Origin of the sequence: Stenotrophomonas sp. ISL-67 (assembly GCF_018612915.1) — a bacterium.
GTDB lineage: Bacteria > Pseudomonadota > Gammaproteobacteria > Xanthomonadales > Xanthomonadaceae > Stenotrophomonas.
Window position 1 is genome coordinate 534,248 of sequence record NZ_JAGGRL010000001.1, and the last position, 55,978, is coordinate 590,225.

52 protein-coding genes and 6 tRNA genes (1 of these 58 only partly in view) are annotated in these 55,978 nt (G+C 66.8%); 45 read left to right on the top strand and 13 right to left on the bottom strand.

Annotated elements, in window-relative coordinates; translation table 11 throughout:
* Positions 1-406: 406 nt before the first annotated feature.
* The 4 genes from potA (at position 407) to J7J08_RS02570 (ending at position 4,952) form a co-directional block, all read left to right on the top strand.
* Entirely contained in the window at positions 407-1,540 is a 1,134-nt protein-coding gene (gene potA / locus J7J08_RS02555; RefSeq protein WP_214901206.1) for a polyamine ABC transporter ATP-binding protein, read from the top strand.
* Positions 1,537-2,448, top strand: coding sequence for an ABC transporter permease subunit (locus J7J08_RS02560; protein ID WP_214901208.1), 912 nt, complete (start codon positions 1,537-1,539; stop codon positions 2,446-2,448). The genes potA and J7J08_RS02560 overlap by 4 nt, the downstream gene beginning before the upstream one ends.
* 2 nt (positions 2,449-2,450) lie before the next feature.
* A complete protein-coding gene (locus J7J08_RS02565) occupies positions 2,451-3,290 on the top strand; it encodes an ABC transporter permease subunit (protein WP_214901604.1) in 840 nt (279 codons plus the stop codon).
* Between the two features lie 297 nt (positions 3,291-3,587).
* On the top strand, positions 3,588-4,952 hold the full coding sequence (locus tag J7J08_RS02570; RefSeq protein WP_214901209.1) for an NAD-dependent succinate-semialdehyde dehydrogenase: 1,365 nt from the start codon (positions 3,588-3,590) through the stop codon (positions 4,950-4,952).
* An 81-nt stretch (positions 4,953-5,033) separates the two neighbouring features.
* On the opposite strand, the gene J7J08_RS02575 is transcribed toward J7J08_RS02570, so the two are convergent.
* The 6 genes from J7J08_RS02575 to J7J08_RS02600 all read right to left on the bottom strand — a co-directional run bounded on the left by J7J08_RS02575 (position 5,034) and on the right by J7J08_RS02600 (position 10,470).
* Positions 5,034-6,041 (bottom strand): magnesium and cobalt transport protein CorA, encoded by a 1,008-nt coding sequence (locus tag J7J08_RS02575; RefSeq protein ID WP_214901211.1) that lies wholly within the window; start codon positions 6,039-6,041, stop codon positions 5,034-5,036.
* A 15-nt stretch (positions 6,042-6,056) separates the two neighbouring features.
* Positions 6,057-7,322, bottom strand: coding sequence for a DUF4105 domain-containing protein (locus tag J7J08_RS02580; RefSeq protein WP_214901213.1), 1,266 nt, complete (start codon positions 7,320-7,322; stop codon positions 6,057-6,059).
* Positions 7,323-7,330: 8 nt separating this feature from the next.
* A complete protein-coding gene (locus J7J08_RS02585) occupies positions 7,331-8,212 on the bottom strand; it encodes a transporter associated domain-containing protein (RefSeq protein WP_214901215.1) in 882 nt (293 codons plus the stop codon).
* A 64-nt stretch (positions 8,213-8,276) separates the two neighbouring features.
* Positions 8,277-8,900, bottom strand: coding sequence for a hypothetical protein (locus J7J08_RS02590; protein WP_214901217.1), 624 nt, complete (start codon positions 8,898-8,900; stop codon positions 8,277-8,279).
* A gap of 26 nt (positions 8,901-8,926) precedes the next feature.
* Positions 8,927-9,412, bottom strand: coding sequence for an rRNA maturation RNase YbeY (gene ybeY, locus J7J08_RS02595; RefSeq protein ID WP_214901219.1), 486 nt, complete (start codon positions 9,410-9,412; stop codon positions 8,927-8,929).
* A 74-nt stretch (positions 9,413-9,486) separates the two neighbouring features.
* Positions 9,487-10,470, bottom strand: a complete 984-nt coding sequence (locus J7J08_RS02600) for a PhoH family protein (RefSeq protein ID WP_214901221.1) — start codon at positions 10,468-10,470, stop codon at positions 9,487-9,489.
* 406 nt (positions 10,471-10,876) lie between these two features.
* On the opposite strand from J7J08_RS02600, the gene J7J08_RS02605 reads away from it, so the two are divergent.
* The 3 genes from J7J08_RS02605 to J7J08_RS02615 are packed head-to-tail and all read left to right on the top strand — an operon-like array spanning position 10,877 to position 13,946.
* Positions 10,877-11,851 (top strand): HlyD family efflux transporter periplasmic adaptor subunit, encoded by a 975-nt coding sequence (locus tag J7J08_RS02605; RefSeq protein ID WP_214901223.1) that lies wholly within the window; start codon positions 10,877-10,879, stop codon positions 11,849-11,851.
* A 47-nt stretch (positions 11,852-11,898) separates the two neighbouring features.
* The gene (locus J7J08_RS02610) at positions 11,899-12,834 is read left to right on the top strand and encodes an ABC transporter ATP-binding protein (protein WP_214901606.1); all 936 of its coding nucleotides are present in this window, start codon (positions 11,899-11,901) and stop codon (positions 12,832-12,834) included.
* Complete coding sequence (locus J7J08_RS02615; protein ID WP_214901225.1) at positions 12,831-13,946, top strand: ABC transporter permease; 1,116 nt, start codon at positions 12,831-12,833, stop codon at positions 13,944-13,946. The genes J7J08_RS02610 and J7J08_RS02615 overlap by 4 nt, the downstream gene beginning before the upstream one ends.
* 36 nt (positions 13,947-13,982) lie before the next feature.
* Here the strand turns inward: J7J08_RS02615 and miaB are convergent, their stop codons facing one another.
* A complete protein-coding gene (gene miaB / locus J7J08_RS02620; protein ID WP_214901227.1) occupies positions 13,983-15,437 on the bottom strand; it encodes a tRNA (N6-isopentenyl adenosine(37)-C2)-methylthiotransferase MiaB in 1,455 nt (484 codons plus the stop codon).
* A gap of 236 nt (positions 15,438-15,673) precedes the next feature.
* Between miaB and J7J08_RS02625 the strand changes: the two genes are divergently transcribed.
* From J7J08_RS02625 to J7J08_RS02650, 6 genes are all read left to right on the top strand, one after another.
* A complete protein-coding gene (locus tag J7J08_RS02625) occupies positions 15,674-16,621 on the top strand; it encodes a lytic transglycosylase domain-containing protein (RefSeq protein ID WP_214901229.1) in 948 nt (315 codons plus the stop codon).
* A gap of 246 nt (positions 16,622-16,867) precedes the next feature.
* The gene (petA, locus tag J7J08_RS02630) at positions 16,868-17,488 is read left to right on the top strand and encodes a ubiquinol-cytochrome c reductase iron-sulfur subunit (RefSeq protein ID WP_214901231.1); all 621 of its coding nucleotides are present in this window, start codon (positions 16,868-16,870) and stop codon (positions 17,486-17,488) included.
* A 2-nt stretch (positions 17,489-17,490) separates the two neighbouring features.
* Complete coding sequence (locus tag J7J08_RS02635) at positions 17,491-18,750, top strand: cytochrome bc complex cytochrome b subunit (RefSeq protein WP_214901233.1); 1,260 nt, start codon at positions 17,491-17,493, stop codon at positions 18,748-18,750.
* Positions 18,743-19,489 (top strand): cytochrome c1, encoded by a 747-nt coding sequence (locus tag J7J08_RS02640; protein WP_214901235.1) that lies wholly within the window; start codon positions 18,743-18,745, stop codon positions 19,487-19,489. Before J7J08_RS02635 ends, J7J08_RS02640 begins: the two co-directional genes overlap by 8 nt.
* A gap of 134 nt (positions 19,490-19,623) precedes the next feature.
* Positions 19,624-20,259 (top strand): glutathione S-transferase N-terminal domain-containing protein, encoded by a 636-nt coding sequence (locus tag J7J08_RS02645; protein ID WP_068850679.1) that lies wholly within the window; start codon positions 19,624-19,626, stop codon positions 20,257-20,259.
* A 126-nt stretch (positions 20,260-20,385) separates the two neighbouring features.
* Positions 20,386-20,826 carry a ClpXP protease specificity-enhancing factor gene (locus J7J08_RS02650; protein ID WP_214901237.1) on the top strand — a complete coding sequence of 147 codons (441 nt, stop codon included), beginning with the start codon at positions 20,386-20,388 and terminating at the stop codon, positions 20,824-20,826.
* A gap of 69 nt (positions 20,827-20,895) precedes the next feature.
* On the opposite strand, the gene J7J08_RS02655 is transcribed toward J7J08_RS02650, so the two are convergent.
* The 4 genes from J7J08_RS02655 to J7J08_RS02670 all read right to left on the bottom strand — a co-directional run bounded on the left by J7J08_RS02655 (position 20,896) and on the right by J7J08_RS02670 (position 23,673).
* The gene (locus tag J7J08_RS02655) at positions 20,896-21,252 is read right to left on the bottom strand and encodes a DUF3301 domain-containing protein (RefSeq protein WP_214901239.1); all 357 of its coding nucleotides are present in this window, start codon (positions 21,250-21,252) and stop codon (positions 20,896-20,898) included.
* A gap of 74 nt (positions 21,253-21,326) precedes the next feature.
* Positions 21,327-22,415 (bottom strand): DUF2272 domain-containing protein, encoded by a 1,089-nt coding sequence (locus tag J7J08_RS02660; RefSeq protein WP_214901240.1) that lies wholly within the window; start codon positions 22,413-22,415, stop codon positions 21,327-21,329.
* A 131-nt stretch (positions 22,416-22,546) separates the two neighbouring features.
* The gene (gene nadC, locus J7J08_RS02665) at positions 22,547-23,407 is read right to left on the bottom strand and encodes a carboxylating nicotinate-nucleotide diphosphorylase (RefSeq protein ID WP_214901241.1); all 861 of its coding nucleotides are present in this window, start codon (positions 23,405-23,407) and stop codon (positions 22,547-22,549) included.
* Positions 23,404-23,673 carry a Trm112 family protein gene (locus tag J7J08_RS02670; protein ID WP_214901242.1) on the bottom strand — a complete coding sequence of 90 codons (270 nt, stop codon included), beginning with the start codon at positions 23,671-23,673 and terminating at the stop codon, positions 23,404-23,406. Before J7J08_RS02670 ends, nadC begins: the two co-directional genes overlap by 4 nt.
* Positions 23,674-23,732: 59 nt before the next feature.
* On the opposite strand from J7J08_RS02670, the gene purE reads away from it, so the two are divergent.
* Together purE and J7J08_RS02680 are read left to right on the top strand one after the other, a co-directional pair.
* Entirely contained in the window at positions 23,733-24,236 is a 504-nt protein-coding gene (purE, locus tag J7J08_RS02675; protein ID WP_093534030.1) for a 5-(carboxyamino)imidazole ribonucleotide mutase, read from the top strand.
* Positions 24,233-25,381 (top strand): 5-(carboxyamino)imidazole ribonucleotide synthase, encoded by a 1,149-nt coding sequence (locus J7J08_RS02680; protein ID WP_214901243.1) that lies wholly within the window; start codon positions 24,233-24,235, stop codon positions 25,379-25,381. The genes purE and J7J08_RS02680 overlap by 4 nt, the downstream gene beginning before the upstream one ends.
* A gap of 95 nt (positions 25,382-25,476) precedes the next feature.
* On the opposite strand, the gene J7J08_RS02685 is transcribed toward J7J08_RS02680, so the two are convergent.
* On the bottom strand, positions 25,477-26,058 hold the full coding sequence (locus J7J08_RS02685; protein ID WP_214901244.1) for a Fe-Mn family superoxide dismutase: 582 nt from the start codon (positions 26,056-26,058) through the stop codon (positions 25,477-25,479).
* A 118-nt stretch (positions 26,059-26,176) separates the two neighbouring features.
* Between J7J08_RS02685 and grxD the strand changes: the two genes are divergently transcribed.
* The 11 genes from grxD to J7J08_RS02740 all read left to right on the top strand — a co-directional run bounded on the left by grxD (position 26,177) and on the right by J7J08_RS02740 (position 39,556).
* Positions 26,177-26,497: a Grx4 family monothiol glutaredoxin gene (gene grxD, locus J7J08_RS02690; RefSeq protein ID WP_214901246.1), complete on the top strand. Its 321-nt coding sequence runs from the start codon at positions 26,177-26,179 to the stop codon at positions 26,495-26,497.
* On the top strand, positions 26,494-27,237 hold the full coding sequence (locus J7J08_RS02695; protein ID WP_214901249.1) for an SDR family NAD(P)-dependent oxidoreductase: 744 nt from the start codon (positions 26,494-26,496) through the stop codon (positions 27,235-27,237). Before grxD ends, J7J08_RS02695 begins: the two co-directional genes overlap by 4 nt.
* A gap of 348 nt (positions 27,238-27,585) precedes the next feature.
* Positions 27,586-30,774 carry a carboxypeptidase regulatory-like domain-containing protein gene (locus tag J7J08_RS02700; RefSeq protein ID WP_214901250.1) on the top strand — a complete coding sequence of 1,063 codons (3,189 nt, stop codon included), beginning with the start codon at positions 27,586-27,588 and terminating at the stop codon, positions 30,772-30,774.
* 268 nt (positions 30,775-31,042) lie between these two features.
* The gene (gene ppnN, locus J7J08_RS02705; RefSeq protein ID WP_214901608.1) at positions 31,043-32,431 is read left to right on the top strand and encodes a nucleotide 5'-monophosphate nucleosidase PpnN; all 1,389 of its coding nucleotides are present in this window, start codon (positions 31,043-31,045) and stop codon (positions 32,429-32,431) included.
* A gap of 162 nt (positions 32,432-32,593) precedes the next feature.
* Positions 32,594-33,106: a GspH/FimT family pseudopilin gene (locus tag J7J08_RS02710; protein WP_214901252.1), complete on the top strand. Its 513-nt coding sequence runs from the start codon at positions 32,594-32,596 to the stop codon at positions 33,104-33,106.
* The gene (gene pilV / locus J7J08_RS02715) at positions 33,103-33,579 is read left to right on the top strand and encodes a type IV pilus modification protein PilV (RefSeq protein ID WP_343237689.1); all 477 of its coding nucleotides are present in this window, start codon (positions 33,103-33,105) and stop codon (positions 33,577-33,579) included. The genes J7J08_RS02710 and pilV overlap by 4 nt, the downstream gene beginning before the upstream one ends.
* A gap of 11 nt (positions 33,580-33,590) precedes the next feature.
* Positions 33,591-34,736 (top strand): PilW family protein, encoded by a 1,146-nt coding sequence (locus tag J7J08_RS02720; protein ID WP_214901257.1) that lies wholly within the window; start codon positions 33,591-33,593, stop codon positions 34,734-34,736.
* Between the two features lie 2 nt (positions 34,737-34,738).
* Positions 34,739-35,257 carry a PilX N-terminal domain-containing pilus assembly protein gene (locus J7J08_RS02725; RefSeq protein ID WP_214901259.1) on the top strand — a complete coding sequence of 173 codons (519 nt, stop codon included), beginning with the start codon at positions 34,739-34,741 and terminating at the stop codon, positions 35,255-35,257.
* A gap of 10 nt (positions 35,258-35,267) precedes the next feature.
* Entirely contained in the window at positions 35,268-38,993 is a 3,726-nt protein-coding gene (locus J7J08_RS02730) for a PilC/PilY family type IV pilus protein (protein ID WP_214901261.1), read from the top strand.
* A 38-nt stretch (positions 38,994-39,031) separates the two neighbouring features.
* Positions 39,032-39,427 (top strand): type IV pilin protein, encoded by a 396-nt coding sequence (locus J7J08_RS02735; protein WP_214901610.1) that lies wholly within the window; start codon positions 39,032-39,034, stop codon positions 39,425-39,427.
* A gap of 52 nt (positions 39,428-39,479) precedes the next feature.
* Positions 39,480-39,556, top strand: a tRNA-Asn gene (locus tag J7J08_RS02740).
* Between the two features lie 71 nt (positions 39,557-39,627).
* Here the strand turns inward: J7J08_RS02740 and J7J08_RS02745 are convergent.
* A complete protein-coding gene (locus J7J08_RS02745; RefSeq protein WP_214901612.1) occupies positions 39,628-40,167 on the bottom strand; it encodes a GspH/FimT family pseudopilin in 540 nt (179 codons plus the stop codon).
* Between the two features lie 149 nt (positions 40,168-40,316).
* On the opposite strand from J7J08_RS02745, the gene uvrB reads away from it, so the two are divergent.
* The 19 genes from uvrB to hemN all read left to right on the top strand — a co-directional run.
* Positions 40,317-42,341: an excinuclease ABC subunit UvrB gene (uvrB, locus tag J7J08_RS02750; protein ID WP_214901263.1), complete on the top strand. Its 2,025-nt coding sequence runs from the start codon at positions 40,317-40,319 to the stop codon at positions 42,339-42,341.
* 106 nt (positions 42,342-42,447) lie between these two features.
* Positions 42,448-42,522 (top strand) — tRNA-Val (locus J7J08_RS02755).
* Positions 42,523-42,694: 172 nt separating this feature from the next.
* Positions 42,695-45,118 (top strand): DNA internalization-related competence protein ComEC/Rec2, encoded by a 2,424-nt coding sequence (locus J7J08_RS02760; RefSeq protein ID WP_214901266.1) that lies wholly within the window; start codon positions 42,695-42,697, stop codon positions 45,116-45,118.
* A gap of 3 nt (positions 45,119-45,121) precedes the next feature.
* Positions 45,122-45,799, top strand: coding sequence for a MotA/TolQ/ExbB proton channel family protein (locus tag J7J08_RS02765; protein ID WP_214901268.1), 678 nt, complete (start codon positions 45,122-45,124; stop codon positions 45,797-45,799).
* A gap of 3 nt (positions 45,800-45,802) precedes the next feature.
* Positions 45,803-46,225 (top strand): biopolymer transporter ExbD, encoded by a 423-nt coding sequence (locus J7J08_RS02770; RefSeq protein ID WP_070209310.1) that lies wholly within the window; start codon positions 45,803-45,805, stop codon positions 46,223-46,225.
* Entirely contained in the window at positions 46,222-47,970 is a 1,749-nt protein-coding gene (gene msbA, locus J7J08_RS02775; RefSeq protein WP_214901270.1) for a lipid A export permease/ATP-binding protein MsbA, read from the top strand. Before J7J08_RS02770 ends, msbA begins: the two co-directional genes overlap by 4 nt.
* Positions 47,970-48,992: a tetraacyldisaccharide 4'-kinase gene (gene lpxK / locus J7J08_RS02780; RefSeq protein WP_214901272.1), complete on the top strand. Its 1,023-nt coding sequence runs from the start codon at positions 47,970-47,972 to the stop codon at positions 48,990-48,992. The genes msbA and lpxK overlap by 1 nt, the downstream gene beginning before the upstream one ends.
* Before the next feature lie 59 nt (positions 48,993-49,051).
* The gene (gene kdsB / locus J7J08_RS02785; RefSeq protein ID WP_214901274.1) at positions 49,052-49,849 is read left to right on the top strand and encodes a 3-deoxy-manno-octulosonate cytidylyltransferase; all 798 of its coding nucleotides are present in this window, start codon (positions 49,052-49,054) and stop codon (positions 49,847-49,849) included.
* 24 nt (positions 49,850-49,873) lie between these two features.
* Complete coding sequence (locus tag J7J08_RS02790) at positions 49,874-51,289, top strand: hypothetical protein (protein ID WP_214901276.1); 1,416 nt, start codon at positions 49,874-49,876, stop codon at positions 51,287-51,289.
* Positions 51,286-53,133 (top strand): excinuclease ABC subunit UvrC, encoded by a 1,848-nt coding sequence (gene uvrC, locus J7J08_RS02795; protein ID WP_214901277.1) that lies wholly within the window; start codon positions 51,286-51,288, stop codon positions 53,131-53,133. Before J7J08_RS02790 ends, uvrC begins: the two co-directional genes overlap by 4 nt.
* A gap of 9 nt (positions 53,134-53,142) precedes the next feature.
* Positions 53,143-53,766 carry a CDP-diacylglycerol--glycerol-3-phosphate 3-phosphatidyltransferase gene (gene pgsA / locus J7J08_RS02800; RefSeq protein WP_214901278.1) on the top strand — a complete coding sequence of 208 codons (624 nt, stop codon included), beginning with the start codon at positions 53,143-53,145 and terminating at the stop codon, positions 53,764-53,766.
* Positions 53,767-53,812: 46 nt separating this feature from the next.
* Positions 53,813-53,888, top strand: a tRNA-Gly gene (locus J7J08_RS02805).
* 213 nt (positions 53,889-54,101) lie between these two features.
* A tRNA-Gly gene (locus J7J08_RS02810) sits at positions 54,102-54,177 on the top strand.
* 114 nt (positions 54,178-54,291) lie between these two features.
* Positions 54,292-54,367 (top strand) — tRNA-Gly (locus J7J08_RS02815).
* Between the two features lie 47 nt (positions 54,368-54,414).
* Positions 54,415-54,488: transfer RNA gene (locus J7J08_RS02820), tRNA-Cys, on the top strand.
* Positions 54,489-54,596: 108 nt separating this feature from the next.
* On the top strand, positions 54,597-54,818 hold the full coding sequence (locus tag J7J08_RS02825; protein WP_214901279.1) for a hypothetical protein: 222 nt from the start codon (positions 54,597-54,599) through the stop codon (positions 54,816-54,818).
* A 260-nt stretch (positions 54,819-55,078) separates the two neighbouring features.
* Positions 55,079-55,315, top strand: a complete 237-nt coding sequence (locus tag J7J08_RS02830; RefSeq protein WP_214901280.1) for a hypothetical protein — start codon at positions 55,079-55,081, stop codon at positions 55,313-55,315.
* A gap of 109 nt (positions 55,316-55,424) precedes the next feature.
* Positions 55,425-55,862, top strand: a complete 438-nt coding sequence (locus J7J08_RS02835) for a group III truncated hemoglobin (RefSeq protein ID WP_214901281.1) — start codon at positions 55,425-55,427, stop codon at positions 55,860-55,862.
* Between the two features lie 44 nt (positions 55,863-55,906).
* Positions 55,907-55,978, top strand: the beginning of a protein-coding gene (gene hemN / locus J7J08_RS02840) for an oxygen-independent coproporphyrinogen III oxidase (RefSeq protein ID WP_214901282.1). The gene runs 1,338 nt beyond the window's last position; only the first 72 of its 1,410 coding nucleotides appear in the window; it begins with the start codon at positions 55,907-55,909; its stop codon lies beyond the right edge, outside the window.

Sequence of the window (55,978 nt, forward strand, 5' to 3'; positions counted from 1 at the left end):
TATTGCGCTCACACTGTCAGGAGGTCAACGCGATGACGCGCGGAATGTGACGCGTCACTTGCCTGTCGCTCACGCGTGTTGGAAGGTGTGCACGCGATCAAGGAACCGCGCGAATCCCCGCTCCAGCAGACCGGGAGCGACAAGCGCGAAGGCGTTTTCAGCCGCCACCCACGCAGGGCTGGGCGATGCATGTCAAGGGGCGCTTCAGCACCATTGCCTCTGGACCAGATGGGCGCGACATAGGCAGGGCGTTCACGTCGCCTCGGCGGCACGCTTATTAGGGTTCTTCCTGAGCCCCTTGGCCCACCCGGCCCCAACCGCCCCGATCCGGTATCGCTGCTGTCGCCAACGGTCGCTAAAATGGGCCGTCCCTCCTGTCCTGACGCCGCTCCCGGAGCCGCTACCCATGTCATTCGAAGCCAAGCCGGAAGGCGAGGTCGTCCCGGCCCTGGAGCCGGGCTATCTGTCCATCCGCGCGCTGCGCAAGGAGTTCGACGGCTTCGTCGCGCTCGACGACGTCAGCCTGGACGTGCACAAGGGTGAAATCTTCGCCCTGCTGGGCGGCTCGGGCAGCGGCAAGTCGACCCTGCTGCGCTGCCTGGGCGGCTTCGAGACCCCTACCACCGGCACGATCGACCTGGACGGCCAGCGCATCAACGCGCTGCCGCCGTACCAGCGGCCGATCAACATGATGTTCCAGTCCTACGCCCTGTTCCCGCACATGACCGTGGAGCAGAACATCGCCTTCGGCCTGAAGCAGGACGGCCTTGCCCGCGATGCCATCCGCCGCCGGGTCGGCGAGATGCTGGAACTGGTGCAGCTGGAAAAGCTGGCCAGGCGCAAGCCGCATCAGCTGTCCGGCGGTCAGCAGCAGCGCGTGGCGCTGGCACGGTCGCTGGCCAAGGGGCCCAAGCTGCTTCTGCTGGACGAGCCGATGGGTGCGCTGGACAAGAAGCTGCGCTCGCAGATGCAACTGGAGCTGGTCAACATCATCGAAACCTCCGGCGTGACCTGCGTGATGGTCACCCATGACCAGGAAGAGGCGATGACCATGGCCACCCGCATCGCGGTCATGGATGCCGGCTGGATCCAGCAGGTGGGCAAGCCCGACGAGATCTACGAACAGCCTGCCAACCGCTTCGTGGCCGGCTTCATCGGCTCGGTGAACCTGTTCGACGGGGTGATCGACGAAGATCTGCCGGAGTACGTCACGGTGCGTACGCCGCTGTTTCCGGCCCCCATCTACGTGGCCCACGGCATCACCGGTTACGAAGGCCAGCCGGTGGCGTTCGCGCTGCGTCCGGAGAAGGTGATGATCGGCAAGGACGAGCCGGACGGCGACACCAACAAGGCGCAGGGCGTGATCGAGGAGATCGCCTACTTCGGCAGCCATTCGGTGTACCACGTGCGCCTGCCGGGCGGGGCCAAGGTGCTGTCCAACTTCGCCAACTCGCAGCGCTGGGCCAGCGATGGCCTGACCTGGGGCGACAGCGTCTGGGTGCACTGGCGCGACAACGACGGCGTGGTGCTCACCGCATGAACGCCACCGGCTGGAAGCGCTGGCTCCCCGGCACGCGCAGCGGCGTGATCGCCGCGCCGTACCTGTGGCTGCTGCTGTTCTTCGCGGTGCCGTTCGTGATCATCCTGATGATCTCGTTCTCGCGCACCCAGGTGGGCTCGCCGCCGTATACGTGGCTGCTGGAGTACGTGGACGGCGCGTTCTCGCTCAAGCTCAACCTGGGCAACTATGCGGCGATGGTCAAGGACAGCCAGTACGTGCTGGCCTACCTGAGCTCGATCAGGATCGCAGTGATCGCCACGCTGTTCACGCTGCTGATCGGTTACCCGATGGCGTACGTGATCTCGAGGATGTCCCCGGCCGCACGCAACGTGGCGATGATGCTGGTGGTGCTGCCCTCGTGGACCTCGTTCCTGATCCGGGTGTATGCGTGGATCGGCATCCTGGACCGCAACGGGCTGCTCAACCAGCTGCTGCTGAAGATCGGGTTGATCGATGCGCCGCTGCAGATCCTGTACACCCCGACCGCCGCCTATATCGGCATCGTGTACTGCTACCTGCCGTTCATGGTGTTGCCGCTGTATGCCAACCTGGTCAAGCTGGACAACCGCCTGCTGGAAGCAGCCTACGACCTCGGTGCCAAACCGTGGCAGGCGTTCCTGCGCATCACGCTGCCGCTGTCGCGCACCGGCATCATCGCCGGCTGCATGCTGGTGATGATTCCGGCGGTGGGCGAATTCGTGATCCCGGAGATGCTGGGCGGTCCGGACACGCTGATGATCGGCCGGGTACTGTGGGGCGAGTTCTTCAACAACCGCGACTGGCCGACCGCCTCGGCGGTGGCGATCGTGATGCTGGCCCTGCTGCTGGTGCCGATCCTGCTGTTCAACCGCGTGCAGCAGCGTGAGCTGGAAGGGAAGCTGGCATGAGCATGGTGCGCCGCAGCCGCGGGCTGGGCTGGTCGGTCCTGGGGCTGGGCTTTGCCTTCCTGTACCTGCCGATCCTGCTGCTGATGATCTACTCGTTCAACGCGTCCAAGCTGGCCACGGTGTGGTCGGGCTTTTCCACGCGCTGGTACGGTGAGCTGTTCAACAACCGGCAGATCCTGGATGCGCTGTGGATCAGCCTGAAAGTGGCGTTCTGGACCGCCAGCGCGGCCACCGTGCTGGGCACCATGGCGGCGATGGTGATGACCCGCTTCAAGCGCTTCCCGGGCAAGACCGTGTTCGGCGCACTGATCACCGCGCCGCTGGTGATGCCCGAAGTGATCCTGGGCTTTTCGCTGATGACGCTGCTGGTGGCGATGGGCGGCATTCCGGGCTTCCCCAGCCGTGGGGTGGGCAGCATCTGGATCGCGCACGTTACCTTCACCCTGTCCTTCGTGACGGTGATCGTCTCTTCGCGGCTGCAGGAACTGGACCGTTCGCTGGAAGAGGCGGCGATGGACCTCGGCGCGAGCCGGCTCAAGGTGTTCTTCCAGATCACCCTGCCGATCATCGCCCCGGCGCTGGTGGCCGGCTGGCTGCTGGCCTTCACCCTGTCGCTGGATGACGTGGTGATCGCCAGCTTCGTGGCCGGGCCGAATTCCACGACCCTGCCGATGAAGGTGTTCGCCTCGGTGCGCATGGGCATCAAGCCGGAGATCAACGCGTTGGCCACGTTGATGGTGCTGGCGGTGTCGATCGCGGCGGTGATCGGGTGGTTCATCACCGCGCGTGGCGAGAAGCGCAGGCAGCGGGACATGCAGATGGCCTTGCAGGAGAAGGGGTAACTGATGGGCGGCTTCGGTGGGGCTGGACCTCGGTGAGATATCGGTTGTCGGGTATGGTCGGTTTCTGATGGTTGTGCCGCGCTGCGCGCGGGGTCCGGCCAACGTTATGCCCGCCGTCCTGGCGGGCACCCTTCGGGCCGTCGCTGCGCGACGTTGAGAACGGCTCCTGCCGTTCTCTTCGGGGCTACGAATTTCTACGTGCTGTCGGCGGGATCGGGATACGTCACCACCAGGCGACGCAACATCCGGCTCACGGGGGCGGGCGCACAATGGTGTCCTGTCTTTCGGAGCACCGCGATGACCGTCGAAATCGTCAATCCCGCCACCGGCCTGGTCACCTACCGCCACGAACTGCTGAAGGCGGCCGAGGTGGAGCAGCGGCTGGGCGCTGCAGCCGACGCATTCCCGCCGTGGGCCGGGCGATCATTGCAGGATCGCGGCACGATTCTGCGTGGCATCGCCGGCCAGCTGCGCGCCCGCAGGGGCGACATCCAGCAGGCGATGACCACCGAGATGGGCAAGCTCAAGGGCGAGGCGCTGGCGGAAGTGGAAAAGTGCGCACAGGCCTGCGAGTACTACGCCGACCACGCCGCCGATTACCTGAAGCCGCAGCTGATCGATACCGAAGCACAGCGCAGCTATGTGCGCTACGAACCGATAGGCTGCGTGTTGGCGGTGATGCCTTGGAATTTCCCGATCTGGCAGGTGTTCCGCTTCCTGGCACCGGCGTTCATGGCCGGCAACGTGGCCCTTCTCAAGCACGCCAGCAACGTACCGCAGTGCGCCGACCTGATCCTGGCGGTGTGCCGTGACGGGGGGCTGCCGGAAGGCGTGTTCGATGTGCTGCACATCGACAACGACCAGGCCGCCGAGGTGCTGCGCGACCGGCGGGTCAAGGCGGTTACCCTGACCGGCAGCGAGCGGGCAGGGCGCTCGATCGCGGCCAACGCCGGTGACCAGCTCAAGAAGTGCGTGATGGAGCTGGGCGGCAGCGATGCGTTCGTGGTGCTCGACGATGCCGACCTGGACAAGACAGTCGCCGCAGCGGTGAAGTCGCGTTTCGACAACAGCGGGCAGACCTGCATCGCGGCCAAGCGCTTCATCGTGGTCGATGCGATTGCCGATGCGTTCGTGGAAAAGTTCGTGGCCGCTGCCTCGGCACGGGTTTACGGCGATCCGCAGAACGAGACGACCACGCTGGCGCCGATGGCACGTGCCGACCTGCGCGAGGAGCTGCACAAACAGGTGCAGGCCAGCGTGGGCAAGGGAGCCAAGGTGCTGCTCGGCGGCGAACCGGTGGCAGGGACGCATGCCGGGTATCCCGCGACCGTCCTGGACAACGTGGTACCGGGCATGCCGGCCTATGACGAGGAACTGTTCGGGCCGGTGGCGGCGATCCTGCGTGTGCGCGATGACGCCGACGCGTTGCGCGTGGCCAATGACACCACGTTCGGGCTCGGCGGCAGCGTGTGGAGTGGCGATCCGGTACGCGGCGAGGCGATTGCCAAACGACTGGAGTGTGGCGCGGCCTTCGTCAATGCCGTCGTCAAGAGCGATGTGCGGCTGCCGTTCGGTGGCAGCAAGCGCTCGGGCTTCGGCCGTGAGCTGGCCGACCATGGCATCCATGAATTCATGAACATCAAAACCGTTTACGTGGCGTAGCCGGCACCGCCTGGGCCGGCCAACGGCCGGCGCTACCGGTGGCAGGCAATGGTAGCGCCGGCCGTTGGCCGGCCAGGAGGTCTACAACCAACGCACCCGCTTGAACAGGCGGTACAGGCCCACGCAGATCGCGCCCACGCCGACGATCATCGCGGGGTAGGCCCACGGCGTGTCCAGTTCCGGCATGTGCGCGAAGTTCATGCCATACCAGCTGGTGATCAGGGTCGGGGCGGCGAGCAGCGCCGCCCAGGCACCGAGGCGCTTGACCGTTTCGCCCTGGGCCAGCGTTACCAGCGACAGGTTCACGCTCAGGGCCGTGCCCAGCATTTCGCGCAGGGTGTCTATCACATCGCTGATGCGCACCGCATGGTCGTGCACGTCGCGCAGGTACAGCTTCACTTCTTCGGGCACCAGGTCGCCCTGGTAGCGCTTGATCTGCGACAGCATGTCCTGCAACGGCGCCACCGCCATGCGCATCTTGTTGAGCTCGCGCTTGAGCTCATACAGGCGCACCACGGTCTGGCGCTTGTAGCTGTCGGAGAAGATGTCCTTCTCCAGCAGTTCCAGCGTTTCGCGGTAGCGCTGGGTGATGGGCAGGTAGTTGTCCACCACGAAATCCAGCACGGCGTACAGGCAGTACGACGGGCCCATCCGGCGCAGCAGTTCGGGCTCGCGCTCCACCCGCGCGCGCGGCGCGGCATACGACAGCGATGCGCCATGGCGCACGGTGACCAGGAAGCGTGCGCCGAGGAATGCGTGCGTTTCACCGTATTCGATGCGTTCCTCCACCATCTGCGCGGTGGTCACCACCACGAACAGGGAGTTGCCGTAGGCCTCCACTTTCGGCCGCTGGTGGGCGTTGCTGGCATCTTCAATGGCCAGCGAGTGCAGGCAGAATTCTTCCTGCAGCTTGAGCAGTACGCTGTCGGCCGGCTCGTACAGGCCGACCCAGACAAAGCCGTTGCCGCTCTCGATCACATCGCTGATCGCGTCCAGGCTGATGTCGTGGCGCTTGCCCTGGCCATCGTAGTGAACGCAGTTGATGACGCAGGGCGGGTTCGGCGGGGTGGTGATGGCAGTGCTTTCCATGGGCGGTATCGTGCGTCAGCGGCCCGTGACAGGCAGGTCACGACGGCCCAGTACCCAGGCCAGCGCCACGTGCAGCGGCAACAGCACCACGATCCACTGCAGGTTCACCTGCGCCTGCAGGGTCAGCCAGTGCAGCACCAGGCCCAGCAGCGAGAGCACGGCCATCGTCCACAGCGTCCAGCGGAACCACGCCCCGGGCACGCGCCCGCGCAGCAGGGTGGCCGCGCCCGGGAGCAGCAGCAGGCACAGCGGTGAGAGCTGCAGCAGGTTGCGGTTGGCCCAGGCGGCGTGGTGCGCGCTGAAGCCCCAGAGGTAGGCCAGCAGGATGCCGGCGATACCGCAGAACAGCCACAGCGGCAGGGCCAGCCCGGCCAACAGGCGCCGGCGACGCTGCAGGGCCAGCACCCCGGCGGCCAGCACCAGGCCGCACAGCAGCCATGGCCACCAGCGCCGCGCGACTTCGGCCGGTTCCGGCGCGATGCGGTGCGGCAGCAGTTCCTGTTCGGCCTGCACCAGCGGGCGGCCATCGCTGTTGCGCACTTCCCGCAGGGCATCGGCCAGGCGCATCGGCACGAAGGCTTCCTGCCAGCGCGACAGCGGCTGGTCGGCGAACGGCCCCAGGCCGATATCGAAGCCGAGCCACATCCACGGTGCCGGCGAGGCGAGGCGCACCGATTCGCTGCGGTAGGTGTTGCCGCGCGACCGGCCGGACAGCTGCGAGTGCAGCCCGCCGCCCAGCGCGCCGTCGATGGCGTCGCGGACCATGGTGGCGCAGTTGGCGGTGTAGTAGTCGTAGCGGTAGCGCGCGTTTTCCGGCCTGGCGCGCTCGGCCAGCGACGCGGCCAGGGTGCGGGCCTGTTCGGGGCTGAGATCCAGCCACTGCAGGTTGGCGCCACGGCCGCTGTCGCGGTAGTAGGACAGGTCCTGGTCGAGTGGCAGCGCCACCAGGTAATACATCATCTCGCCGCGCAGGAAACGGCTCACGAAGTCGGGTTCGCCGGGGTCGAAGTAACCGAAGTTGTACGACGTGGCCTGGCCGGTGACCGGGTCCACCACCACGATCGCGTCATGCCCGAAACGCTCGAAGAAAATACTGCCGGGCTGCATGGTCACGATGCCGATGCGCGGCGGCGGCGCTTCGGCCGTCGGGGTCCCGGCAATGGCTGCCGCCGGTGCGGGCTCGGCCTGCGCCAAGGCTGCCAGCGGCGAGCCGGCAACACTGGCCAGGAGCAGGAGGAACAACAGGCGGCACAACGGCCACCGCGTCAGCAGGGGCCGCATGGCGTGGGTCAATCCTCGGTGATGGCGTCGGGCGGCAGCACGGTCACGTGGAACGCCTGCACGCGGCGGGCATCGGCGCGCGCCACCCGGAACACGAAGCGGTCCAGGGTCAGCTCGTCGCCGGTCTCGGGCAGGTGCCCGATCGCCTCGGTGACCAGGCCACCGATGGTGTCGTAGTCGTCGTCGGGGAAGGTGGCGCCGAAACGCTCGTTGAAATCCCCGATCGGGGTCAGCGCGTCGACCACGTACTGGCCATCGGCCTGGATCGCGATCTGCGCGGTGTGGTCTTCGGCCTCGTCATGCTCATCGTCGATCTCGCCGACGATCTGTTCCAGCACGTCTTCGATGGTGACCAGGCCGGCAACGCCGCCGTACTCGTCCACCACGATCGCCATGTGGTTGCGCGAGAGCCGGAACTCCTTGAGCAGCACGTTGAGCTTCTTGGATTCGGGAATCAGCACGGCCGGGCGCAGCAGCTCGCGCACGTTGGCCGGCCCGTTGTCGGCGACCACGCCGCGCAGCAGGTCCTTGGCCAGCAGCACGCCCAGGATGTCGTCCTTGTTGTCGCCATGCACGGGGAAGCGTGAATGGCCGGATTCGACCACCTGCTTCATCAGTTCAAGGAAAGGGGCTTCCACCGGCAGCGAGACCATCTGCGAGCGCGAGATCATCACGTCGCCTACGGTGAGCTCGGCGACCGAGATCGCGCCCTCCATCATGCGCAGCGTGTCGGCGGCAATCAGGCCGTCGTCGTGCGCGGTGTGCAGCACCGCCACCAGCTCGTCGCGGGTGTGGGGTTCGCCGGAAAAGGCAGAGGTCAGGCGTTCCAGCCAGCTGCGCTTCTTCTCGTTTTGCTCCGCAATGGAGCCACTACTGTCGTCTTCAGACATCGCTGCAAAAAAGGCACCCGGCGAGCCGGGCGTTGGCACCAGTCTAGCAGGATGCGGGCCGCTGTCAGCGCTCGCCCGGCGGGGTGTTCACGGACGCGGGCAGGACGCCGGCCTGGGGTGCCGGGGGGGCGGCCGGGGCCTCGTCCTCCGCCGGCAGGTCCAGGCTGTAGGTACAACCGGCCAGGGTCTTGCCCGGGTGGGTCTTGACCGTGGACAGGCTCAGGATGATCGATTCGATCATCGGCTCGCCGGTGCGGGGATCGGTCACGTCCCGGCTGACCACTTCACGGCCGGCCATGAACTTGTCCGGGTTGTCGACCCCGTCTTCCAGCGCCAGTGCCTTGGCCATCGGGCGGGGGTCGGCCACGTCCAGGATCGCCATGATGCTGGCCCCGGACACCGCCACGTACTCGGTGCGCTGGCCGAACACCGTGAGCGGCGCGGCCAGGCGGAATTCGCTCATGAACTGGTTGTTCTGCGGCAGCGGCTGCATGCCGTTGGCCACCGCTTTGAGCGGGTCGGCCACGACCGGGGCGACCGCGTCGTAGTCGGCAACGCGCTGGCGGCATTCGATCAGCGCGGGCAGGTCCAGCGGTGCAGGGGGGGCGGGCGTCGCCGGGGAGGCGGCCAGTGCCGGGATGGAAAGCAGGGCCAGCAGGCTCAGGCAAGCGGGGCGCGGAAAGGTCATGCAGGAAACGTCCGTCAGGGGGCGGCTCAGCGCTCGCCGGCGTAGGGGTCGGCGATGCCGAGGTCGGCCAGGATCTCGCGCTCCAGCTGTTCCATGGCCTCGGCTTCCTTGTCGTCCTCATGGTCCCAGCCCAGCAGGTGCAGCACGCCGTGCACGGTCAGGTGCGCGTAGTGGGCATTGAGCAGCTTGGCCTGTTCCATCGCTTCGGCAGCCACCACCGGCGCGCAGATCACCAGGTCGCCCAGCAGGGGGAACTTGACCCCTTTGGGCAGGCCCTCGGGGAGCTCGGCCGGAAAACTGAGCACGTTGGTGGCGTAGTCCTTGCCACGGTAGTGCCGGTTCAGCGACTGGCCTTCCTTGGCATCGACCACGCGGATGGCCAGGTCGGCTTCGCGGATGCGACCCTTGAGCGCAGCGGCCACCCACCTGCGGAAACTCACCGCCGACGGCAACCCGGCGCGGGGCAGGGCGTAGCTGACGGCGACATCGAGTCGAATGGGGCCTTTGGTCATGGCGGTTCCGGCAATTCTGGTCAATCAGGAAACGACAGTATCGCGCGTGTCGCGCTGCACCGCGATGGCCGCGCTCATTCGGCGCCCGGCTTGACCTGCTGCAGGTCGCGGCGGTCGTAGGCACTGACGATGCGCGCCACCAGCGGATGGCGCACCACGTCGCGGGCCTCGAAGAAGGTGAAGCTCACCCCGTCCACGTCGCGCAGCACCTCGATGGCATCGCGCAGGCCGGACTTCACGTGCTTGGGCAGGTCGGTCTGGGTGAGGTCGCCGGTGACCACGGCGGTCGAACCGAAGCCCAGCCGGGTCAGGAACATTTTCATCTGCTCGACGGTGGTGTTCTGCGCCTCGTCCAGGATCACATAGGCATCGTTGAGGGTGCGCCCGCGCATGTAAGCCAGCGGCGCGATTTCGATGACGTTCTTCTCGAGCAGCTTGAGCACCTTTTCCACGCCCAGCATTTCATACAGTGCGTCGTACAGCGGGCGCAAATAAGGATCCACCTTCTGGCTCAGGTCGCCCGGCAGGAAACCGAGCTTTTCGCCCGCTTCCACCGCCGGCCGCACCAGGATCAGGCGCTGCACCCGCGATTCGTTCAGGGCATCCACCGCGCTGGCCACGGCCAGGAAGGTCTTGCCGGTACCGGCCGGGCCAATGCCGAAATTGATGTCGTGGGTGGTGATCTGGTGCAGGTACCGCGCCTGGTTGGCGCCGCGCCCGCGCACCGTACCGCGCTTGACCTTGATGCTCACTTCCTGCGCTTCATAGCTGCGCTCCACCAGGTGCTCCACGTTGGCCTGGTTCAGGCGCAGGTGGATGGCGTGGCTGTCGAAGGGAGTATCGGCCGCCTCCAGGTACAACGCCTCGATCAGCGCCTGTGCTTCCTCGGCCACCAGCTTCGGTCCGGTGACCCGGAAAATGTGGCCGCGGTTGGCGATTTCCACGCCGAGCTTGAGTTCGATCTGGCGCAGGTGCTCGTCGAAGGGGCCGGCCAGGTTGGCCAGGCGTTCGTTGTCTTCCGGGGCCAGGGTGAAATCGCGGTGTGCCAGTGCAGTCATTGCGTCCGGCGGCTGCGGTCGCAACGACCGTGCCGCAAACCAGGGAAAGGACGAACAGAGTAGCGCGGGCGTGGGACTGTCGCCACAGCAGCAGGGTTCTCCACAGCGGCTGTGCAGCAGCGGTGCAGCAACCTGTGGATAGTCGCCGACAGCCCTACTGCCGCAACGCTGAAGTGTGCATGGTCAAAAAAGCGACATCCGCCTCGGGGTTTTCCACACCGCTTGTGGGCGGCTGCGGGAGAAAGATGTGGATAACCGGCTGCATCCCCGGCGGCGCAACGGGTTCGGTCGGGTGATCATTTCATGACCAGTGCGCTGCGCCCGGCGCCGCGTGACCGTTCCTTCACGGCGGCATGCGCAAGGTGATCACTTCCTCAGCCGTCGTGCCCATGCCGGAGTCGCGTCGATGTCCGCAGCCAGCTTCCTGTCCCTGCGTGGGGTGGTCCTGACGAGCGCGGCCCTGCTGCTATCCGGCTGCCGGTCGGAGCCGCCCGCAGCGCTCGGTACGCTGGAGTGGGACCGGATCACGGTGCCGGCGCCGGCCGCGGAAACCATCGTCGGCATCCGGGTCCGCGAGGGCCAGCAGGTGGCCACCGGTGCGGCGCTGCTGCAACTGGAGCCGGTCCGTACCGCTGCCCAGCTGCGGGCGCTGGAAGCGCAGGCCAGCCAGGCCGGGCAGGCCCTACTGGAACTGCGCGAAGGTCCGCGTCGCGAGGATATCGACCAGGCGCGGGCCAACCTGGCCGCCGCGCGGGCGCAGGCCGTGGACGCTTCTGCTTACTACACGCGCCTGCAGCCGCTGGGCCGGCAGCGGCTGGTGGCCGCCGCCGACGTGGACCGCGCCCGGGCTGCGGCCGGCAGTGCGCAGGGTGCGGTACGCGCCGCCGAGCAGGCATTGCTGGCGTTGGAACACGGCACCCGGGTGGAGCAGGTGGCGCAGGGCGAGGCCGCCCTGCAGGCGGCGCAGGCGCAGGCGGCCGCGCAGGCCGTCACCTTGCGCAAGCTCGACCTGGTGGCACCGCGGGCCGGTCGTATCGATGCGCTGCCTTACAAGCTGGGTGACCAGGCGCCGGTGGGCGCGCCGTTGGTGGTGCTGCTGGTGGGGGAGCGTCCGTACGCGCGGGTGTACCTGCCCGAGCCGTTGCGGTTGAAGGTGCGGGTGGGGCAGTCGGCCCAGGTCCACCTGCAGGGACGTGACGGGTCGTTTGCCGGGCATGTGCGCAGCATCCGCAGCGACCCGGGCTTCACTCCGTACTACGCGCTCAGCGGCGACGACGTCTCGCGGCTGAGTTGGCTGGCGGAGGTCGAACTGGACCAGACCGACGACAAGGCGGCGTTGGCCGACCTTCCCGCCGGCGTGCCGGTGCGGGTCGCGTTTTGAGCGACACGCGGCCCGCTGTTGTGGAGGCCGGGGCCGAAACGCTGGCCATCCGCGCGCGTGGCCTCACCCGACAGTTCGGGGCACTGGTCGCGGTGGATCATGTCGACCTGAGCGTGCCGCGCGCCACCGTGTACGGATTTCTGGGCCCGAATGGCTCGGGCAAGTCCACCACCATCCGCATGCTGTGCGGCCTGCTTACCCCGAGCGCGGGCGAGATCGAGGTGCTGGGCCTGCGCATTCCGGAGCAGGCTGAAGCGCTGCGCCGGCGCATCGGTTACATGACCCAGCGTTTCTCGCTGTTCGAAGACCTCACCGTGCGCGAGAACCTGGAGTTCCTGGCCGCAGTGCAGGACATCCCGCGCGCGCGGGCCGCGCAACGGATCGATGCGCTGGTCGAGCAGTACCACTTCCAGGACCGGCAGAAGCAGCTGGCCGGCACCCTGAGCGGGGGCCAGAAGCAGCGCCTGGCACTGGCCGGTGCGGTGATCCACGAGCCGGAGCTGCTGTTCCTGGACGAGCCGACCAGCGCGGTGGACCCCGAATCGCGGCGCGACTTCTGGGAAAAGCTGTTCGATCTGGCCGATGCCGGCACTACGCTGCTGGTTTCCACCCACTATATGGACGAGGCCGAGCGCTGCCACCGGCTGGCGATACTCGACCAGGGCGTGCTGGTCGCCGACGGCAGCCCGGCCGAGCTCACCGCCGCCCTCGAGGGGCGAACCCTGGCGGTGCTCGCCGCGCAGCCGCGGCAGGCGCAGCGTGCGCTGGCCAGCGTACCCGGCGTGCTCAGCGTGGCGCAGATAGGTAATACGCTGCGGGTGCTGCTGGACCGGGACGAGGATGCCGAAGCGCGCCTGCAGGACGCGCTGCGTGCGGCCGGGCAGGGCGCGGACATCGTGCGCAGCACGGCCAACCTCGAGGACGTGTTCGTGTCGGCCACCCGGGGTCGCGACGCGCCGGCACCGGCAGAGGCGGCCCGGTGAACCTGCGGCGGCTGTGGGCGATCGTGCTCAAGGAGCTGCGCCAGATGCGCCGCGACCGCATCACCCTGGCCATGATCGTGGGCATTCCGGTCATGCAGCTGGTCCTGTTCGGCTATGCGATCAACCTCAATCTGCGCCACCTCGATACCGGCATCGCCGATCAGGCCGGCACCTCGGCTTCGCGCGCGCTGCTGATGGACATGGTCGCCACCGGGGTGATCACGCCGACCCTGCAGGTGGACATGCCCGAACAGCTGATGACCGCGTTGCGACGCGGGCAGGTCAGCATCGGGGTGGTAATACCGGCCGATTTCGAGCGGCGCCGCTTCGACGGCCGCGAAGCGGTGCAGGTGCTGGTGGATGGCAGTGATACCGTGGTGCAGAGCGCAGCGGTGCAGCTGGCGCAGGTGCCGCTGGACGGCCAGCCGCTGCGCAACGACCGGCCGCTGCGCGCGGGCGCGTCCGGTGCCGGTGGTCAGATCAGCGTAGTGGCGTTCTACAACCCCGAGCGGCGCTCGGCGATCAACATCGTGCCGGGGCTGATCGGGATCATCCTGACCATGACCATGGTGATGTTCACTGCGGTGGCGATCGTGCGCGAGCGCGAACGCGGCAACATGGAACTGCTGATCGCCACGCCGCTGAGCCGCAGCGAGTTGATGGTCGGCAAGGTGCTGCCGTACGCGGCGATCGGATTGATCCAGACCACCCTGGTGCTGGTGCTTGGCATGTGGCTGTTCGAGGTGCCGATACGCGGCAGCGTGCTGGACGTCTACCTGGCAGCGGTGCTGCTGATCACCGCCAACCTGGCGCTGGGGCTGTTGATCTCGACCCGGGCGCAGTCCCAGTTCCAGGCCATGCAGATGACGATGTTCGTGTTCCTGCCGTCGATCCTGCTGTCGGGCTTCATGTTCCCGTTCGCCGGCATGCCGCGCATCGTGCAATGGTTGGCCGAGATCCTCCCGCTGACCCATTTCCTGCGCCTGGTCCGCGGCATCATGCTGCGCGGCGCGCGCTGGTGGGAGATGTGGCCGGAGGTACTGGCGCTGCTGGGCTTCATCGTGGTGATGATGACCCTGGCGATTTTGAGATTCCGCAAGCGCCTGGATTGATCCGGCACCGCCCTGCGTGGCTGCTGCTCCGGATCGTTATGCGACGATCAGACGCCCACGCAATGAATTGCTGTATGCCTCGGTGATCTCCACATCGACCAGCTGCCCGACCAACCGCGCCTGCCCCGGGAAATTCACCGAACGCATGTTCTCGGTCTTGCCGGTCAGCTCGTTCGGGTCGCGGCGCGAGGGGCCCTCCACCAGTACGGTCTGCACGGTGCCGACCATCGCATGGGAGATGGCCGCAGCCTGCTCGTTGATGCGTGCCTGCAGGCGCGACAGCCGCGCGTGCTTCTCCGCATCGCTGATCGTGTCTTCCAGGTCGGCGGCCGGGGTGCCCGGGCGGCGTGAATAGATGAAAGAGAAGCTGTGGTCGAAGCCCACGTCTTCGATCAGCTTCATGGTCTTCTCGAAATCCGCGTCGGTTTCGCCAGGGAAGCCGACGATGAAGTCCGAGCTGATCGAGATGTCCGGGCGCACTGCGCGCAGCTTGCGGATCCTGGCCTTGAATTCCAGTGCGGTGTAACCGCGCTTCATCGCCGACAGCACGCGGTCGCTGCCGGCCTGCACCGGCAGGTGCAGGAAATTGGCCAGCTGCGGCACGTCGCGGTAAGCGTCCACCAGCGAATCGCTGAACTCCAGCGGGTGCGAGGTGGTGAAGCGGATGCGGTCCACCCCGTCGACCTCGGCGATGGTGCGGATCAGCAGGCCCAGGTCGGCAAACTCGCCGTCTCCATAGGGGCCGCGGTAGGCATTCACGTTCTGGCCCAGCAGGTTGATCTCGCGAACGCCCTGCGCCGCCAGCTGCGCCACTTCCACCACCACGTCCTCGAACGGGCGGCTGACTTCGGTGCCACGGGTGTAGGGCACCACGCAGAACGAGCAGTACTTCGAGCAGCCTTCCATGATCGACACGAACGCCGAACCGCCCTCGGCCCGCGGTTCGGGCAGGCGATCGAACTTCTCGATTTCCGGGAAGCTGATGTCCACCTGCGATTTGCCCGATTCGCGCCGCTGCCGGATCAGCTCCGGCAACCGGTGCAGCGTCTGCGGGCCGAACACCAGGTCCACGTGCGGGGCGCGCTTGATGATCGCCTCGCCTTCCTGAGAGGCCACGCAGCCGCCCACGCCGATGATGACGCCGCGGCCGTTGTTCTTCAGGGCCTTCCAGTAGCCAAGCTGGCTGAACACCTTCTCCTGCGCCTTTTCGCGGATCGAGCAGGTGTTCATCAGCAGCACGTCGGCCTCGGCCGGGTCGTCGGTCAGCTCCAGGCCTTCTTCGGCGGCAAGCACGTCGGCCATCTTGGTCGAGTCGTACTCGTTCATCTGGCAACCGTGGGTCTTGATGTACAGCTTGCCGCGCACGGGGCCGGTCACCCGCGGCCGGGATCCGGGCAGGGGCAGCAGGTCGGGGCGGGGCGAGGTGTCAGGGGTGGCGGGCACGGGGGTGCCGGCCGAGGTCGGCAGGGTCGAAGCTGGCGTCCCGGTCATGGCGCTTATTCCAGTCGGGTGGGCGGGCAGGCAGCCGGGTGGGCCGCCGGGTAGCCGGTCATTGTACCCCGGGCCGGTGGGCCGGAAGCGGCGCGTCAGCCGGGTGCAAACGTCGGAAAGATCCCGGCGTCTGGCGGATGTGAGGGCTTCGGGGGCTTGGGCCGCGCTGCGCGCGGTTGCCACGCAGGGCGTGGCACTACTTGGCAACGGCGCGCGAAACGGGGACACTCCGCCCCATGAAGGGGATCTTGGGGATCGCTGCGCTGGCCTTGGCTGCGCTGACCGCTGCGCCGGCCAGTGCGGGCACCCTGTACAAGTGTGTCGGTGCCGACGGCATCCCCAGCTACGTCAGCAAGCGTGTTTCCGGTACCAGTTGCAGCGTGGTCAGCAATTATCGCCCTGACCGCAGCGCGCCGCGTCGCCATGTCCCGCCGCGACCGCCAGCACCGCTGTCGGCCGCGGCGGCCGTTGCAACGGCGGCGCCGGTCGCGGAGGGGGCTGCTTCCGGCACCGCGCTGGCGCCGACCCCGGCACCAGCCCAGGCCGCCACCGTGCTCACTGCGGCGCCTGCGCCCGCCGCACGCACCGGCAAGGCGCAGCGTGTGGTCAACGGGCAGGTCTACTCCTATATGAAGGATGGCGTGCGGCACTACACCAGCCGCCGGCCCGCACAGATGGCCAGCCTGGGCCAGGTCCGCACCATCCACTACAGTTTCATCGAGCGCTGTTACGCCTGTGGGGCCAACCCCGGGGTCAACTTCGGCTCGGTCCGTCTCAACACCACCGCGTTCCAGGCCGAGATCGCGGCGGCCGCACGCGAGTTCGGGGTGGAAGAGGCCGTGGTCCGCGCCATCATCCACGCCGAATCGGCCTACAACCCGACTGCGCTCAGTCGCGCCGGTGCGCAGGGGCTGATGCAGCTGATGCCACCCACCGCGCGCCGCTTCGGCGTTACCGATTCCTACGATGCGGCGCAGAACATCCGCGGCGGCGTGCAGTATCTGTCGTGGCTGCTCAAGCGTTTCAACGGCAACCTGACGCTCGCCGCTGCCGGCTACAACGCGGGCGAGGGCGCGGTCGATCGCCACGGCGGTGTTCCGCCTTACCGCGAGACCCAGTACTACGTGAAGCGCGTGGCCCTGCTCGCCGACCGCTATCGTGGTGCCTCGTCGTCGACGCAATGACCCCTGCATCGCGTTCGACCACATGGCGTGGGCCGGCCAACGGCCGCCGCTACCGATGTCGACCGTGCCGTGGCAGCGCCGGCCGTTGGCCGGCCCACGCGGTGTCGCCGCATGCGACCAATGTGGCCGTCACCGCCATTGTGTCGCCGAGTCAGGTTCCGCTATAGTCGATCACGATTCATTGTGGACTGGCCCCCACCGGTCTGCTGGCAGCCTCAAGCTACCTAATCAATATCGGAGTGCCGGATGGCCAACGATGGGGTAAACGATCCAGTCAACACTGGACGTCGACGATTTCTTTCAGCAACCACCGCAGTGGTGGGAGCAGTCGGCGTCGGTTTCGCAGCAGTTCCGTTCATCAAGTCCTGGAATCCCAGTGCCCGCGCCAAACTGGCCGGTGCTCCCGTGCTTGCCGATATCAGCGCGCTGCAGGAAGGCCAGCGGCTGGTCATGGAGTGGCGTGGGCAGCCGATCTGGATCGTCAAGCGCTCCAAGGCCATCCTTGAAGCCCTGCACGGGCTGGACGGACGCCTGAAGGATCCCGAATCCAGCAACGCCGACCAGCAACCGGTCTACGTGCTCAAGCAGAACCCCGAATTCCGTTCGATCAAGGCTGAAGTCTCGGTCCTGGTCGGGCTGTGCACCCATCTGGGCTGTTCGCCAGAGATGGTGGCCGAGATCCGCCCCGAACCGTTTGATCCGGAGTGGAAGGGCGGATACTTCTGCCCCTGCCACAAATCCCGGTTCGACATGTCCGGCCGCGTCTTCGATGGCGTGCCGGCGCCGATCAACCTGCTGGTGCCGCCGCACCATTACCAGGACGACCGCACCATCATCATCGGCGTCGATCCGCAGGGGGCAGCCTGAGCATGGCCAACATCCTTTCCCGTACCGCCACTGGCGTCGCCGACTGGGTCAATGCGCGCGCGCCCGGGCTGATGCCGGTGTACCGCAAGCACGTCAGCGAGTACTACGCGCCGAAGAACTTCAACCTCTGGTACTACTTCGGTTCGCTGGCGCTGCTGATCCTGGTCAACCAGATCGTGACGGGCATTTTCCTCACGATGCACTACAAGACCAGCGCCCTCGAAGCGTTCAACTCCGTTGAATACATCATGCGTGATGTGGAGTGGGGCTGGCTGATCCGTTACATGCATTCCACCGGGGCCTCGCTGTTCTTCATCGTGGTCTACCTGCACATGTTCCGCGGCCTGATGTACGGCAGCTACCAGAAGCCACGCGAGCTGGTGTGGATCCTGGGCATGCTGATCTACCTGGTGCTGATGGCCGAAGCCTTCATGGGCTACGTGCTGCCGTGGGGCCAGATGTCGTTCTGGGGCGCGAAGGTGATCATCTCGCTGTTCGGCGCCATTCCGGTGATCGGCAACGGGCTGACCGAGTGGATCATGGGCGATTACCTGCCCAGCGATGCCACCCTCAACCGGTTCTTCGCCCTGCACGTGATCGCGCTGCCACTGGTGCTGCTGTTGCTGGTGGTGCTGCACCTGGGCGCGCTGCATGAAGTGGGCTCGAACAATCCCGACGGCGTGGAAATCAAGAAGGGGCCCAAGGGCAACCGCTGGTCGCCGACCGCGCCCACCGACGGCATTCCGTTCCACCCGTACTACACGCTCAAGGACGGGGTGGGCGCCGGCTTCCTGCTGATCATCGCCGCGTTCATCATCTTCTTCGCGCCGGGCTTCGGCGGCCTGTTCCTCGAGCACGACAACTTCACCGAGGCCAACCGCCTGGTCACGCCCGAGCACATCAAGCCGGTGTGGTACTACACGCCGTACTACGCCATGTTGCGCGTGGTACCCAACAAGCTGGGCGGCGTGATCGTGATGTTCTCGGCGATCGCCATCCTGTTCCTGGTGCCCTGGCTGGACAAGGCGCGGGTGAAGTCCTACCGCTATCGCGGCTGGCTGTCGCGCGCGCTGCTGGGCGTGTTCGCGGTGTGCTTCATCTGGCTGGGCGTGATCGGTTCCGGGCCAGGCACCGATGCGCATGAGACCTACGTCGGCCGCGTGCTGACCTTCCTGTACTTCGCCTTCTTCATCACCATGCCGCTATGGACCAAGCTGGACAGGACCTTGCCGGTACCGGACCGGGTGACCACGCATGACTGATCACTGGATTGCCCGGCTGGCCTGCGCGGCCGTCCTGCTGCTGGCCAGCACCGTGGCCGGAGCCGCCGAAGGCGGCAAGACCCTGCAGGCCGGCAACGACCTGGGCGACCGCGCCTCGCTGCAGCGCGGCGCCCAGCTCTACATGAACTACTGCTCGGGCTGCCATGCGCTCAAGTACCTGCGTTATTCGCGGATGGCGCAGGACCTGGGGCTGAGCGAAGAAGAGGTCATGAACAACCTCAACTTCACCGGCGTACCCATCGGCGAACCGGTGCCGGTGACGATGCCCAAGGCAGAGGCGGAAAAGTGGTTCGGCAAGATGCCGCCGGACCTCAGCCTGATCTCGCGGGTGCGTGGCAGCGACTGGGTCTACACCTATCTGAAGTCGTTCTACCTGGATACCAGCCGCCCGCTGGGCTGGAACAACGCGTTGTTCCCCAATGCTTCCATGCCCAATCCCTTGTGGGAAATGCAGGGGCTGCAGCATGCCGTACACGGCAAGCCGGAAGCGCCGGGCGCGGATGCGCCGGTGATCGGGCTCAAGCTGGCACAGCCTGGCAGCATGGACCCGGGGCAGTACGACCAGGCGGTGCGGGACATCACCAACTTCCTGGAATATGCCGGCGAACCGGCGGCGCTGAAGCGGCAGAAGCTGGGTGTGTGGGTGATCCTGTTCCTGGCGCTGCTCACCTTCCTGGCCTACCTGCTGAAGAAGGAGTACTGGAAGGACGTGCACTGATCGATACGGCCCACGCCGATTGACCTATTGGCTTTTGTGATGGGCAGTTGCACACTCGGGTACTGTGACGACTGTCGGCAATGGGCCGGCGGCGCCGATGCGACCGGCGGATACCGATCGCTGGAGAGCCTTTGATGGCGGCGAGCGTACGCATGCGGAACACCCTGACGCTGTTTTCCTCGAACGACGACGTGCTGTGCCATCGCGTGCGCCTGGTGCTTGCCGCCAAAGGCGTTACCTATGACTTCGTCCCCGTCGACCCGCAGAACCCGCCCGAGGACCTGATCGACCTCAATCCGTACCACTCGGTGCCCACGCTGGTGGAGCGCGAGCTGGTGCTGTACGCGGCCTCGGTGGTCAGTGAATACCTTGATGAGCGCTACCCGCACCCGCCGTTGATGCCGGTAGACCCGCTGTCGCGTGCGCGCATCCGGCTGGCGATGCTGCGCATCGAACACGACTGGGTGCCGCAGGTGCAGGCGATCCAGCTGGGCAACAAGACCCAGGCCGAGGCCGGGCGCAAGCGCTTGAAGGAGCTGTTGACCAGCGCCGTGCCGCTGTTCAAGGCCAGCAAGTTCTTCCTCAACCCCGAAATGAGCCTGGCCGATTGCGCCATGGCGCCGATCATCTGGCGCCTGCAGTCGCTGGACGTGCCGTTGCCCAAGGATGGCAAGTCCATCGAGGATTATGGCAACCGCATTTTCCGCCACCCGGGCTTCATCCGCAGCCTGACCGACCAGGAAAAAAAGCTGCGCGACCTGCCGGTCTGATCTGCGGTTCGCTGCATCGGCGCTTTACGCCGGGGGTCGTGCATGCTGACCGCTGCACGGGTGGGCGCGTACACTTGCGTCAGGCAACCAGAAACCAGAGCCGTCACCTTTTCGCGGCCCCCCACAATGACTGAAGACACTTTCCGCATGACCAGCCACCGCCCCTATCTGTTGCGGGCGCTGGTGGAATGGATCAACGACAACGACCTGACCCCGCACATCCTGGTCGACGCCGGCTTGCCCGGCGTGCAGGTGCCGCAGAGTGCGGTCAAGGACGGTCGCGTCGTCCTCAATATCGCCGAACGCGCAGTGGTGCGGCTGCACATCGACAACGACAGCGTGAGTTTCTCTGCGCGTTTCTCCGGAACCAGCTACCCGGTGCAGGTGCCGATCTCGGCCGTGCTGGCCGTGTACGCCCGCGAAACGGGGCAGGGCATGGCGTTGCCCGATGACATTCCCGGCCACGAGCCGAGCCCGGATGACACGTTGCCGCCCGACGACAGGCCGACGCCGGACGATACCCCGCCCAAGCCCAGCGGCCGCCCGCACCTGCGGGTCGTGAAATAAGCATCGCCGCCCTCGGGCGGCGATGTTTATTCCGGCAGGTGTCGACCGTTGGTCGGCACTCCATTTGCGTCAGACGTCCTCGGCGCCGCTGGTATCCACGCTGCGCCGGATCTCGCTTATCCGCGCAGCCGAGGGCCCGACGAAGGCCACCAGCTCGTCCCCACGCAGCACCATGCGGCCGGTATGGCGGTCGATGCCGTCGTAGGAGTATTCAAAGCGGTAGGTGCGTTCCCAGCCGAGCCAGCCATTTTCCTTGCGGCATACCCGGATGCCACTGGCATGCACGGCCTGGTCCAGCCATTGCACGTCGGCGGCGCGGCAGGCGTTGCGGCCCAGCTCGATGGCGCGCTCGGCGGCGGCGCGCGACGAATTCCAGAAGGCGTAGGCGAACGCGCCGGCAATCATCAACAAAATCAGGCTGGGCATCGGTGGCTCGGTGCGATGACGAAGGCAGGAACGTCCAAGATGGCGACGAACCGGCTGCGGATCAAGCCGGTGGGTCACCTGCGCGGCGGCCCTTCCTGTTTCCGGGGCGGCTGTTGCTGCGGGGGAGGCGATTGCGGCTGGGTCGGCCTCGGCGGGACAACGCGCGGGAAGGTGGGTTTCGGCGGGGGGGGCGTGGCCGGCACGCCAGGCTGGGCGGACGCCGGTGGCGGGCCGCTTGCCGGCGCGGGCGGTGGCGCGTAGCTGGACGTCGACCCCATCGGCGCGGTCGCCACGAGTTTCAGCAGGGCTGCCCAGTCCTGGCGGTTGAAGTTGCACTCGTCTTCGCGTCCGGGGGTGCAGCCCATGTCATAGGGATCGTTGGACGGGGCCGGAGGCAGCTGGATGCGGCCACTGCGATCCAGCGACAACTTGCGCATGGCCACGGTGTTCATGACGTTGCCGCCGATCAGGTACAGCGTGTGGTCGCCGCCCATGTTGGCCGCGATCACCACCTCGCAGTGCGATTTCCAGTTTGCCACCGTGCCGCTGTTGAGCTGTTGTACCAGGCCGGCGTAACTCAGCGATTCGCTCCGGCCGCGGAGATAGCACAACAGGTCGCCAGGCGCGGGCTTTTCCTGCGCGGGGTCGGTCATCCGGTATGGGCCGGTGTTCTGGTAAGCGGCGCGGATGTAGTCGATGTGACGCGGCGAGCGGGTGAAGCCGGGCACCCCGGCACGGCTCATCACCCAGGAGATGAAAGCGGCCGACCACGGGTTGTCGATCAGGAACGCCCGGCAGTCGCTGTCCGTGTAGCGCGTACCGAACGGCTCCATGCAGCTGGTTGCGCCAGGCTGGCTGCCCATCGGCCCCAAGGTGCCGCTGTCGCGCCAATAGCCGGCCACGCGTTGCCACGCGGGCATGCCATCGTCGGCCAGGTACTCACGCTCGGCCTCGCTGACGCCCAGGTTGGCCGCGCGTCCGTCGCCGTCGATGAAGGGGCGGTACCAGAGGCGGTGTTCGTTGCAGGCGGTGCGCACGATGCTCGCCGCCAGCGGGCTCAGGCCGTAGCGCGGCGGGATGTCGCAGACTTCAGCGGCAGCGGCGACGGGTGCGAACAGGAGCGCGAGTGGCGACAGGCAGGCAAGGAGCAGCAGCGGGCGCATATGCGCTCTCCGGGTGGGGGCTTCCGAAGCGTCGCAGAAGACGCCTGCCGTTCTCGTGAAACCCGGTAGCGCCGGCCGTTGGCCGGCCCGCAGCAATGTGTGTCACCTCGAAGGCCGGCCAACGGCCGGCGCTACCGCAGCGGCGGGTCGCCCAGCTTCAACGACAGGTCAATCGCCTGCACGTGCTTGGTCAGGCCGCCAATCGAGATGCAGTCCACGCCGTCCTCGGCAATCGCGCGCAGCCCCGCCAGATCCACGCTGCCCGACACCTCCAGCGGAATCCGCCCGGCGGCGATCCGTACCGCTTCGCGCCGGGTGGCAGCATCGAAATCGTCAATCAGGATACGATCACAGCCCACCGCCAGCGCTTCGCGCAGCTGCTCCAGGTCTTCAACTTCCACCACCAGCGGCAGCTGCGGCCACTGTCTGCGTGCGGCGTGCACCGCCGCCGTCAACGAACCGGCGGCGCGGATATGGTTTTCCTTGAGCATCACCGTGTCGTACAACCCCAGCCGGTGGTTGTCGCCACCGCCGCAGCGCACGGCGTACTTCTGCGCCGCGCGCAGGCCCGGCAGGGTCTTGCGGGTGTCCAGGATCCGCGTGCCGGTGCCGGCTACCGCCGCCACATGGCGCGCCGTGGTGGTGGCCGTGCCGGACAGCGTCTGCAGGAAATTCAGCGAGGTGCGCTCGGCGCTGACCAGGCTGCAGTTGCGCCCATGCAGGATCGCCAGCACGGTGCCGGCGCTCACGGCATCGCCTTCGGCCACCGTCCATTCGATCCGCACCTGCGGGTCCAGTGCCTGGTGGGTGGCGTCGAACCATGGCCGGCCGGCGATCACCGCGTCCTGCTTGCACAGCAGGTAGGCGCTGTCCGGGCGGTCCGGCAGCAGGGCGGCGGTGACATCACCCGGGCCGATGTCTTCGGCCAGGGCGCGGGCGACATCGGCCTGCACCTGGCTGGCGTCCGGGGGCGTCAGTACGGCGCGGCTCATTTTTCCGGGAAGTCGGCAATCTGGGCGGTGTCGATGGCTTCTTCCGGCAGCAGCACCGGAATGCCATCGTTGATGCGGAAAATCTGTTTGCGGTCGCGGGTCAGCAGCGCCTCGCGCTGGGGCTGGGTCTGCGCGCTGCCGTCGACATTGGTCACCGTGCCGGCGCCAATGGCCCGGTTGAGCGCGTCCAGGCCCTTGGGATCCAGCAGGGACAGGGGCTGGCCGGTGCGGGGTGCGCACAGGAGGTCGATGACTTTGCGATCCATGGATTCTTCGTCTTGCGTGGAAGGCGGCTAGAATACGTCTTTAAGGCAGGTGACGGCCAATGACCCCCAACCAATCCGCGCCGCTCGTCGGCATCGTCATGGGTTCCCGTTCCGACTGGGAGACCATGCAGCACGCAGCGCAGAAGCTCGACGCGCTCGGTGTTCCCTACGAAGTGAAAGTGGTTTCGGCGCACCGTACGCCGGACGTGCTGTTTACCTACGCCGAACAGGCCGGCCCGCGCGGCCTGCGCGCCATCATCGCCGGCGCCGGCGGGGCCGCGCACCTGCCGGGCATGATCGCCGCCAAGACCGCCGTACCGGTGCTGGGCGTGCCGGTGCAGTCCAAAGCGTTGAACGGCATGGATTCGCTGTTGTCGATCGTGCAGATGCCGGCCGGCATCCCGGTGGCCACCTTCGCCATCGGCAACGCCGGAGCCTCCAATGCCGCGCTGTTCGCCGCCGCCATGCTGGCCCCGGAACAGCCGGCCATCGGCCAGGCGCTGGATGGCTTCCGTTCCCGCCAGACCGAAGACGTCATGGCCCACGACGATCCTCGTCAATGACCACGTTGACCGTTGGCATCCTGGGCGGCGGCCAGCTGGCCCGCATGATGGTCCTGGCCGGTGCGCCGATGGGACTGCGCTTCGAGCTGTTCGATCCGGCCGCAGACGCCTGCGGCGGGCAGCTGGCACCGCTGCAGGTGGCCGCGTTCGAGGACGAGGCCGCGCTGGCCGCGTTCGCCGAACGGGTGGACGTGGTGACCTTTGATTTCGAGAACGTGCCGGCGCGCAGCGCGCAGTTCCTGAGCGATCGGGTACCGGTGTACCCCAACCCGGACGCCCTGGCCGTGGCGCAGGACCGCCTGAGCGAAAAGACCCTGTTCCGTGAGCTCGGCATTCCGTTGCCGGCGTTCGCCGATATCGGCAGCCGCGGTGCGCTTGCCGCCAGGGTGGCCGAGTTCGGCCTGCCGTGCATCCTCAAGACCCGCCGCTTCGGCTACGACGGCAAGGGCCAGTTCCGGCTCCGCAGCGCGGCCGACATCGACGCGGCATGGGACGCGCTGGGCGGCCAGGTGGCACGCACCGGCCTGATCCTGGAAGGCTTCGTCGCCTTTGAACGCGAAGTCAGCGTGGTCGCGGTGCGGGGCCAGGATGGCGAGTTCCGCGCCTGGCCGGTCACCGGCAACTGGCATGTGGACGGCGTGCTGTCGGCCAGCCTGGCCCCGGCGCAGCTGACGCCCGCGCAGCACGACGCCGCCATCGGTTACGCACAGACGCTGGCCGAGCGGCTGGACTATGTGGGGGTGTTCGCGCTGGAGCTGTTCTGCCGTGGCGAGGAGCTGCTGGCCAACGAGATGGCGCCGCGCGTGCACAACTCCGGCCACTGGACCATCGAGGGCAGCGAAACGTCGCAGTTCGAGAACCACCTGCGCGCCGTGGTGGGGCTGCCGCTGGGCGACACCCGCATGCTGGGCCATGCCTGCATGCTCAACTGGCTCGGTGAGATGCCCGATGCGGATGCCGTGCTGGCGCAGCCCGGCGGCCATTGGCACGACTACGGCAAGCAGCCGCGCGAGGGTCGCAAGGTGGGGCATGCCACGCTGCGCGAGGATCAGGCAGGGGCGTTGGCTGCTGCATTGGAAGCGGTAGGGCAGCAGTTGGGTCGTACCGAACAGGTGGGCCCTGCGGTAGCGGCGTTGCGCCGGTAGGTACCGCAAGGAACGGCATCGCCGTTCCCAACGTCGCTTGCGACGGCCCGAAGGGGGCCCGCCGCTGGTGGGCATACCGTTGGTCGGTACGCGCTTCAATCGCGCAATTGCGAGGCCACGAACTCCCAGTTGACGAGCTTCCAGAACGCCTCCAGGTACCGGTCGCGCTCGTTCTGGTAATCGGTGTAATACGCGTGTTCCCACACATCGCAGGCCAGCAGCGGGGTGCTCTGGCCGGTCAGCGGGGTGCCGGCGTTGCGGGTGGCCTGGATCGCCAGCGCGCCGTTCGGGTGCTGCACCAGCCAGACCCAGCCAGCGCCGAACACGCCCAGCGCGACCCGGTCGAATTCCTCGCGCAGTCGCCTGGCGTCGCCGAAATGCCGGCTGATCAGTTCGCCCAGCCGGCCCTGCGGATCGCCACCGCCGCGCGGCTGCAGGCACTGCCAATAGAAGGCGTGGTTCCAGGCCTGGGCGGCCGCGTCGAACAAGCTGCCCTGGCTCTGTCGCACGATCTCCTCCAGCGGCAGCTCGGCCAGCTCGGTGCCCTCGATGCGTGTGTTCACCGCGTCCACGTAGCCACGGTGATGCTGGCCGTGATGCAGGTCCAGGGTGGTGGCCGACAGATGCGGCTGCAGGGCGGTGCGGTCGTAGGGCAGGCGGGGCAATTCGAGGGGCATGGGTTGCTGCAGGCTGGAGACGGGGCGCCGGAGGCAGGGCCAGTAGGATTACAATGACCGTCTGGGAAGTCTATCCGACCGGTGAGGTCGGGTGTCCCGTGACGCAGGGAGAGTCGTGGTGGCGGTAATGCAAGAGATCCAGGCCGAAGTGGACAAGTACCCCCTCGTGTTGTTCATGAAGGGCACCCCGCAGTACCCCATGTGCGGCTTCTCCAGCCGCGCGGTGCAGGCCCTGATGGCCGCCGGCGCCGTGTCGCTGCGCACCGTCAACGTGCTGGAACTGCCCGAGGTCCGGGCCAACCTGGCGCGCTTCTCCAATCTGCCGACCTTCCCGCAGCTGTTCATCAACGGCGAACTGATCGGCGGCTGCGACATCGTGCTGGAGCTGTTCGAATCCGGCGAACTCAAGCGGATCGTAGAAGAGGCCTCGCAGCCGTGAGCGCCGTCCCGTCCGTTGCGGTCGGGACCGGGTCGCTGGCCGACCGCGTCATTCTCATTGCCGGTGCCGGTGGTGGCTTCGGCAGTGCCGCCGCCATTGCCTGCGCCGCCGCCGGCGCCACCGTGGTCCTGCTGGGGCGCAAGCCGCGCCGGCTGGACCGGGTCTACACGGCGGTCGAAGCGGTCGGCCCCGAGCCGCTGCTGTACCCGCTGGACCTGGAAGGGGCCACCCCGGACGACTACGCCACCTTGGCCGAGCGGCTGCAGTCCGAGCTGGGCCGGCTCGATGGCGTGCTGTATTGCGCGGCCGACTTTGCCGGGCTGACCCCGTTCGAACACGCCGATCCGGCCGCGTTCGCGCGGGCGGTGCACGTCAACCTGACCGCCCCGGCCTGGCTGGCCCAGGCCTGCCTGCCGCTGCTGCGCCAGCGCGACGATGCCGCGCTGGTGTTCACCGTGGACGATCCGGCGCGGGTAGGGCGGGCCTACTGGGGCGGCTACGGCGCTGCCCAGCATGGCCTGCGCGGCCTGATTACCGCGCTGCACGACGAGCTGGCCAACGGCCCGGTCCGGGTCAGTGGCCTGCAGCCCGGCCCGATGCGCACCGCGCTGCGGGCCCGTGCCTACTCGATCGACGAGGACGGCAGTGCCCGTGAGCCGGGCGCCTGCGCCGCGGCAGCCGTCGAGCTGCTCTCGGCCCAGGGCATCGCCCATCGGGGCAGGGTGCTGGACTTGGCGTAACCGGCCGGCCGCCGCCGCCGCTTACCCTGCGGGCAGTCTGTTTGGCCCTCACGGTCGCCCGACCTCCTGAACGCCTGCGAACCCCCCGCAGTGAGCCCTGTTCAGCCAAATGTGAAGAGGGCGTCACGAACGCGTTGTGATGGCGTGTGTTTTGTCGCCAAACGGTCATATACCGGGCTTATCGTGTTAATCTAGTGTTAACCGTTGCGGCTGAAACCAGCCTGCGGCAAGGGAACCCAGATAAAAGTCCGGACGGCCGCTGAACGGCTGCTTGGACGCGCTTTTTTTTCCGCCATCGCCAATCTCGCATCGAGGCTACTCCCAATGATCGACCCACGCTGTCTCCGGATGTCCAAGCTCACCCTTGGTCTCGTGGCCGCACTTGCAGCCGCCCCCGCCTTCGCCCAGAGCACCTCTGCCGGTGTCGGCGGCCAGGTCATGTCCGCCGCTGGCCAGCCCGTTGCTGGCGCCGAAGTCACCATCACGCACACCGAGTCGGGCACGGTCAGCCGCGCCATCACCGATGCTGCGGGTCGTTACAACGCGCGCGGCCTGCGCGTGGGTGGTCCGTACACCATCACCATCAACAAGCCCGGTGAAGGCACCAAGACCGAAGAGGGCGTGTACCTGGGCGTGAACCAGACCGGCACCATCAATGCCGCCCTGACCGGCGACGTCGCGGCGACCAACCTGGAAGCCGTGCAGGTCGTGGCCGTGGCCGGCGGCTCGGAAGTGTTCAGCTCCACCAAGATGGGCTCGGGCACCAACATCAGCCAGCAGCAGATCGAGATGGCCCCGTCGATCGGCGGCAACATCCAGGACCTGATGCGCCTTGATCCGCGCGTGACCTTCATCGACCGCGCATCGGGCTCGATCTCGGCCGGTGGCCAGAACCCGCGCTTCAACTCGATCAGCATCGACGGCGTTTCCGCCAGCGATACCTTCGGTCTGGAAGGCAACAACATGCCGACCCGCCGCCAGCCGGTCGCGATGGAAGCCATCGAAGCGCTGGACATCAACCTGTCCAACTACGACGTCAGCATCGCTGCCGCCGCCGGTGCCACCGTCAACGCGGTGACCAAGTCCGGTACCAACGAATTCCACGGCTCGGTCTACGGCACCTACCGTGACGGCGACTGGTTCGGCGACAACCCGGAAGGCCAGCCGTTCAACGGCTTCACCAAGGAAGAAACCTACGGCATGACCGTCGGTGGCCCGATCGTGAAGGACAAGCTGTTCTTCTTCGCCAACTACGAAAAGTTCAAGCAGGCCGCGCCGGGCGCCGACCTGAGCGGCACCGCGCTGGGCAAGGCCAACCCGCAGTTCACCCTGGCCGACGTGACCCGTGCGCAGGATATCGCCCAGGGCTATGGCATCAACGCCGGCGGCCTGGAAAGCAACGGCGACACCGAGATGGAAGAGTACGCGCTGAAGCTGGACTGGAACATCAGCGACAACCACCGTGCCAACATCCGTTACAGCAAGATCGACCAGAGCAAGCTGCGCATCAACGGCATGACCACCAGCTCGGCCTCGCTGAGCTCGTACTGGTACCAGCATGACAAGACCAACGAGAGCTACGTCGCCCAGCTGTTCAGCGACTGGACCTCGAACTTCTCGACCGAGTTGAAGGCCTCGTACCGCGAGTACTCGGCGATCCGCAACGTGTCCACCGACGCGCCGAGCATCCGCATCTTCTTCGACGGTTCCGAGGCTTCGCCGTCCGGCGACTCGTTGTACCTCGGCACCGAAGTCAACTCGCAGAACAACATCCTGGAGACCAAGGCGTGGAACTACTACGCCGCCGGCACCTGGACCCTGGGTGACCACGACGTCAAGTTCGGTGCGTCGTACGACACCAACGACATCTACAACTACTTTGGCGCCAACTCGTGGGGCGCCTACACCTTCTACGGCCTGGACAACTTCGCTGCCGGCCGCTGGAGCAGCTACAACTACAACCCGGAGCGCACCCCGGGCTCGATTCCGGCTGACTACAAGTTCAGCAACCTGGCCCTGTTCGTGCAGGACACCTGGTATGTCAACAACAACCTGACCCTGACCCTGGGCGTGCGTGCCGACCGTGCCGACACCTCGCCGGCGCCGGCCTACAACGCTACGGCGTCGCAGTTCTTCGGCTTGGACAACAGCGAAGTGCTGAGCAACAAGTTCCTGATCCAGCCGCGCGCTGGCTTCAACTACACCTTCGACACCGACCGCCAGACCCAGCTGCGCGGCGGCGTGGGCCTGTTCCAGGGGGATGCCCCGCAGGTGTGGCTGAGCAACAGCTACTCGGCGACCGGCTTCAACAACTCGGTGTACACCTACAACGCCTACAACCCGGCGCTGCAGTTCAGCCCGAACAAGGACACCCAGCCGGTCCCCACCGCTCCGGGCTCGAACCGGCAGAACGTGAACTTCGTCGGCAGTGACTTCAACATGCCGTCGGTGTACAAGGCCAACCTGGCCTTCGATCACGAAACCCCGTGGTACGGCATCGTGGCCTCGGCTGAGCTGCTGGTCACCAAGGTCAAGGACGCCCTGTACTACAAGAACCTGAACCTGGGTCCGGTGCAGTACCAGGGTCCGGACGGCCGTGACATGTATTACTCCCTCGGCAGCACCGGCACGGCCTGGGCCACCGGCAATGCCCGCGCTGGGCGCAACACTGCCTACGACAGCGTGTACGAAATCGCCAACACCGACAAGGGCCGCACTTCGCAGTTCACCGTGTCGTTGGCCAAGCCGTGGGATGCCGCCAGCGACTGGTCGTGGAACCTGGGCTACACCTACACCGATGCCACCGAAGTCGGCACGCTGACCAGCTCCACCGCCAGCTCGGGCTGGGGCTACCAGTACGCCTTCAACGCCAACGACAACATCGAGAACACCTCGCGCTACCAGATCCGCGACCGCCTGTCGGGTGCGCTGAACTGGAAGCACAAGTTCTTCGGTGATTACGAAACCCGCGTCGGCCTGGTCTACGAAGGTCGCAGCGGCCGTCCGTACAGCTACGTCTACGTGAACGACGCAAACGGCGACAGCCGCAGCGCGAACGACCTGTTCTACGTACCGTCGGGTCCGGGTGACGTGCTGTTCGGCAGCCTGGTGGGCAGCACCTTTACCCCGGATGCGGCGATGGAAGCGTCGTTCAACGAGTGGCTGGCCAACAACCCGCAGCTGGCCAAGTACGCCGGCAGCTACGCTCCGGCCAACCAGTTCCGTACCGGCTGGATCAACACCTTCGACCTGCGCATCAGCCAGGAACTGCCGGGCTTCATGAAGGGTCACAAGTCGGAGATCTGGCTGGACGTCCAGAACATCGGCAACATGATCAACAAGGACTGGGGCAACATCTACGACTACGGCTTCTTCGCCGATGCGCGCGTGGCCACCCTGCAGGGCATCCACGACGGCAAGTACGTGTACAACTTCCGCGGCGCGGACGAGCCGGCGGTGGCCAACAATGACGCAGACGGCTTCGACGTCGGTGTCTCGCAGTGGTCGGTACAGCTGGGCTTCCGCTACCAGTTCTGATGAACTGAGGTAGTGGCAAGGTAAACGGAACGGCCGGGGAAACCCGGCCGTTCTGCTGTGTGCGAAAGGGTGGCGGCAGGCGAGGGTGCTTGTCTGTTCCTTCGCAAGGGCGTATGCTCAACCGGTTGCGCGAAAAACGCGCACGTACGGCAGCTCCCGAGGCGTCGCCGGGCTCGAAACACATCCAGCGGTCGGGTTTCCCGGCCGTTTTGCTTTTTAAGGGGGCAGCGGTACAGTCGGCAACCTTGAGGAAGCGAAAAGAATGGAAATGACGATCACCGAAAAACCGGCGCGGACGCTGCCGGTGCAGGACGCGCGGATCTACCCGCGCGGTGGGCTGGATGTGCTGTCGCGCGCTGAAGTGGCGCGCCTGCGCGATGCATCCGGCGGCGGCATGCATGAGCTGCTGCGCCGTTGCGCGCTGGCCGTGCTGACCAGTGGCAGTGCCTCCGACGATCCGCGCGCGGCGCGCGATCTGTACCCGGATTTCGACATCCAGGTCGCCCAGCAGGATCGCGGCGTCCGCATCGACCTGGTCAATGCGCCGGCAATGGCGTTCGTGGATGGCGAGATCATCCGTGGCGTGGCCGAGCTGTTGTTCGCGGTCGTGCGTGACCTTGCCTACATGGCCATCGAAATGGGCCCGGCCTACGCGGCCGAGCTGGAATCTTCCGAGGGCATCACCAACGCGGTGTTCGGGCTGCTGCGCAATGCGCGCATCCTCAACCCGGGCGACCCGAACCTGGTGGTGTGCTGGGGTGGCCATTCGATCGGCCGCGATGAGTACCTGTACACCAAGCAGGTGGGTTACGAGCTGGGCCTGCGCGGCCTGGACATCTGCACCGGCTGCGGCCCGGGCGCGATGAAGGGGCCGATGAAGGGCGCCACCATCGCCCATGCCAAGCAGCGCAAGCACACCACGCGCTACATCGGCCTGACCGAGCCGGGCATCATCGCCGCCGAGTCGCCGAACCCGATCGTGAACCACCTGGTGATCATGCCGGACATCGAGAAGCGCCTCGAAGCGTTCGTGCGCATCGGTCACGGCATCATCGTGTTCGCTGGCGGCGTCGGCACCGCCGAAGAGATCCTGTACCTGCTTGGCATCCTGCTGCGCGACGAAAACAAGGACCTGCCGTTCCCGCTGATCCTGACCGGCCCGACCGTGGCCGCGCCGTACTTCGAGCAGATCGACCGCTTCATCCGCCTGACCCTGGGCGATGCCGCGGCCGAGCGCTACCAGATCATCATCGGCGACCCGGTCGCGGTGGCCCGGCAGATGTCCGCCGGGATCAAGCGCGTGCGCGAGCACCGCCTGGTGCAGAAGGATTCGTTCTTCTTCAACTGGTCCATCGAGATTCCGTGGGAATACCAGCAGCCGTTCGTGCCGACCCATGAAGCCATGGCCGCGCTGGACCTGCACCACGGGCGCCCGCCGCATGCACTGGCGGCGGACCTGCGCCGCGCGTTCTCCGGCATCGTCGCCGGCAACGTGAAGGAAGACGGCATGCGCCGGATCGAGCAGTTCGGTCCGTTCGAGATCCACGGCGACGCCGGCATGATGCAGGCGTTGGATGAACTCCTGCGCGCGTTCGTCGAGCAGCGCCGGATGAAGATCTCGGGCGAATACCAGCCCTGCTACAAAGTGTTGGCCTGAGCAGGCCGGGTGGCCGGGTGGGGAGCCCGTGCCACCTCGTCGCGCTGTACGGGTGTCAACGGTTTGACGCCCGTCGCCTTCGGACGACCGTTCGTCCTGCTGTCGCTTGCCGCTGAGCGGCCGGGCGTCCATTGTTGGTGTCATCACGCTGGGGAGCGTTCCATGCATTCGCGTCCGTCCAAAGGCTTCACCCTGATCGAGCTGATGGTCACCATCTCGGTGGTCGCCATCCTGGCAGCCATCGCCTTCCCGAGCTTCCAGTCGGTGGTTCGCTCCAACCGGGCTGCGGCCGCCCATAACGAGTTGATCGGCATGGTCAACCTGGCGCGCAGTGATGCCATCCGCAACAACCAGGGTGGCGTGGTCTGCGGCAGCAGCGATGGCGCCACCTGCGACGGACAGTGGGGTACCGGCATGATGGCCTTCAGCGACACCGACGGCGACGGCGTGTTCACTGCCGGCGAAACCGTGCTGCGTTACTCCGCCGTCAACCGCGCCATGGCCGTGACCGGGCCGGCCGCACCCATCGCCTTCGATGCCCGCGGCCGCCGGCGCGCAGGTGCCGATCAGGCGGTGACATTGCGCCCAACCACGTGCGGCAGCCAACCATTGCTCAGCACGTTGACCATCAACGCCTCCGGACAGGTCACCACCGTCAAGGGAGCATGCCCGTGATCCGTACACCTTATCGCCCACGCGGTCGCCAGCGCGGTTTCAGCCTGCTGGAAGTGATGATCGCCATCGTGGTGCTGGGCTTTGGCCTGCTTGGCTTCGCCCTGCTGCAGACCATGAGCGTGCGTTACGTGCAGAGTGCGAACTACCGCACCCAGGCGACCAACCTGGCGTACGACCTCACCGAACAGATGCGCAGCAACCGCTTCCAGTCGGCGTGGTATGCCAACGCCAGTTTTACGTCTGGAAGCACGACCGCCGCCGGTGTATGTGCTCGTCAGACCGGTACCGTGACCCTGGCGCAGAACATCACGCGCTGGCAGTGCCAGGTGGTCAAGGCGCTGGGTGACAACGCCTCGGCGGTGGTCACCGTCAACAACGGCATCGCCAACATCTCGATCAGCTGGGCGGATGAGCGCTGGAGCCGGACCGCGCCGGATGCTGCCACCACCTTTGTCATCCAGACCCAGCTATGAAAGGGCCGCTCATGTTCCGTAACCGCCAGGTGGGTCTGTCCCTGATCGAGTTGATGATTTCCCTGGTGATCGGCCTGATCCTGATGCTGGGCGTTACCCAGATTTTCGCCGCATCGCGCGCGGCGTCGCGCCTGTCCGAGGGCGTTGCCCGCGCCCAGGAGAACGGGCGTTTTGCACTGGAATTCATCGAACGCGACATCCGCATGGCCGGTCACACCGGTTGCGTGAACGACCAGGCCCATTTCATCAAGGGCACCGCGGCGTTGCGTAACAACTTCACCGCGACGACGGGGAGTGGCAACCCGCTCGACTTCAGCGTGGCCATCCAGGGCTACGAAGCGGCCAACACCGGCCCTGGCAATACCTTGTCGGTGGGGGAGGGCACCATTCCCGACGGACTGCCTGCCTCGATCAGCGGCCTGTCCCCCGCGCCGGTGCCGGGCAGCGACATCCTGGTCCTGCGCTTCTTCGCCCCGGAAGGCATTCCCGTGACTGCCATCAATGGCCAGGACCTCACGGTTGATCCGCTCCGTTGGGCGCGGCTGACCGAAGGCGGCGTGGCTACCCCGACGTTGTTCGGCATCTCAAACTGCGACACGGCGGACTTCTTCGCCGGTACCACCGCCTCCGGCACCGTTACCGGTACCACGGTCGATTTCAGCAGCTATGCGCCGCAACCGGCCCCCACCATGGTCTACCGTGCTGAATCCATGGTCTATTACATCGGCGACGGTACCAATGGGCCTGGCCTGCGCCGCGCGCGCGCTGACTCGGCGGGGACCTATTCGATCAACGAGGAGCTGGTGGAGGGGATCGAAACCCTCCAGCTCATCTACGGTCTTGATACCACTGCGACGATCACCGCGGAGACGCCCCCGGTTGGCAACATCACCGTGCAGGACATCGCCTCGGGTGTCTCCACTGCGGCCGATGCCACCGGTGCTGCGGAATGGCGCCGCGTTGGCCTGGTGCAGGTCGGCCTGGTGGCGCGTAGCGCGAGTCCGATCGGCGGCGGCGGGAGTTCCAAGCCCACCGACGCGGCCGCCACGCTGGGCGTCCTTGGCATGACCTACGACCAGGATGCCGTCACCGATGGGCGCTACCGCGCGGCCTATGAAGTGAGCGTTGCCCTGCGCAATCGCCTGTTCGGGAACTGACCATGACTCGCCCCTCTTTCCGTCGTCGTCCCTCCGCTCCCGGCCAGCAACGAGGCGCGGTCCTCTATGTGGCGCTGATCATGCTCGTGCTGCTTGCGCTGATTGGCGTGGCCGGCATGCAGGTGGCCGGCATGCAGGAAAAAATGGCCTCCAACTATCGCGCGGCCAGTCGCTCCTTCCAGAATACGGAAGGCGTGATCCGCAACACCGAGCGTGCTGCCGAGGCGATCATCGATCGTACGGCGCTTCCGGACGGCAGCCTGGTGTCCAGCGACAGCATCAGCCAGAACTGCGAGGACGGGTTCGACCCCGTCGCATGGGGGCGCACCCAGTCTTCGTCGGCGGTGCCCGCCGTCAACGTACGGCGGATCGACAAGTGCGGGGGCCCGGGTGGCAACGCGCTGGACGAGGGCCAGCCCAACGATGACGACTCGGCGTCGTTCCAGATTACCGCGTACTCCGCTGACGACCCGGCAAACCCGACGTCGTCATCGGTGATCGACACCATTTTCAAGCTCTGAGGACGCGGCCATGGCTACGCGCAGATTCAAGTGGATGGCCGCCGGTTCGACGGTGGCAGCAATCGGGTTGGCCGTGGTCGGCTACAACCTCATCGCCGCGCAGGGGCAGGGGACGCTGGCACAGGAGCCTCTTGCAACGAGGGCCGGCGCCACTCCGTCATTCATCATGGCGGTGGATGACTCCGGCTCGATGAACTTCCAGACCCAGTTCCCGGGCCGGGACGGCGAAGGCTGCTGGAACACCAGTCGTCAAAGCTTCTTCGACGCCAACGGGCAGCTGAATACCTCCGGCAGCTGCGATTACTTCTTCGTGGTGCCGGGGCCGCGCATCAACAATTATTACGGCGTCCCGCCGATCAACTCACTCGGGTTCGCCCGTTCGGCTGCGTACAACCCCAGCTATTACGACCCGACCGTGCTCTACGGGCCGTGGGCGAAGGCCGCCAAAGATGAGTTTTACCCTGAAAGCGTGCCCACTGCCGCGCTGATCAACCCGCAGCCCAATGGCGGCACGACGACCGTCAACCTGGTTGAAAACTATTTCAGCACCGCGGGCAACGACAGCTTCCGCATGCAGACCGGCATGGTCATCCCGGCAGGCACGCTGTACCGCTACAACAATACGAACTACCGGCCCGACACCGATTACACCTGGCCTTCCGGTCGAGGCGCGGCCAACATCGCCATCGAGTATGTGCCGGCAACCTTTTACGTTCCCTGGACCTCGGATACCGACCCTCGCCCGCAGCTGGTCGGAGGCGCGGTCGACGCTTACGCCAACGCCACCCGGGTCCGGGTGGACAACGCCTGCGGCACCGGTTGCTCCCTGTGGAAGTACACGCTGGCGGGTGACACTGCTGCGTCGCGCAACTTTGCCAACTGGTACACCTACTACGGCAATCGCAACCGCGCGATGATCGCCGGCATGACGCGGTCGTTGACGGGTGTCACCGAGCTGAACGTGGGTTACTTCCGCATCAATCAGCACGCGAGCTTTGACAGCGGAACCAACGCGAACAAGCGGCTGACCATGCGCTCGGTAGGCAATGACGATGAGCGCGCCGCACTTTACGCCGACATGCTTGCCTTGACCGCAAATGGCGGCACGCCAAACCGTCAGGCCGTCAACGCCGCCGCCCTTCAGTTCACGCGTACGGACGACGGTGCGCCCATCACCGCGTCGTGCCAGAAGAATGCGGTGATGCTGTTCACCGATGGTTTCAGCAATGGTGGGGGTCCGACGGTCGGCAACAACGACCAGAACATGGGCACCCCCTTCAGCGACGGCAACTCCGATACGATGGCCGACATCGTCAGCCGCTTCTATGTGAACAATGGTGCGCAGCCGCCGCTGCGGCCGGATCTGCCGGCTGGCAAGGTGCCGGTGCCGGAGGCCTGCGGCAACGGCGACCTGAGCCTCGACTGCCAGACCAACCTGCACCTGAATTTCTACGGTGTCACGCTGGGTGCACGTGGCGATCTGTTCAATCCAGACCTGGATCAGAATCCGTATACCAACGCGGCCATCTACGGAAACTGGCCGCCACGCCAGGATGACGAGCGCAGCACGGTCGATGATATCTGGCACGCGGCGGTGAACACCCGCGGTGAATACATCAATGCCCGCACCCCGGTGGAAATCACCAACGCCATGTCGCGCGTGCTGCAGGCCGTGGGCTCCGACGGCTCACCTTCCAGTGGCTCGGGCGCCAGCGGTGCCCGCATCGGTGTCGGCTCGATCACGGCGGGCTCGGAATACAAGATCGAGAAGGAGGGCACCGATTGGTCCAGTACCCTGAACGCCAAGCGGCTGTCGCTCGACCCGACGACCCGCGCGCTGGTGGAGACCGACTTCTGGGAGGCGAGCGCCAACCTGCAGTCAGCGGCAACCCGCCGCATCTTCTTCACCCGTGACGGTACGACACGCGAGTTCACCTCTGGCAACGTAAGCCTCACCGATCTGTGCACCAAGAACGGCCAGAATGGCGGCATGCTGGTGTGCGAGGACAAGCTGGGCATGGCAACCGATGCCACCGCGGTCTCCTATCTGCGCGGCGACGTCTCACTTGAAAAGCGCAACGCGGGCCCCTTCCGCGACCGCACCACACGCCTCGGTGACATCGTCACCTCGACCCCGGTCATCACCTCGCCTATCGATGATTTCGGCTATCGCCGTCTGGGCGGCACGCTGGCGACGACGTACGCCACCTATCTGACCAACAAGGCGACCAACGGTCAGTACATGGTGTACGCCGGTGCCAACGACGGCATGCTGCATGCCTTCAACGGCGGCATGGATGCCGCAGGTGGCGTCGTGTCGGGTGGTGGAACCGAGGCCTTTGCCTACATCCCCAGCACTGCGCTGGGTCACATGGGGAACCTGTTGATTCCTTACGACCCGACCTCGAAAGTCGGGCAGGTCTTCTCGCACCGTTATTACGTAGACGGCCAGATCGCGGTTGCCGATTCCTATTACGACAGCGGCTGGCACACCACCCTGGTTGGTGCGTCTGGTGCAGGGGGCCGCAGTGTGTTCGGCCTTGACGTGACCACCGGTTCCACCTTCGATACCGCCAGCAAGCTGTGGGAAATCAGTGACCTGGATACAAATCTGCCTGCCGATGTGCGCGACAACATCGGGTTCGTACTGGGCAAGCCGGTCATCGTCCCGGTACTGGAAGGCGGCAACGCCGTCTGGAAGGCCATCTTTGGCAACGGTTTCAACAGTGCCAGCGGCAAGGCCGTGCTGTTCGTGGTGGATATCGCGACGGGCTCGGCGCGGATGATCGAGGCGGTGGAAAGCGGTAGCGGCGTGCCTGCGGGCAGCAATGGCCTGGCCAGTATCGTGGTGATCGACCGCTGGGGCGGTACCAACCAGGATCAGCGTACCCGTGACGGTTACTCCGACACGGTCTATGGCACCGACCAGAAGGGTGCGCTGTGGAAGTTCGACCTGCGCGCCACCGGCAACCTGACCACGCCGCTGTTCACCACGCTGCCGGCCACCACCAATGGCGTGCTGGCGCGGCAGCCGATCACTGGCGGCATCACCGCTGGCACCGGCAGCAACGGCGGTGTGATGCTGTACTTCGGCACGGGCAGCTATTCGTTCACGGACGACCCCTATGACAACTCACTGCAGAGCCTGTATGCCGTCAACGACCTGATCAATGGTCCGATCACCACGGCGCTTGCCCGGTCCAATCTCTCGGGTAGCACGGCCAACATCGTCGGCTCGCTGCGGACGCTGACGGCAGGTACGCCGCCGGCGGATTCCCGCGGTTGGTATATCGACCTGGACTTCCGGGAGCGCTTCGTCGGCAATCCCTCGCTATCCAACGGCATCGTGTACATGCCAACCTACATCCCGCGTGATGTGACCGATAACAGTAGTTCGTGTGCGGTTCCCGGCGACAACTGGCTGTTCGGCCTGCAGCCGTTGACGGGCGCCGGCGCGCTGGGTCGTGCTTCGTTGGGTTCTCCCACGGGTACGCCGTTCGAGACATCCACCGCCGGCTTCAAGAGCACCTCCCAGGGTGGAGCGCCGATCACCAACGCCAATGCATTCGGGTTGCCGCGGCAGTCGCCGCCCGCGCTGGGCACGGATCCGGGCGGTGGTCCGTCCGCGCCACCAACTGTGCCAGGCAGCGTCTGTGTCAGTGGCATCAAGTTCGGATCCGATACGCTGTACATTCCTTACCCGTGCGGTCGCCAATCGTGGAGACAGATCCAGTGATCACCCTTTATTCCCGAACCGGGCGCCCGCGCAAGGTCATGGGTTTCACCCTCATCGAGCTGATGATCACCGTCGCGGTCGTCGCCATCATTTCCGCCATCGCGTACCCGTCGTATACCAACCAGGTGCGCAAGTCCAAGCGGGCGGCGGCGAAGGCGGAGCTGGTGGAGTACGCGCAGCGGGCCGAACGGCAGCACACGCTCAACAACAGCTACGCCGGTTTCAGCTTCGTGGAGAACAACAGCACCACCATCGCTTCGCCGCGCGACGGCAGCAGGGAGATGTACCAGGTCACCATTGTCCCCGCCGCCAACACCTTCACCATCACGGCCGTCCCCCAGGGCGACCAGGCCAAGGACCCGTGCGGGACGCTCAGCGTCAACCAGGCGGGAGTGAAAACCCCGGCAAACACCGGTGCGCTGGAATGCTGGTAAGCCTGTGCGGAGCTTGCAAGGCGGCGAATGAGCGTCTAGAATTCGCGTCCCCGCCCGAATAGCTCAGCCGGTTAGAGCACTTGACTGTTAATCAGGGGGTCGTTGGTTCGAGTCCAACTTCGGGCGCCAGTATCTGCAGAAGTCGCGAGCGATCGCGGCTTTTGTCGTTTCCAGGGCGTGGCTACAGGGTCGATCGGGCGTTACCGGTGGCACTCCGCCTGCTCCCGTTGGCGCGTTGATCGGGTTCGCCCGACATTGTTCACCACCACCTGGCCGTGGCGCAGCCCACCGGCGCAGATGACCAACGTCAACGGGCTGCCGCCGCTGCTACCGTTGCGCTGGAAGCGCAGGCGCTGCCGCCCTTGGCTGGTGGCCGCATGCAGGAGCAGGTCGTCATAGCCCGTGCGGAACTGCAGGACGTCCTCCGGTGCGAGCACGTCCGCATTCGCCCCGCGGTCCCGGAAGATCAACCAGCCCCGGCTCCAGTCACCGCCGCAGCGCTCTCCGTCCTGACTGGGGCATACCGCTACAGGCTCGTGCCGTGTAATCGCCGTGCTGCGCGCGCTGTTGAACACCGACACCAGCTGCATGCGCAGCATGTCGGCACGCAGACGGCTCAGCGTGGTGCTGAACGAGGGCAGCGCGAGCAGGCAGAGCAGGGCGACGATGGCCAGCGCCACGCACAGCTCCAGCAGGGTCATGCCGCGCGGGCGGCGGGCGCGGCGTCGAAGGGGTGACATGCAGGTGGCCGGGTAGGATGAACCTCTACCCTGGACCCTGCACGTACCCCGGCCCATCAGCGATCCACGCCTGCGCGGGTAGGTCTGCCCCTCAGCCGGCCGTCACCCAAGCCCCCGCTATAATGGAAGGCCCGGTCTATGGCGGCACCATGAGCGATCGCTTCGAACTTGTATCTCCGTATTCCCCGGCGGGCGACCAGCCGGCGGCGATCGAGAAGCTGACAGCCAACTTCGAGGCCGGCGTCGCCAAGCAGACCCTGCTGGGCGTGACCGGCTCGGGCAAGACCTACACCATTGCCAACGTCATCCAGCAGGTGCAGAAACCGACGCTGGTGATGGCGCCGAACAAGACCCTGGCCGCGCAGCTGTATGGCGAGTTCAAGGCGTTCTTCCCGCACAACGCGGTGGAGTACTTCGTCAGCTACTACGACTACTACCAGCCCGAAGCCTACGTGCCGTCGTCGGACACCTTCATCGAGAAGGACAGTTCGATCAACGAGCACATCGAGCAGATGCGGCTGGCGGCGACCAAGACCCTGCTGTCGCGCCCGGATGCGATCGTGGTGGCCACCGTGTCGGCGATCTATGGCCTGGGCGCGCCGGAAGACTACCTGTCGCTGCGCCTGATCCTGTCCACCGGTGAGCGCATCGACCAGCGCGATCTGATCAACCATCTCACCCAGCTGCAGTACACCCGCAACGAGTACGAGCTGCACCGCGGCACGTTCCGCGTGCGCGGCGAGGTGATCGACATCTTTCCGGCTGAGTCGGACAGCGAAGCAGTACGTATCGAGCTGTTCGATGGCGAAGTGGAGCAGATCAGCATGTTCGATCCGCTTACCGGCGAAAGCCTGCGCCGCCTGCAGCGCTACACCGTGTACCCCAAGACCCACTACGCCACCACGCGCGAGCGGGTGCTGTCGGCGGTGGATACGATCAAGGCCGAACTCAAGGTACGGCTGGAACAATTGTACGAACAGAACAAGCTGGTGGAAGCTCAGCGCCTGGCGCAGCGCACCCAGTTCGACCTGGAAATGATGGCCGAGGTCGGCTTCTGCAACGGCATCGAAAACTACTCGCGGCATCTCACCGGCAAGGCCGCCGGCGAGCCGCCGCCGACCCTGTTCGACTACCTGCCGCCGGACGCGCTGCTGGTGATCGACGAATCGCACGTGACCATTCCGCAGATCGGCGCGATGTACAAGGGTGACCGCTCGCGCAAGGAAACCCTGGTCGAGTTCGGCTTCCGGCTGCCTTCGGCGCTGGACAACCGCCCGCTGCGTTTCGAGGAATGGGAAGCGCGCTGCCCGCGCAGCATCTACGTGTCCGCCACCCCGGGGCCGTATGAGCTGCGCGAAGCGGCCGATGAAATCACCGAGCTGGTGGTGCGCCCGACCGGCCTGATCGACCCGGTGGTGGAGATCCGTCCGGTGGGTACGCAGGTCGACGACCTGATGAGCGAGGTCAATGAGCGCATCACGCTGGGCGACCGCGTGCTGGTCACCACGTTGACCAAGCGCATGGCCGAAAACCTCACCGAGTACCTCACCGAACACGGCATCCGCGTGCGCTACCTGCATTCGGATATCGACACCGTCGAACGCGTTGAGATCATCCGTGACCTGCGCCTGGGCAAGTTCGACGTGCTGGTCGGCATCAACCTGCTGCGCGAAGGCCTGGACATGCCCGAAGTGTCGCTGGTGGCGATCCTGGACGCGGACAAGGAAGGCTTCCTGCGTTCGACCGGCTCGCTGATCCAGACCATCGGCCGCGCCGCACGCAACCTGCGTGGCAAGGCGATCCTGTATGCGGACAAGATCACCCGCTCGATGCAGGCGGCGATCGACGAAACCGACCGCCGCCGCGCCAAGCAGGTGGAATACAACGAAGCGCACGGCATCGTGCCCAAGTCGGTGCTGCGCCCGATCGTGGACGTGCTGGAAGGCGCGCGTTCGGAAGCGGCCGAAAAGGAAGCGCGTGGCAAGGGCAAGGGCCGCGGCGGCCGCGTCGCCGAGGAGGCGGTGGATTACCGCACGCTGGAACCGGCACAGATCGCCAAGCGATTGCAGGCGCTGGAACAGCAGATGTACCAGCACGCCCGTGACCTGGAGTTCGAAGATGCCGCGCGCGTGCGCGACCAGATCCGCCGGTTGAAGGAGGCCAGCCTGGGCTGAACAACGCGTTGTGAAATACCTTCACAAAAGTGTTGCTCTTCACACCCGACGTCCGTAATATACGCGGCCTGCCCCGACGCAATTGCAGCGGGGCAGCGCGAAAAACGGGCGGTTAGCTCAGCGGTAGAGCACTACCTTGACATGGTAGGGGTCACAGGTTCGAACCCTGTACCGCCCACCACTCCGGTCCCAGCGACTGCGGTGGAACAACAGAAAAGCCGGCCATCAGGTCGGCTTTTTTGCGTTGTGGGTTCCGCGCCAGCGGCGCTTTCCGACAGCACGCTCCGCGCACGCCCGATGGCGATGCCGCCGCCGCAGGCCAAGCATGCAGGTTCCCGCGCGTGGTGGCCTGCATGTCGTTCCTGTCGAACTTCCTCTCCCGTTCGTTTCACGTGCCCCTGCCCCTGTTCGGAAAGGCATGTGCGGCCGCGTTGCTGGTCGGCGTATGCGCCGTGGTGTTCGCACCGGTGCTGCTCGCCCGGCTGCCCGCGTGGTGCACGCTGGTCTGTGGGGTGGGGGTCTGGTGTGGATGGCCGCGTGCACGATGGTGCGGCGCACTGCTGGCCGGCATGGGCTGGGCGGCCCTGCATGCGCATGCAGGTCTGGCCCTGCAGCTGCCCGCAGGTGCCGTGCCGGCCGAACATGCGCTGCGTGGCCGGGTGGCCGGGCTGCCGCAGCATGGAACGCGCAGCACCCGTTTCCGGTTCCGGGTGGATGACGACGCAACGATGCCCGTGCACCTGCGTGGCCGCGAGCTGGCACTGGCCTGGTATGACAGCGCGCCAAAGGCGGCTGGGCGTGCGCCTGCAACGGCGGTGTCGCAGCGGCATGCCGTGCGCGCCGGCGCGCGTTGGCAGGTGCATGCGCGGCTGCGCCCGCCGCGCGGACTGCGCAATCCCGGCGGCTTCGATGCCGAACGGCATGCGCTGCTGCAGCGGTTGGCTGGTACGGGTCACGTGCGCGCGCCAGCCATGCCACTGGGCGACCCGACCGGGCTGCCGGCGTGGCGCGAGCGCATGGCGGCTGCCATCGCCACGCAGGTGTCCGGCCCGGGGGCGCGTTTCGTACAGGCCCTGGCGCTGGGCGACACCCGCGGGCTGGGGCAGGGCGACTGGGATGACCTGCGTGCGTTGGGCCTGACCCACCTGGTGGCGATCTCCGGATTCCACGTCGGGCTGGTGGCAGGGTTTGCGGCGTGGCTGGCGGCGCTGGCGTGGCGCGCGCTTCCTGCGCTGGGCCGTTACTGGCCGCGGCCATTGGCGGCCGCGCTGGCGGCCGTCGCGGGTGCCGCGCTGTACGCGGCCGTGGCGGGTTTCGCCCTGCCCACGGTGCGAACGGTACTGATGATCGTGGTGGTCGCTGCTGCCCAGTGCGCGCGGCGGCCGACCACGGTTGGCCAGGCACTGGGGCTGGCGGCGCTGGCGGTGCTGCTGGTCGATCCGTTGTCGGTCCTGGCGCCGGGGTTCTGGCTCAGCTTCGCCGGCGTGTTGTGGCTGGTCTGGTGCCTGCCGGGGCGCGACCTGCACTGGCTGCGGACGTTCCTGGCCGCGCAGGGCGTGGCCACCCTGGCGCTGTTGCCGCTCACCGTGGCGCTGTTCGGCCAGGCCTCGCGGGCCGGGCCGCTGGTCAACCTGCTGGCCATTCCGTGGTGGAGCCTGGTGGTGGTGCCGCTGGCACTGCTCGGCACCGGGCTTGAAGCGCTGGTGGAGGGGGCCGGGCGCTGGCCCTGGCGCTGGGCGGCCGCCTGTTTCGACGCAAGCTGGTGGCTGTTCGGGGCGCTGGCCCGCCAGCCCTGGGCATTGTGGTGGGCACCGCAGGCGGGCGTGGCGGCGGTGCCGGCCGCACTGCTCGGGGTGTTCTGGCTGCTGTTGCCGCGCGCCGCGGGTGCGCGCCTGCCCGCGCTGCTGCTGTGCCTGCCGCTGCTGTGGCCGGCCCGCGACCGGCCGGCCGCCGGCGAGGTCGAGCTGCTGGTGATGGATGTGGGGCAGGGGCTGGCGGTGTGGGTACGCACCCGCCACCACCGCCTGCTGTACGACGCCGGGCCGGCTGCCGAGGGCGGATTCGATGCCGGCGAACGGGTGGTGGTGCCGACCCTGCACGCGCTGGGCGAGGCCGGGCTGGACCGGGTGCTGCTCAGCCACGGCGACCGCGACCACGCCGGTGGCATGCCGGCGGTGCGCCGCGCCTTCCACGCCCCACCGCTGCAGGCGCCGCCCGGTGCGGTGCCCGGCAGCAGCCTGCCGTGCAGCCGTGGCCACGCCTGGCACTGGGATGGCGTGGACTTCGCGGTGCTGCACCCGCCGCCCGGCACGCACTACGCCGGCAACGCCAGCAGCTGCGTACTGCGCATCCAGGCCGGCCATGGCGTGGTGCTGTTGACCGGCGACATCGGCCAGCAGGAGGAAGCCGCGCTGTTGGCCACTGCGCCCGCCGCGCTGCGCGCCGACGTGGTGCTGGTGGCCCACCATGGCAGTGCCGGCTCCTCCAGTGCCGGTTGGGTGCAGGCGGTGTCGCCCCGCCTGGCGATCGTCTCTGCCGGGCATGCCAACCGCTTCGGCCATCCGCGCCGGGAGGTGGTGCAGCGCTGGCGGGCCACCCCCGCCGAAGTGCTGAATACCGCAGACAGTGGCGCGCTGCGGATATGGCTGGGCCGCGACGGGGTGCAGGTGCGCGAACAGCGCCTTTTCGAACGCCGTTGGTGGGATGCCGCGGAGCGGGCGCGGTCGGCTGTTATCCTATCGGCGGTCATACAGGCGGCCAATGGGCCGGAGGGTTGAAACGTGTGGGAACTGGTCAAGGCCGGTGGCTGGCCGATGGTGCCGCTGCTGCTGTTGGGCGTACTGGCTTTGGCAATTGTCCTGGAGCGATTCTGGACCTTGCGGCGTAACGAGGTCCTGCCCCCGGGGCTGGGCCAGGAAGTGCGCAACTGGGCCGCGCGCGGCAAGCTCGATCCGAATCACATCCAGTCGCTGCGCGCCAACTCGCCGCTGGGCGCGCTGCTCGCTGTCGCGCTGGAAGCGCGCAACCGTCCGCGCGACCAGATCCGCGAACGCATCGAAGATGCCGGCCGGCACCTGGTGCACCGCATGGAGCGGTTCCTGAACGCGCTGGGTACCATCGCGTCGGCCGGCCCGCTGCTGGGCCTGCTGGGCACCGTAGTGGGCATGATCCAGATGTTCCTCGGCATCCTCGACCATGGCGTGGGCGATGTGAACCAGCTGGCCGGCGGCATCGGCAAGGCGCTGGTATGCACCGCCACCGGCATGATCGTGGCCATTCCGGCGTTGATGTTCCATCGCTACTTCAAGGGCCGCATCGGCGGTTACGTGATCGAGATGGAAATGGAGGCCTCGGCCCTGCTGGACGCGCTGGACGGCCGCCCGGGCGTCATGAACTCAGCAGCGCGCGCCGGCACCGCACCGGCAGCCACTGCTGCGCCCGCCACGGCCAAGGGCTGACGGATGCGCATCCGCAACGACCGGGTCCAGGACGAGGTGCATATCGATCTGGTGCCCCTGATCGACGTCATCCTCGTGCTGATCATCTTCTTCGTGGTCACCACCACCTTCGACGCGCGCTCGACGCTGCAGCTGCAGTTGCCGACCGCCAGCCAGCAGGACACCACCGAGCCGCCGCGCTCGCTGAGCGTGCTGGTCAATGCCGAGGGGCGTTATTTCATCAATGACCAGGAAGTGCTGCGCACCGACGTGGAATCGGTCAAGCAGACGATTGCCGCAGTCGCCGGCAGCGACCGTGAGCAGACCGTGCTGCTGCGCGCCGATGCCCGCACCCCGTACCAGGCCGTGGTGACCGCCCAGGATGCCCTGGGCCAGCTCGGTTTCCGCCGCATCGCCATCGCTACCGCGCCGGAGGTGCGTCCATGAGTAAACAACACGCGCCGGTCTGGCCGATCTACAAACGCCTGCTGGGCTACACGCGCGCCTACTGGGTGTTCATGGTGGCCGCCGTCATCGCGATGGTGGTCGAAGCCCTGGCCGGTTACCACTTCACCAAGCTGATGGAACCGCTGGTCAACCGCGGCTTCGTCAACCCCGAGCCGCGCATGGCGGTGATCCTGCCGCTGACCATCCTCGGGCTGTTCATGATGCGCAGCCTGGCCACGCTGGTCAGCGATTACGCCCTGGCCCGCACCGGGCGCAGCGTGGTGCGCGACCTGCGCGAGCAGGTGCTGTCCAAGTACCTGCACCTGCCGTCGTCGCACTTCGACAGCGAAGCCACGCCGGTGATGGTCAGCCGCCTGAACTACGATACCGAGCAGGTCACCCAGGCCAGCGCCGATGCGCTCAAGACCCTGGTTGCCGACACCCTGACCATCATCGCCATGCTGGTGGTGATGCTGCAGATGAGCGTCAAGGTGACCGTGGCGATGCTGGTGGTGGTGCCGCTGATCGGCGTGATCGTTTCGTTCGTGGGCAAGCGCTACCGGCGCATCAGCCGCGGCATCCAGGACGGCATGGGCAGCATGGCGCAGACCGCCGAGCAGTCGCTCGCCGCGCAGCAGGAAGTGAAGGTGCACGGCACCCAGGCGCACGAGATCTCGCGTTACTCGCGCCTGGCCAACCGCATGCTTGGCCTGAACATGAAGGTCGAAACCACGCGCGCGCTGGCCTCCAGCACCGTGCAGTTCCTGGCCGCGCTGGCGCTGGCCGTGATCGTGTGGGTATCCACCCGCGAAGCGCTCGCCGGGCGACTGAACGCCGGCCAGTTCATGGGCCTGATGACCTCGATGATGGCCATCATCCCGTCGCTGCGCCGCCTGACCAGCGTGCAGACCTCGATCTCGCGCGGCGTGGCCGCCGCCGAGCGCCTGTTCGGCATCCTTGACCTGCCGGTTGAACGTGATGCGGGCAGCACCCGCGCCCAGCGCGTCCGTGGCGAGCTGTCGTTCGAGCACGTCATGCTGCGTTATCGCGAAGACACCGGCATCGCGCTGGACGACATCACCTTCGAGGCCAGGCCGGGCACCGTGACCGCCATCGTGGGCCGCTCCGGCAGCGGCAAGACCAGCCTGATCCGGCTGGTGCCGCGCTTCTATGAGCCCAGTGGCGGGCGCATCCTGCTCGATGGCGTGCCGTTGGACGACTATCCGCTGGCCGACCTGCGCCGCCAGGTGGCGATGGTCGGCCAGAAGGTCATGTTGTTCGACGATACCGTGGGCGCCAACATCGCCTACGGCATGGACGCCAGCGACGAGCAGATCCGCGCCGCCGCCGAAGCGGCCAATGCGTGGGAATTCATCGAACGCATGCCGCAGCAGCTGCAGACCCCAGTGGGTGAGAACGGCGCACTGCTGTCCGGCGGCCAGCGCCAGCGCCTGGCGATCGCCCGCGCGATCCTGCGCGACGCGCCGGTGCTGATCCTCGACGAAGCCACCGCCGCGCTGGACAACGAATCCGAGCGGCTGGTGCAGGACGCCCTGCAGCGCCTGATGCCCGAGCGCACCACGCTGGTGATCGCGCACCGCCTGTCCACCATCGAGCACGCCGACCAGGTGCTGGTGATGGACCACGGCCGCATCGTCGAACGCGGTACCCACAGCGAGCTGCTGGCGCTGGGCGGGCTGTACGAGCACCTGCACAAGATGCAGTTCCGCGAAAGGCAACCCTGATGGCGCAGAAAGGATCCCAGACGCCGTCGTACTGGTACGACGGCAGTGCGATTCCGTTTGCGGCGCGCCTGTTGGCACCGGTGTATGGCGCCGTGGTGGCACTGCGTCGCGGGCTGTATCGCCGCGGTTGGCGCAAGCGACATTCGTTGCCGGTGCCGGTGATCGTGGTGGGCAACGTGACCGCCGGCGGTACCGGCAAGACCCCGCTGACCATCGCCCTGGTCGACCGCCTGCGCGACGCGGGCTGGAAGCCGGGCGTGGCCAGTCGCGGTTACGGTCGTGAAGAGGCCAAGGTGCCGCGCTGGGTCGAGGCGGGCACGCCGACCGCACTGGGCGGTGATGAGCCGGTGTTGATCGCCTGGAAAACCGGTGTGCCGGTCCGGGTCGATGCGGACCGCGTGGCGGCCGGCAAGGCGCTGGTCGAAGCGGGCTGCAACATCATCGTCTGCGACGACGGGCTGCAGCACTATCGGCTGGCGCGCGACATCGAAATCGAAGTGGTCGACGCGCAGCGCCGCTACGGTAATGGCCGGTTGATCCCGGCCGGACCGCTGCGCGAACCCGCCGAACGCGCGCGCGACTGCGACTTCCACGTGGTCAACCTGGGCCAGGCCAGCGCCGATCCGGCCGCGCTTGCCTCCTGCGGTTTCGGCGAATGGCCGATGCAGCTGCACATCGACAGCGCGCAGCCGGTCAGTGGCGGCCGTGCCCGCGCGCTGTCGCACTTCCGTGGCCAGCGCGTGCACGCCGTGGCGGGCATCGCGCATCCGCAGCGTTTCTTCGACATGCTGCGCGCGCAGGGCATCGGCGTGGTCCCGCATGCGTTTGCCGACCACCATGCCTACGAGGCGGCGGACCTGCGTTTTGGCAGCGAGCTGCCGGTGCTGATGACCGAGAAGGATGCCGTGAAGTGCAGGGCGTTCGCCAACGAATGGCATTTTTCGGTGCCGTTGTCTGCCGATCTGCCGGCCGCGTTCTGGGTCAACCTGCTCGACCGCGTGGATAAACTCGGCAAGCGCTGAGCACCGCGTTTGCGGCACACTGGCCGCCATCGTTCCCGCGCCTTTCCGAGAGGTCCCGCATGCACCAGCCCGTCGATTTCGTCGTCGCCATTCCCGCGCGGTACGCCGCCTCGCGGCTGCCCGGCAAACCGCTGCGGCTGCTCGGCGGCAAGCCGCTGGTGCTGCGGGTGGCCGAGCGCGCGTTGCTGGCCGGCGCGCGTGGGGTATGGGTGGCCACCGATGATGTGCGCATTGCCGATGCCTTGCACGGCCTGGACGGGGTGCAGGTGGCGATGACGGCCGCCAGCCATGCCTCCGGTACCGACCGGCTGGCCGAATGTGCCCGGCAGGCCGGGTGGTCCGATGACACCGTCGTGGTGAACCTGCAGGGCGACGAGCCGTTCGCCCCGGCCGAAGGCATCCGCGCGGTGGCCGAAGCACTGGTGTACAGCGGCGCGGACATGGCGACCCTGGCGACCCCGGTGGAGGACGCCGAGACCCTGTTCGACCCGAACGTGGTCAAGGTGGTGCGCCAGCAGAACCTGGACGCGCTGTATTTCAGCCGCGCCCCCATCCCCTGGCACCGGGACGCCTTCGCGCACTCGCGCGAGCGCCTGTCCGGCCCGCATTGGCTGCGCCACATCGGCATCTATGCCTATCGCGCCGGGTTCCTGCACCAGTTTGCGGCGTTGCCACCGGGCACCCTGGAACAGCTGGAATCGCTGGAGCAGCTGCGGGTGCTCGAGGCGGGCCATCGCCTGAGCGTGGCGCTGTCCCCGGCCGCGTTCCCGCCGGGGATCGACACCCCCGAGGATCTGGCGCGGGCCGAGGACTGGCTGGCCCGCCGCGAAATTGACGGTGGCACGGCGGTTGCATGACGCCCAGTCCTGCATAATCACCGCATGAACGTACAGCCTGTCCAGGATCTGCCCGAATTTGCCACGTGGCTCAATGCCGCGCCGACCACCCTGACCGAACTGCGCGGTCGCCCCGTGGTACTGGCCTTCGTCAATGCCGCTTCGGTGTGGTGCGCGCACCGGCTGGCCGAGCTCGGCCAATGGCAGTCGCGCAACCCCGGCAAGCTGCAGTTGCTGGTCCTGCAGGTGCCGCGCTTCGACTGCGAGCGCGAACCGGAGCAGGCGCTGAAGCTGCTGCGCCGCCAGGGCGTGGCCGCGCCGGCGCTGCTGGACGCGGACTGGGATGGCTGGCGCCGGTTCAACGTGATGGCGTGGCCGACCCTGGTCCTGCTGGATGCGCAGGGGCGTGAGGTCGACCGCCTGGTCGGCTTCGGCGACGAGCTTGATCGCGCGCTCAACGCCCTCTGCCAGGGGACGTCGAGCCCGCTCGATGTCGATGCCTCGCGCCAGCGCGAGCTGCATCCGGAGCCGCGCCTGCCATTGCTGTTCCCGACGGCCCTGGCGGTGAGCACCGAGCGGCTGTACATCGCCGACAGCGGCCACCATCGCGTCCTCGAATGCAGCCATGCCGGCCGGGTGCTTCGCCAGTTCGGGCTGGGCACCGCCGACATGATGGACGGTGGCCCGGGCGAAGCCGCGTTCAACCGGCCGCAGGGCCTGGCCCTGGAACGCGAGTGGCTGTACGTGGCCGACACCGGCAACCACGCACTGCGCCGGATCCACCTGCTGACCGGGCAGGTCGACACGCTGTGCGGCAACGGCCGGCCCGGCGATCCGCGCGAAGGCGCAGTGGGCGATCCCCGCCAGACGCCGCTGAATCACCCGCAGGGCCTGGCGGTCGCCGACAACCAGGTACATATCGCCATGGCAGGCGACAACCGCATCTGGAGCTACCACCTGGGCCAGCGCACGCTGTCCTGGCGCGCCGGTTCCGGTGCGATCGACGAACGCGACGGCAGCGGCCACCTGGCCGCGTTCGCGCAGCCGGCGGCGCTGGCCGCCGTGCAGCAGGTGCTGTACGTGTGCGATGCGCTCGGCTCGTCGATCCGTTCGATGCAGCTGCGCGGCGATCGGGTACAGACACTGGTGGGGCAGGGGCCGTGGACGTTCGGCGACCAGGATGGCCCGCGCACGACCGCCCAGCTGCAGTACCCGCAGGCGATCGCGATGAGCCCGGATGCGCCCGTGTTGTGGATCGCCGATACCGGCAACGGCCGCCTGCGCACGCTGCGCCTGGGCGGCGGCGACCTGAACACGGTGGAGCTGCCGCGGCGCCTGCACGGTCCGGCAGGGCTGGCGCTGGGCGGCGGGGCGGTGTGGATCGCCGAGACCGATGCCCACGCCGTGCTGCGTTTCGACCCCGTCAGCGGCGTACTGAGCGACGTACCGATCAGCGAATGACCCTGCCTACCGCTCCGGCCTTCGATGGAAAGGCATTCGCGGCCCACCTGAGCACCGCGCCCGGCGTGTACCGCATGTACGCCACCGACGACACCCTGTTGTATGTCGGCAAGGCGCGCGCGCTGCGTAACCGCGTTGGCAGTTACTTCAATGGCGCGCCGAAGACCGCGCGGATCATGTCCATGCTGTCGCAGGTTGCGCGCATGGACGTGACCGTCACCCGTTCCGAGGCCGAAGCGCTGCTGCTGGAAAACCAGCTGATCAAGTCGCTGTCGCCACGCTACAACGTCTCGCTGCGCGACGACAAAACCTATCCCCACGTGCTGCTGACCCGCGAAGACTGGCCGCGCATCGCGCTGCACCGCGGGCCACGCGCGGTGCCGGGCCGGTACTTCGGTCCCTACCCGGGCGTGACTGCGGTACGTGAAACGCTCAACCTGATGCACAAGCTGTTCAAGCTGCGCAGCTGCGAGGACAGCGTATTCCGCAACCGCTCGCGGCCCTGCCTGCAGTACCAGATCGGCCGCTGCAGCGCGCCCTGCGTGCAGCTGGTGGCAGCCGACGATTACGCCGAATCGGTGCGCCGCGCCTCGATGTTCCTGGAAGGCAAGAGCGACCAGCTGGCGCGCGAACTCGGCACGCAGATGCAGGCGGCAAGCGAAGCGCTGGAATTCGAACAGGCGGCGCGCCTGCGTGACCTGGTGACCGCGCTGCGCAGCATGCAGACCCGCCAGTACGTGGACGGCCGCGCTGCCGACCTCGACGTGCTGGCCTGCGCCACCCAGGGCGCCAGTGCGTGCGTGATGCTGCTGGCGTTCCGCGATGGCCGCAACATGGGTACACGGCCGTTCTTCCCACGCACCAACGGCGAAGAAAGCGCGGAGGAAGTGCTCGGCGCATTTGTATCGCAGTACTACGCCGAACATTCCCCGCCGCGCGAGATCCTGCTAGACCGCGAGATTCCCGATGCCAGTCTGATCGAATCAGCGCTCAGCGCCTCGGCCGAGGCCAAGGTGCAGTTGAAGTGGAATGTACGCGGCGAACGTGCCGGGTACGTCGAGTTGGCCAGCCGCAACGCGCAGATCACGCTGGTCAGCGAACTCACCAGCCGCAGCGCCCAGCATGCGCGCAGCGAAGACCTGCGGCAGATGCTCGGCCTGGCCGAACAGGTCAAGCGCGTGGAGTGCTTCGACATCAGCCACACAATGGGTGAGGCCACGGTGGCATCGTGCGTGGTGTTTGACGCCAGTGGCCCGGTGCGCAGCCAGTACCGCCGCTTCAACATCAGCGGGATCGAACCCGGCGATGACTACGCCGCCATGCGCCAGGCCATCGACCGCCGTTTCCGCCGCGCGGTGGAAGAAGAGGGCGTCCTGCCGGATCTGCTGCTGATCGACGGCGGCGCCGGCCAATTGGCCCAGGCGCAGGCTGCGCTGGCCGACCTGGGCGTGGAAGGGGTGATGCTGGTGGGCGTGGCCAAGGGCGTGGAGCGTCGCGCCGGCCACGAAGCGCTGGTGATGCCCGACGGCCGCGAGCTGCGCCCGGGCGCGGCGTCGCCAGCCCTGCAGTTCATCCAGCAGGTACGCGACGAAGCGCACCGCTTTGCGATCACCGGCCATCGTGGCCGCCGCCAGAAGGCGCGCATGACCAGCAAGCTGGAGGATATTCCCGGCATCGGGCCGCGCCGTCGCGCCAGCCTGCTGAAACATTTTGGTGGACTGGTTGGCCTGAAAGCGGCTGGCGAAGCGGAAATCGCCAAGGTCGAGGGTATCAATGATGCCCTCGCTGCCCGCATCTACGCTAACCTACATGGACTGCCCACGCCCCCTGCGGCCGGCGAGTAGAGAGACGCAATGAAGTTGACCCTCCCCACCTGGCTGACATTGCTGCGGATCGTGATGATCCCGGTGCTGGTGCTGGTGTTCTATCTTCCCTACACCTGGACCAATTTCGCCTCCGCGGCGATCTTCGGCGTCGCGGCGTTGACCGACTGGCTGGATGGCTGGATCGCCCGCCGCTACGACCTTGCCTCGGCGTTCGGTGCGTTCCTTGATCCGGTCGCGGACAAGCTGATGGTGGCCGTGGCGCTGTTCCTGATCGTGCAGGGCCACCCGACGCCGTGGATGGCGTTCTGGGCGGCGGTCATCGTCGGCCGCGAAATCGCGGTATCGGCGCTGCGCGAATGGATGGCTGAAATCGGCCAGCGCGCGAAGGTGCGGGTGGCGTTGATCGGCAAGATCAAGACCACCGCGCAGATGGTCGCGCTGTTGTGCCTGCTGTATTCGGTGGCACCGAATACGCCGGTGACCGATATCTGGATGGGTGAACCGGTATTCCATGTCGGCGACTGGACACTGGCGATCGCCGCGGTGCTCACCCTGTTCTCCGGCCTGCAGTACCTGCATGCGGCGTGGCCGAGCCTGCGCGAGGACGAACGCGCCGCGCGTGAAACCGCACGCTTGAAAAAGAAGGGCTGAGGGCTGTTGACAGCACCGCGTTTGGCTGTAGAATTTCGCCTCCCAAGCGGGAATAGCTCAGTTGGTAGAGCGCAACCTTGCCAAGGTTGAGGTCGCGAGTTCGAGTCTCGTTTCCCGCTCCAGGTTCAAGAAAAAAGCGACCTTCGGGTCGCTTTTTTCGTTGGCGGGCACGGCCTGGGCCGGGTGCACGACACGCTGTCCGGGGTCGAGCAGCCGATGGCCGGCCTGCGTTTGCACGGCTGAATACCGCTGCATAAACATGTTGACGACGTGAAGGAATCCCGACACAATAGCGCTCCTTCGACGCAGTCAGGTTGAGGGAAGGCAGCAGATCTGCGGGAATAGCTCAGTTGGTAGAGCGCAACCTTGCCAAGGTTGAGGTCGCGAGTTCGAGTCTCGTTTCCCGCTCCATATTTTGACAGGGCCCCCTTGGGGCCTTGTTTTTCTCCGCGGTGGCACGCGGCGAAGACGTGTAAAAAGGCTGGTGTGTTACCCGCGGTTTCGGTAACATATGCGCCTGATTTTGCGGGAATAGCTCAGTTGGTAGAGCGCAACCTTGCCAAGGTTGAGGTCGCGAGTTCGAGTCTCGTTTCCCGCTCCACATCCTGACCAGGCCCCGTTCTCGGGGTCTTGTCTTATAGGGTCACCGGCCTGGTGGCAGAGTGGTCATGCAGCGGACTGCAAATCCGCGTACGCCGGTTCAATTCCGACCCAGGCCTCCAGTAGTTCGAACAACCCCGCTTCGGCGGGGTTGTTCGTTTCTGCTCCTTCACCTCGCCCGGACGAGCGCGGACCTACTGTGCAGTGACGTTTCGTGTCGAGGATGTTCGATGGATATCGCCTTGTGGTTTGCAGCCGTCGGCGCGCCCGGTTCGTTCTGGGAGTCTCCCAGCAACGTCAGCGGTGCGGTCATGCTGGGGTTTGGCGTGGCGGCCATCGCGCTCTCGTTTGGCTTGGCCAAGGTGTTCAAGCGTTTCAACGGGGTGGCCTGGATGGTACTGGGCGCAGGCCTGGCCATCAGCGCCTATGGCATCTGGCGGATGGGAAGCTGACCGCCGCACGGGCCCGTATGGGCTGCCATCAGGGTGTCAATCATCGCGCGGCATCCTGCCTGCTTGGCCGGGCCTTGCCTGAACCATTCATGTAATGTTTGATCGCCTGTTCACCATTGGTTGACTTGGCGCGAACGGCATGAAAGGGTGGAGTGAAACGTGGGTGAAGTCCCGCCGCCACCCAGCGGCGGGGCGGCAGGCGCAAGCCTGACAGGGGGAATTGCTCGTCTTCGATGCAGGGCAGGTCCAAGGGAGGTCGTATGCGATACGGCGCGAATGACTTGGCTGACGGCGTCCGCACCGAGCTGGAGGCCAGCTACAGCAAGCACGGGTGTGGGCCGGAGTTCTGGACCACCTACCAGCAGGTGCTTGAACGCCTGGTGCCGCAGGGCCGCGGCCGCACCGAGGTGACCAACGAACTGGCCCTGATCATCGAACAGCTCGGCATTGTCCGGCGCGCGCAGATGGTGCCGCCGCCCGACAGCCGCACGCGCTGAAGCCAATCGCCCGGGGACCTTCCCTGCGACAGCACGCCACATTGATCCCGACCAACGCGGCGTAGCATCATTGCCGCGCCGTCGTCCCGTGTCCGTTGTCGAGGAAGCCATGTCGTCCCCCGCCACCATCGCGCTGCCCGTCGCCTCCGCGACGTTGTGCAGCGAGCAGGAAGTCACCCGCCTGGTGCACGACTTCTACGCCCGCGTACGCCAGGACGGGCGGTTGGGCCCGGTGTTCGACGCACGCATCCACGACTGGGACGCGCACCTGGCCCAGCTGGTGGATTTCTGGTCGGCGATGCTGCGCGGTACCCGTCGCTTCAACGGCAACCCGATGTCGAAACACATGGCCATGCCCGAGCTGGAGCGTGAGCTGTTCGACCGTTGGCTGCGGCTGTTCCACCAGACCACCGCCGAATCGGGCAACCTTCCCATGCAGCAGCTGGCCGACGATGTGGCCACGCGCATCGCCGACACCTTCTGGCGGCGCATCCAGATGCAGCGCTGGCCGGCGCTGCCGATCGCCGGAAACCCGCGCCCGGATTGATCTGGCTCAATGCAGGGCCGGGCCGCGGCGCGCACGCTGGCGCCATGGACACCCTTTCGCCTGCCACCGCCGGGCTCGCCTGGCACTTCGATCCGGACCTGCTGCGCCGTCACGAC

What these genes read in the sequence shown, in the direction of transcription:
- potA (WP_214901206.1), top strand. Translation starts at nt 407, where the DNA reads ATGTCATTCGAAGCCAAGCCGGAAGGCGAGGTCGTCCCGGCCCTGGAG.
- J7J08_RS02560 (WP_214901208.1), top strand. Translation starts at nt 1,537, where the DNA reads ATGAACGCCACCGGCTGGAAGCGCTGGCTCCCCGGCACGCGCAGCGGC.
- J7J08_RS02565 (WP_214901604.1), top strand. Translation starts at nt 2,451, where the DNA reads ATGGTGCGCCGCAGCCGCGGGCTGGGCTGGTCGGTCCTGGGGCTGGGC.
- J7J08_RS02570 (WP_214901209.1), top strand. Translation starts at nt 3,588, where the DNA reads ATGACCGTCGAAATCGTCAATCCCGCCACCGGCCTGGTCACCTACCGC.
- J7J08_RS02575 (WP_214901211.1), bottom strand. Translation starts at nt 6,041, where the DNA reads ATGGAAAGCACTGCCATCACCACCCCGCCGAACCCGCCCTGCGTCATC.
- J7J08_RS02580 (WP_214901213.1), bottom strand. Translation starts at nt 7,322, where the DNA reads ATGCGGCCCCTGCTGACGCGGTGGCCGTTGTGCCGCCTGTTGTTCCTC.
- J7J08_RS02585 (WP_214901215.1), bottom strand. Translation starts at nt 8,212, where the DNA reads ATGTCTGAAGACGACAGTAGTGGCTCCATTGCGGAGCAAAACGAGAAG.
- J7J08_RS02590 (WP_214901217.1), bottom strand. Translation starts at nt 8,900, where the DNA reads ATGACCTTTCCGCGCCCCGCTTGCCTGAGCCTGCTGGCCCTGCTTTCC.
- ybeY (WP_214901219.1), bottom strand. Translation starts at nt 9,412, where the DNA reads ATGACCAAAGGCCCCATTCGACTCGATGTCGCCGTCAGCTACGCCCTG.
- J7J08_RS02600 (WP_214901221.1), bottom strand. Translation starts at nt 10,470, where the DNA reads ATGACTGCACTGGCACACCGCGATTTCACCCTGGCCCCGGAAGACAAC.
- J7J08_RS02605 (WP_214901223.1), top strand. Translation starts at nt 10,877, where the DNA reads ATGTCCGCAGCCAGCTTCCTGTCCCTGCGTGGGGTGGTCCTGACGAGC.
- miaB (WP_214901227.1), bottom strand. Translation starts at nt 15,437, where the DNA reads ATGACCGGGACGCCAGCTTCGACCCTGCCGACCTCGGCCGGCACCCCC.
- J7J08_RS02625 (WP_214901229.1), top strand. Translation starts at nt 15,674, where the DNA reads ATGAAGGGGATCTTGGGGATCGCTGCGCTGGCCTTGGCTGCGCTGACC.
- petA (WP_214901231.1), top strand. Translation starts at nt 16,868, where the DNA reads ATGGCCAACGATGGGGTAAACGATCCAGTCAACACTGGACGTCGACGA.
- J7J08_RS02635 (WP_214901233.1), top strand. Translation starts at nt 17,491, where the DNA reads ATGGCCAACATCCTTTCCCGTACCGCCACTGGCGTCGCCGACTGGGTC.
- J7J08_RS02640 (WP_214901235.1), top strand. Translation starts at nt 18,743, where the DNA reads ATGACTGATCACTGGATTGCCCGGCTGGCCTGCGCGGCCGTCCTGCTG.
- J7J08_RS02645 (WP_068850679.1), top strand. Translation starts at nt 19,624, where the DNA reads ATGGCGGCGAGCGTACGCATGCGGAACACCCTGACGCTGTTTTCCTCG.
- J7J08_RS02650 (WP_214901237.1), top strand. Translation starts at nt 20,386, where the DNA reads ATGACTGAAGACACTTTCCGCATGACCAGCCACCGCCCCTATCTGTTG.
- J7J08_RS02655 (WP_214901239.1), bottom strand. Translation starts at nt 21,252, where the DNA reads ATGCCCAGCCTGATTTTGTTGATGATTGCCGGCGCGTTCGCCTACGCC.
- J7J08_RS02660 (WP_214901240.1), bottom strand. Translation starts at nt 22,415, where the DNA reads ATGCGCCCGCTGCTGCTCCTTGCCTGCCTGTCGCCACTCGCGCTCCTG.
- nadC (WP_214901241.1), bottom strand. Translation starts at nt 23,407, where the DNA reads ATGAGCCGCGCCGTACTGACGCCCCCGGACGCCAGCCAGGTGCAGGCC.
- J7J08_RS02670 (WP_214901242.1), bottom strand. Translation starts at nt 23,673, where the DNA reads ATGGATCGCAAAGTCATCGACCTCCTGTGCGCACCCCGCACCGGCCAG.
- purE (WP_093534030.1), top strand. Translation starts at nt 23,733, where the DNA reads ATGACCCCCAACCAATCCGCGCCGCTCGTCGGCATCGTCATGGGTTCC.
- J7J08_RS02680 (WP_214901243.1), top strand. Translation starts at nt 24,233, where the DNA reads ATGACCACGTTGACCGTTGGCATCCTGGGCGGCGGCCAGCTGGCCCGC.
- J7J08_RS02685 (WP_214901244.1), bottom strand. Translation starts at nt 26,058, where the DNA reads ATGCCCCTCGAATTGCCCCGCCTGCCCTACGACCGCACCGCCCTGCAG.
- J7J08_RS02700 (WP_214901250.1), top strand. Translation starts at nt 27,586, where the DNA reads ATGTCCAAGCTCACCCTTGGTCTCGTGGCCGCACTTGCAGCCGCCCCC.
- ppnN (WP_214901608.1), top strand. Translation starts at nt 31,043, where the DNA reads ATGACGATCACCGAAAAACCGGCGCGGACGCTGCCGGTGCAGGACGCG.
- J7J08_RS02710 (WP_214901252.1), top strand. Translation starts at nt 32,594, where the DNA reads ATGCATTCGCGTCCGTCCAAAGGCTTCACCCTGATCGAGCTGATGGTC.
- J7J08_RS02720 (WP_214901257.1), top strand. Translation starts at nt 33,591, where the DNA reads ATGTTCCGTAACCGCCAGGTGGGTCTGTCCCTGATCGAGTTGATGATT.
- J7J08_RS02725 (WP_214901259.1), top strand. Translation starts at nt 34,739, where the DNA reads ATGACTCGCCCCTCTTTCCGTCGTCGTCCCTCCGCTCCCGGCCAGCAA.
- J7J08_RS02730 (WP_214901261.1), top strand. Translation starts at nt 35,268, where the DNA reads ATGGCTACGCGCAGATTCAAGTGGATGGCCGCCGGTTCGACGGTGGCA.
- J7J08_RS02735 (WP_214901610.1), top strand. Translation starts at nt 39,032, where the DNA reads ATGGGTTTCACCCTCATCGAGCTGATGATCACCGTCGCGGTCGTCGCC.
- J7J08_RS02745 (WP_214901612.1), bottom strand. Translation starts at nt 40,167, where the DNA reads ATGTCACCCCTTCGACGCCGCGCCCGCCGCCCGCGCGGCATGACCCTG.
- uvrB (WP_214901263.1), top strand. Translation starts at nt 40,317, where the DNA reads ATGAGCGATCGCTTCGAACTTGTATCTCCGTATTCCCCGGCGGGCGAC.
- J7J08_RS02760 (WP_214901266.1), top strand. Translation starts at nt 42,695, where the DNA reads ATGTCGTTCCTGTCGAACTTCCTCTCCCGTTCGTTTCACGTGCCCCTG.
- J7J08_RS02770 (WP_070209310.1), top strand. Translation starts at nt 45,803, where the DNA reads ATGCGCATCCGCAACGACCGGGTCCAGGACGAGGTGCATATCGATCTG.
- msbA (WP_214901270.1), top strand. Translation starts at nt 46,222, where the DNA reads ATGAGTAAACAACACGCGCCGGTCTGGCCGATCTACAAACGCCTGCTG.
- lpxK (WP_214901272.1), top strand. Translation starts at nt 47,970, where the DNA reads ATGGCGCAGAAAGGATCCCAGACGCCGTCGTACTGGTACGACGGCAGT.
- kdsB (WP_214901274.1), top strand. Translation starts at nt 49,052, where the DNA reads ATGCACCAGCCCGTCGATTTCGTCGTCGCCATTCCCGCGCGGTACGCC.
- J7J08_RS02790 (WP_214901276.1), top strand. Translation starts at nt 49,874, where the DNA reads ATGAACGTACAGCCTGTCCAGGATCTGCCCGAATTTGCCACGTGGCTC.
- uvrC (WP_214901277.1), top strand. Translation starts at nt 51,286, where the DNA reads ATGACCCTGCCTACCGCTCCGGCCTTCGATGGAAAGGCATTCGCGGCC.
- pgsA (WP_214901278.1), top strand. Translation starts at nt 53,143, where the DNA reads ATGAAGTTGACCCTCCCCACCTGGCTGACATTGCTGCGGATCGTGATG.
- J7J08_RS02825 (WP_214901279.1), top strand. Translation starts at nt 54,597, where the DNA reads ATGGATATCGCCTTGTGGTTTGCAGCCGTCGGCGCGCCCGGTTCGTTC.
- J7J08_RS02830 (WP_214901280.1), top strand. Translation starts at nt 55,079, where the DNA reads ATGCGATACGGCGCGAATGACTTGGCTGACGGCGTCCGCACCGAGCTG.
- J7J08_RS02835 (WP_214901281.1), top strand. Translation starts at nt 55,425, where the DNA reads ATGTCGTCCCCCGCCACCATCGCGCTGCCCGTCGCCTCCGCGACGTTG.